Source organism: Planctomycetia bacterium, from assembly GCA_015075745.1.
Lineage (GTDB): Bacteria > Planctomycetota > Phycisphaerae > UBA1845 > UTPLA1 > UTPLA1.
Window position 1 is genome coordinate 3,114,259 of the sequence record JABTTW010000001.1, and the last position, 57,671, is coordinate 3,171,929.

Annotated in this window: 36 protein-coding genes (2 of these 36 only partly in view); 21 read left to right on the plus strand and 15 right to left on the minus strand. The window is 62.1% G+C overall.

Annotated elements, in window-relative coordinates; translation table 11 throughout:
* The 6 genes from HS101_12315 to HS101_12340 all read left to right on the plus strand — a co-directional run.
* Positions 1 to 2 carry a 2-nt sliver of a bifunctional riboflavin kinase/FAD synthetase gene (locus tag HS101_12315; GenBank protein MBE7507047.1) on the plus strand. It extends 943 nt beyond the left edge of the window, so a 2-nt sliver of its 945-nt coding sequence is all that appears in the window; its start codon lies beyond the left edge, outside the window; only part of the stop codon is in view: it crosses the left edge, with 2 bases visible at positions 1 to 2.
* A 9-nt stretch (positions 3 to 11) separates the two neighbouring features.
* Positions 12 to 1,010, plus strand: coding sequence for a DHH family phosphoesterase (locus HS101_12320; GenBank protein ID MBE7507048.1), 999 nt, complete (start codon positions 12 to 14; stop codon positions 1,008 to 1,010).
* Between the two features lie 17 nt (positions 1,011 to 1,027).
* On the plus strand, positions 1,028 to 1,867 hold the full coding sequence (locus HS101_12325) for a hypothetical protein (GenBank protein MBE7507049.1): 840 nt from the start codon (positions 1,028 to 1,030) through the stop codon (positions 1,865 to 1,867).
* A 154-nt stretch (positions 1,868 to 2,021) separates the two neighbouring features.
* On the plus strand, positions 2,022 to 2,975 hold the full coding sequence (locus HS101_12330) for a MoxR family ATPase (protein MBE7507050.1): 954 nt from the start codon (positions 2,022 to 2,024) through the stop codon (positions 2,973 to 2,975).
* Positions 2,976 to 3,027: 52 nt separating this feature from the next.
* Complete coding sequence (locus HS101_12335) at positions 3,028 to 4,242, plus strand: DUF58 domain-containing protein (GenBank protein ID MBE7507051.1); 1,215 nt, start codon at positions 3,028 to 3,030, stop codon at positions 4,240 to 4,242.
* Positions 4,239 to 6,515 carry a DUF3488 domain-containing protein gene (locus HS101_12340; GenBank protein MBE7507052.1) on the plus strand — a complete coding sequence of 759 codons (2,277 nt, stop codon included), beginning with the start codon at positions 4,239 to 4,241 and terminating at the stop codon, positions 6,513 to 6,515. Before HS101_12335 ends, HS101_12340 begins: the two co-directional genes overlap by 4 nt.
* Before the next feature lie 69 nt (positions 6,516 to 6,584).
* Here HS101_12340 and HS101_12345 read toward each other — a convergent pair whose 3' ends face one another.
* Both HS101_12345 and HS101_12350 read right to left on the minus strand, forming a co-directional pair.
* Entirely contained in the window at positions 6,585 to 7,937 is a 1,353-nt protein-coding gene (locus tag HS101_12345; GenBank protein ID MBE7507053.1) for a thrombospondin type 3 repeat-containing protein, read from the minus strand.
* A gap of 1,757 nt (positions 7,938 to 9,694) precedes the next feature.
* Positions 9,695 to 9,958, minus strand: coding sequence for a hypothetical protein (locus tag HS101_12350; protein MBE7507054.1), 264 nt, complete (start codon positions 9,956 to 9,958; stop codon positions 9,695 to 9,697).
* Positions 9,959 to 10,295: 337 nt separating this feature from the next.
* Here HS101_12350 and HS101_12355 point away from each other — a divergent pair, with 337 nt between their 5' ends.
* On the plus strand, positions 10,296 to 12,014 hold the full coding sequence (locus HS101_12355) for a tetratricopeptide repeat protein (protein MBE7507055.1): 1,719 nt from the start codon (positions 10,296 to 10,298) through the stop codon (positions 12,012 to 12,014).
* 21 nt (positions 12,015 to 12,035) lie between these two features.
* Here HS101_12355 and HS101_12360 read toward each other — a convergent pair whose 3' ends face one another.
* From HS101_12360 to HS101_12375, 4 genes are all read right to left on the minus strand, one after another.
* Positions 12,036 to 12,998 (minus strand): CDP-alcohol phosphatidyltransferase family protein, encoded by a 963-nt coding sequence (locus tag HS101_12360; GenBank protein ID MBE7507056.1) that lies wholly within the window; start codon positions 12,996 to 12,998, stop codon positions 12,036 to 12,038.
* A gap of 37 nt (positions 12,999 to 13,035) precedes the next feature.
* Positions 13,036 to 13,770 (minus strand): phosphatidylserine decarboxylase family protein, encoded by a 735-nt coding sequence (locus HS101_12365; GenBank protein MBE7507057.1) that lies wholly within the window; start codon positions 13,768 to 13,770, stop codon positions 13,036 to 13,038.
* Positions 13,771 to 13,875: 105 nt separating this feature from the next.
* Positions 13,876 to 14,811, minus strand: coding sequence for a type II secretion system protein (locus HS101_12370; GenBank protein ID MBE7507058.1), 936 nt, complete (start codon positions 14,809 to 14,811; stop codon positions 13,876 to 13,878).
* Positions 14,812 to 14,858: 47 nt separating this feature from the next.
* Entirely contained in the window at positions 14,859 to 15,275 is a 417-nt protein-coding gene (locus HS101_12375; GenBank protein MBE7507059.1) for a hypothetical protein, read from the minus strand.
* An 846-nt stretch (positions 15,276 to 16,121) separates the two neighbouring features.
* Between HS101_12375 and HS101_12380 the strand changes: the two genes are divergently transcribed.
* Entirely contained in the window at positions 16,122 to 16,598 is a 477-nt protein-coding gene (locus HS101_12380; GenBank protein MBE7507060.1) for a hypothetical protein, read from the plus strand.
* A 476-nt stretch (positions 16,599 to 17,074) separates the two neighbouring features.
* Here HS101_12380 and HS101_12385 read toward each other — a convergent pair whose 3' ends face one another.
* Positions 17,075 to 17,869, minus strand: a complete 795-nt coding sequence (locus tag HS101_12385) for a HAMP domain-containing histidine kinase (GenBank protein MBE7507061.1) — start codon at positions 17,867 to 17,869, stop codon at positions 17,075 to 17,077.
* 198 nt (positions 17,870 to 18,067) lie between these two features.
* Between HS101_12385 and HS101_12390 the strand changes: the two genes are divergently transcribed.
* Entirely contained in the window at positions 18,068 to 18,325 is a 258-nt protein-coding gene (locus HS101_12390; protein ID MBE7507062.1) for a hypothetical protein, read from the plus strand.
* Positions 18,326 to 18,525: 200 nt separating this feature from the next.
* A complete protein-coding gene (locus tag HS101_12395; GenBank protein MBE7507063.1) occupies positions 18,526 to 19,440 on the plus strand; it encodes an Fpg/Nei family DNA glycosylase in 915 nt (304 codons plus the stop codon).
* Positions 19,441 to 19,475: 35 nt separating this feature from the next.
* Here the strand turns inward: HS101_12395 and HS101_12400 are convergent, their stop codons facing one another.
* The 3 genes from HS101_12400 to HS101_12410 form a co-directional block, all read right to left on the minus strand.
* Positions 19,476 to 20,417 (minus strand): hypothetical protein, encoded by a 942-nt coding sequence (locus HS101_12400; protein MBE7507064.1) that lies wholly within the window; start codon positions 20,415 to 20,417, stop codon positions 19,476 to 19,478.
* Positions 20,418 to 20,598: 181 nt separating this feature from the next.
* Complete coding sequence (locus tag HS101_12405; protein MBE7507065.1) at positions 20,599 to 20,994, minus strand: hypothetical protein; 396 nt, start codon at positions 20,992 to 20,994, stop codon at positions 20,599 to 20,601.
* Positions 20,995 to 21,233: 239 nt separating this feature from the next.
* Positions 21,234 to 22,457 carry a hypothetical protein gene (locus tag HS101_12410; protein ID MBE7507066.1) on the minus strand — a complete coding sequence of 408 codons (1,224 nt, stop codon included), beginning with the start codon at positions 22,455 to 22,457 and terminating at the stop codon, positions 21,234 to 21,236.
* 989 nt (positions 22,458 to 23,446) lie between these two features.
* On the opposite strand from HS101_12410, the gene HS101_12415 reads away from it, so the two are divergent.
* The 5 genes from HS101_12415 to HS101_12435 all read left to right on the plus strand — a co-directional run bounded on the left by HS101_12415 (position 23,447) and on the right by HS101_12435 (position 35,860).
* Positions 23,447 to 30,121 (plus strand): thrombospondin type 3 repeat-containing protein, encoded by a 6,675-nt coding sequence (locus HS101_12415; GenBank protein MBE7507067.1) that lies wholly within the window; start codon positions 23,447 to 23,449, stop codon positions 30,119 to 30,121.
* A gap of 310 nt (positions 30,122 to 30,431) precedes the next feature.
* Positions 30,432 to 33,230, plus strand: a complete 2,799-nt coding sequence (locus HS101_12420) for a thrombospondin type 3 repeat-containing protein (protein MBE7507068.1) — start codon at positions 30,432 to 30,434, stop codon at positions 33,228 to 33,230.
* Between the two features lie 233 nt (positions 33,231 to 33,463).
* On the plus strand, positions 33,464 to 34,609 hold the full coding sequence (locus HS101_12425) for a thrombospondin type 3 repeat-containing protein (protein MBE7507069.1): 1,146 nt from the start codon (positions 33,464 to 33,466) through the stop codon (positions 34,607 to 34,609).
* A gap of 309 nt (positions 34,610 to 34,918) precedes the next feature.
* Positions 34,919 to 35,350, plus strand: coding sequence for an Hsp20/alpha crystallin family protein (locus HS101_12430; GenBank protein MBE7507070.1), 432 nt, complete (start codon positions 34,919 to 34,921; stop codon positions 35,348 to 35,350).
* Positions 35,351 to 35,449: 99 nt separating this feature from the next.
* Positions 35,450 to 35,860 carry an Hsp20/alpha crystallin family protein gene (locus HS101_12435; GenBank protein ID MBE7507071.1) on the plus strand — a complete coding sequence of 137 codons (411 nt, stop codon included), beginning with the start codon at positions 35,450 to 35,452 and terminating at the stop codon, positions 35,858 to 35,860.
* A gap of 100 nt (positions 35,861 to 35,960) precedes the next feature.
* Here HS101_12435 and HS101_12440 read toward each other — a convergent pair whose 3' ends face one another.
* Entirely contained in the window at positions 35,961 to 37,142 is a 1,182-nt protein-coding gene (locus tag HS101_12440) for a methionine adenosyltransferase (protein ID MBE7507072.1), read from the minus strand.
* 245 nt (positions 37,143 to 37,387) lie between these two features.
* Between HS101_12440 and HS101_12445 the strand changes: the two genes are divergently transcribed.
* A complete protein-coding gene (locus HS101_12445) occupies positions 37,388 to 39,016 on the plus strand; it encodes a Gfo/Idh/MocA family oxidoreductase (protein ID MBE7507073.1) in 1,629 nt (542 codons plus the stop codon).
* A gap of 356 nt (positions 39,017 to 39,372) precedes the next feature.
* Positions 39,373 to 39,603, plus strand: a complete 231-nt coding sequence (locus HS101_12450) for a hypothetical protein (GenBank protein MBE7507074.1) — start codon at positions 39,373 to 39,375, stop codon at positions 39,601 to 39,603.
* Between the two features lie 806 nt (positions 39,604 to 40,409).
* On the opposite strand, the gene HS101_12455 is transcribed toward HS101_12450, so the two are convergent.
* Both HS101_12455 and HS101_12460 read right to left on the minus strand, forming a co-directional pair.
* A complete protein-coding gene (locus tag HS101_12455; GenBank protein MBE7507075.1) occupies positions 40,410 to 42,290 on the minus strand; it encodes a tetratricopeptide repeat protein in 1,881 nt (626 codons plus the stop codon).
* Between the two features lie 54 nt (positions 42,291 to 42,344).
* The gene (locus HS101_12460; GenBank protein MBE7507076.1) at positions 42,345 to 43,430 is read right to left on the minus strand and encodes an AAA family ATPase; all 1,086 of its coding nucleotides are present in this window, start codon (positions 43,428 to 43,430) and stop codon (positions 42,345 to 42,347) included.
* A gap of 284 nt (positions 43,431 to 43,714) precedes the next feature.
* Between HS101_12460 and HS101_12465 the strand changes: the two genes are divergently transcribed.
* The 3 genes from HS101_12465 to HS101_12475 all read left to right on the plus strand — a co-directional run bounded on the left by HS101_12465 (position 43,715) and on the right by HS101_12475 (position 48,636).
* Entirely contained in the window at positions 43,715 to 44,086 is a 372-nt protein-coding gene (locus HS101_12465) for a PilZ domain-containing protein (GenBank protein MBE7507077.1), read from the plus strand.
* Positions 44,087 to 44,155: 69 nt separating this feature from the next.
* The gene (locus HS101_12470; GenBank protein ID MBE7507078.1) at positions 44,156 to 46,342 is read left to right on the plus strand and encodes a pilus assembly protein N-terminal domain-containing protein; all 2,187 of its coding nucleotides are present in this window, start codon (positions 44,156 to 44,158) and stop codon (positions 46,340 to 46,342) included.
* Positions 46,343 to 46,362: 20 nt separating this feature from the next.
* Positions 46,363 to 48,636, plus strand: a complete 2,274-nt coding sequence (locus HS101_12475) for a tetratricopeptide repeat protein (protein MBE7507079.1) — start codon at positions 46,363 to 46,365, stop codon at positions 48,634 to 48,636.
* A 143-nt stretch (positions 48,637 to 48,779) separates the two neighbouring features.
* Here the strand turns inward: HS101_12475 and HS101_12480 are convergent, their stop codons facing one another.
* A complete protein-coding gene (locus HS101_12480; GenBank protein MBE7507080.1) occupies positions 48,780 to 50,090 on the minus strand; it encodes a hypothetical protein in 1,311 nt (436 codons plus the stop codon).
* Positions 50,091 to 50,387: 297 nt separating this feature from the next.
* The gene (locus HS101_12485) at positions 50,388 to 55,271 is read right to left on the minus strand and encodes a proprotein convertase P-domain-containing protein (GenBank protein MBE7507081.1); all 4,884 of its coding nucleotides are present in this window, start codon (positions 55,269 to 55,271) and stop codon (positions 50,388 to 50,390) included.
* Positions 55,272 to 55,542: 271 nt separating this feature from the next.
* On the opposite strand from HS101_12485, the gene HS101_12490 reads away from it, so the two are divergent.
* Positions 55,543 to 57,671: the beginning of a S8 family serine peptidase gene (locus tag HS101_12490; GenBank protein ID MBE7507082.1), read on the plus strand. Its footprint extends 3,214 nt past the window's final position; only the first 2,129 of its 5,343 coding nucleotides appear in the window; the start codon lies at positions 55,543 to 55,545; its stop codon lies beyond the right edge, outside the window.

The window sequence follows — 57,671 nt, forward strand, 5'->3', positions numbered from 1 at the left end:
AAGCTCCCGGTATGAAGCCCGGCCTCATCTCCATCGAATCGCTACTCAATCGCATCGCCGCCGCCAGGCGCGTGCTCATCACCACCCATGCCCGCGCCGATGGTGACGCTTTGGCCTGCGTCGCCACCATGCAGCGCGTCCTGCGGCAACAGGGCAAGTCCGCCGACGGCTATCTCCACGAGCCAATCGGCGAGCGGTATCAATTCGTCGAGTCGATCGAGCGCCTGAATGTCTGGCAGCCTTCCAGCGCCGCCGCGGTCCTCGCGGATCACGACCTGCTCATCGTCGTGGATACCTGTGCGACAGTTCAGCTCGGCGAGGTCGCCGCAGCCATCAAGGCCGCCAGTATCGTCAAGCTGGGAATTGACCATCACATCACGCGCGACGACATCGTCGACGAAGTGTTCGTCGATGAGTCGGCCGGCGCCTGCGCTCAACTCGTCCTTCGCCTTTGTGAACACGCCCGCTGGCCCATCGACGCCGACGCAGCCACACTCCTATTTTCCGGCTTGGCGACCGACACCGGCTGGTTTCGATTCTCAAACGCCGATGCCGTCGTCTTTGCCGACGCCGCCAGCCTCATCCGCGTCGGCGCCCGGCCGAACGAACTCTACGAGCGCCTCTTTTTATGCGAAGTGCTTCCCCGCATTCGCCTCATGGGCGAAGTCATGTCGTCCTTCGAGTTGCTGGCCGACGGCCGGCTGGCGATCATTCGCATCACGCGGGACATGCTCAAGCGATGCGGGGCCAGCACGCAGATGACCGAGGACATCATCAATGAACCTCAGCGACTCGGCACCGTGGTCGCTTGTGCGATGATCATCGAGCCCGAGCCGGGCGGGCCGGTCCGCGTCAGCATGCGCAGCAAGCGCGACATCGACGTGGCGAGACTGGCGGCCGCCTGGGGCGGCGGCGGACATGCACGCGCTGCCGGCGCCAAGATCAGCGGCGACTTCACTGCGACCGCGAAGATGGTGACCGACGCGCTGCTCAAAGCGATGGAGGGCTGAGATTTCAGCTTCGTCTTATGTCGAACACACCCAACTCTTGTAGCTTCACTGGCATCCTGCCGGCGCTTCCGACCGGCGCCCGCATCATGCTCACCGCGTTTCTGGCGATCATCGGCACAGGCTATCTGGTGGCCGTCGCAAACATCTACTGGCGCCACCAAATGGCCGACGGCAAGGAAGGCGTCTCCCTCGGCGATCTTCGCGCCGTCTATTCGGGCACAACCGTCGCGGCCGATGCCAGGGAATTGCCCTCGCGCATGTTGACCATGATTCGCGGCGAGATGCGGCAGTATTTCTCGTCCGATGCCCATTTCTCCGTGTTGGAAACATGGCTCAAGGAGGGCGGAAGCGAAGCCGGGCTCACCAAGGGCGAGGCAAAGGCCGTGCCGAAGCGCGTGCTTCTGATGGACTGCATGCGCTGTCATGCCCAGAGCACCGAGACACGCATCTCGAAGGAAGCGCCGTTCGGCCCCGACGAGTTCAACGTCGACTACGGTCTCATCTCGCGGTTTGTCTCCACGTCAAAGGGCCCGTCCCCCGGCGAAGTTCGTGTCCCGCCCCAATATACGATTCCCCGGTTAATACTTGTCAGCCACCAGCACATGCTGGCCATCCCCATGTTCACGCTGATCATCGGCCTGCTCTTCATGACCACGCGGCTGCCTCCCATGCTGCGCGGAGTTATGACACCGGTCCCCATGATCGCCGTCCTGTTCGATCTGTCCGGCTGGTGGCTGGCTCGCGTAGCCGACTCCTTCGTCCTCGTCATTGCCGGGGCAGGCGGCCTCTTTGCACTCTCATTCGGCTTTCAGATATTTTGCGTGCTCGTTGATATGTGGCGACCTCAGAAACTCTGATCATGTTCTCCGTTAAGGGCCGATTCAGATTTCGTTGCCCGGCCCGCCGATTTTTTCTCAAATGCTCCACTGTGTCGGCCTCCGGGCCTCGTCTATAATGGTTGGAGAGCCGCACGATTAACCCACAGACCCGCGGGCACCCTGAATGTCAACCATGGCCATCGATCGAAAGCCCGACCTCCTCGAAAAGCTCCGCAAGCTGAGGGCCAACGTCGAAACCGTCTTCATCGGCAAGCCCGACGCCGTCAATCAGGTCCTCATCGGCCTCCTCGCCCGTGGGCATGTCCTGGTCGAGGATGTCCCCGGCGTCGGAAAGACAGTGCTGGCCCGTGCCGTCGCCCGAAGCATTGATTGTCGTTTCTCACGCGTCCAGCTCACGCCGGACCTCCTGCCCTCCGACATCCTGGGGATCAGCATCTATAACGATCGTTCCGGCGCCTTCGACTTTAAGCCGGGGCCGATCTTCTCGAACATCGTCCTTGCCGACGAAATCAATCGCACGACGCCCCGCACCCAGTCAGCCTTGCTCGAGGTCATGAACGAGGCTCAGGTCAGCGTCGACGGCCAGGCCATCCGTCTCGACCAGCCCTTCATGGTCATCGCCACACAAAACCCCTTCGAGTTCGAAGGCACATACTTCCTGCCGGAAAACCAGCTCGACCGCTTCATCCTGCGCGTGAAGATCGGCTATCCCGCAAGGGCCGATGAGCGCCAGATCCTTCGCCAGCAGCCGGATCGTGAGCCGTTGGAGTCCCTCGCATCCGTCATGGGCGCCGACGACGTGCTTCGCCTTCAAAAAATGGCCGACGACGTGCGAGTTGACGACGTCCTTCTCGATTACTTGCAGGACATCGTCGAAGCCACCCGCCGCCACGAGGCGTTTGAGGTCGGCGTCTCTCCGCGCGGCGCCTTGTCACTGCTTCGCGCGGCCAAGGCATCGGCCGTCCTGCAGGGACGCGATTATGTGATTCCCGATGACGTCAAGTCGCTCTGCATCGCCGCATTCGCCCATCGCGTGGTCAGCAAGTCCTATCTGCGCGACGGTCACCTGGGCTCAAACGACCAGATCATGCTGGAAATCCGCGAGCAGATAGCCGTGCCGACGTGACGGCCACCCTAGGCAATCGGATACATTCCGGGACTACTCACGGCCCGAAGCCATGAAGCGACATCCTTCCGAGCGAACGCGAAAACGACGCCGGCGATCCATCGGCATCGAAATGCCTCGACCGGCCGTCTATCTCTGCGCTGGAACGATCGTCATCGGCCTCGCCGCCGTCGACGCCGACAACAACATCCTCCTGCTCATGTTCGGCATCTGTCTCGGAGCGATTGTCCTGAGCTGCCTGACCGCCTGGCGGACCCTCCGGCGAATCAGCGTGGTCCGCGTCTCGCCCGAGATGGCCATCACGGGTCAGCCGCTTGAGATTCGCTACACGATTACAAACCACCGTGCCTGGGCCGGCGCCCGCTGCCTGCGCATTGTCGATTTAGTGGACAAAGGATCGCTCTCGCACAGGCCCGAGCTTTTCCTGCCGAGGCTGGCCGCCCAGCAAAGCGCCTCATTGACCGTCTCGGCCGTCGCCCTCAAGCGCGGCCGAATCGCCCTCTCGGCCATCCAGGTCTCATCCGGTTTCCCATTTCAAATCGTCTCCAAATCGATTACCCACTACGTGGACGATGAAATCGTCGTCTATCCCAGCCTGGGAAGACTGCACGGCCAGATTGCCACCGGTCGCGAAGTTCGTGATCTCGTCGGCGTCGGCGCGACCACCGCACGAAGTCGCGGTGATGACGAGTTCTTCGGTATTCGCGAATACCGCGAGGGCGACAATCCCCGGCGAATCCACTGGCGGCGTAGCGCCGCATCGGGCCAGCTCATGATCCGCGAGATGGCCGGTACCCGCGATCCGCAGCTCTGGTGTGTTCTCGATACACAAATCGACCCGCACCGACAAGCTGATTCCGACCGACTCGAGTTGATCATTAGTGCAGCCGCCACCGTAATCTGTGACGGCCTCGAAAAGGGCCTCCGTGTCGGCCTCGTCTGCAACGGCGATCCGCTCCTCGTCCTTCCGCCCGGCGGCGGTCGCCATCGACGCTCCAGGCTGCTGCGCGAACTGGCCTTGCGTGGTACCAATCGGTCCGATGCCCTCCTTGAACAGATTGAGCGAATCGCATGGCCCGCTCGCTGGCGCGGTGTCGGCATCTTCTTCTCGGCCGGTCCCTTCGATGCCGATGGAACCCTCGCCCGTTTTCTCAACCGAAACATCGGGCCGACGCGCGCTTACGTCCCCCACACAACCGCGTTCGACAGCTTCTTTGAGCCGCCGCTGATCTTGCGGCCCGACGGCACGGGGAGGTTGACGAAGTGACGCCGCGCGGACCACTGCACATCGGAATCATCCTGCTCGCGCTGGCCAACATGTTGCCAGCCGTCGAAGTAGAGAATTCGTGGTGGCAGTTTTCACTTGCCGTGACGGCCGCCGGCCTCAGCCTCATCCTGATTCGTCCCGACGGCACGAGCAGGCTTCCCGCTTTCTACATGCACATCGGCCTGTTGCTCACCGGCGCCTTTCTCGTCTGGGAGATGTTCGGCGCGCATGACGAGCCCACCGTGTACATCATCGATCTCTCCCACTTCATCATCTTCCTCGGGTGCTTCAAATTCTTTGAGATGCGGACCCACCGCGACTACACCTTGCTGGCCACCATCAGCTTCCTCCTCCTTGTCATCAGCGCCTTCGCCAGCGGAAGCCCGATCTTCGGCGCCGTGTTGCTCTTCGACCTGACTTTCGGGCTCGCATGGTTGATGGCCTTCCAATGTCAGCGGGCCTTGCTGATGCTCGATCAGCAATCGGGTCATGGAGTCCGCTCATCCGATCTCGATGCCGGTGAAGCCCTGTCCACCCAGCGCTTGCCATGCCGTAGCTTCGCCTGGCCTGCGATGGTCTGGGCCTTCGCCCTCTTTCTCTTCGCGGGAATTGTTTTTCTCGCCGTTCCCCGGGGATGGGGCCGCGGCCTCTTTGTCAGAATTCAAAACGTCATTCCCACATCCGTCACCGGCTTCTCCGGAGAACTCACCCTCACTGATAACTCACTGGTCGAAGACGTCACCCCGGTCTTAAGGGCCCGATTCACGCGCGGAGGTCGCGCTCTGAAAGAGGGAGAAGTCGCGCCGCTGCTGCGCGGCAAGACCTTCGAGCGCTACGAAAAAGGCCGATGGCTTCAGCGCGGGAGATTTCGCCTCTCGTTGGACGTCGATCCCGCGAAAGGACCGTCAATTCTCACCCGCATCAGCCCGGACGAACTGGGTGACGACGTCATCGAGCAGGAAGTCTGGCTGGACGACGTCAGCTCCGGGTGCCTCTTCTCCCTGTATCCGCCGCTCGACTTCGATTCGGATGACATCAAGCGCCTGCGCTTTCGCCCCAATGACCTGACGATCCAGGCCCCCGATCGAAACCACACCAGCGTCCACTACAAGGTCCGCACGACCGATCGGCTCTCCCACGATGAGAGAGTGATTCTCGATCCGCCGCCCGAGCGCCCCAGGCGGCCGACTCGCATGTCGGAGGTGCATCGCGACGTGCGCGAATTCGCCGAGGACTTCTTCAGACGCAGGGGTGATCCATCCGACCCCCTCGAACGCAGGAAGCTCGCCGCAGCGCTCTGCGAGTACCTCGGCTCCAGTGAATTCGAGTACACACTCAATCGCGGCGTGCGCGCGCGAACCGGCGATTCCATCCGTGACTTTCTCTTCTTCCACAAACGGGGCCACTGTGAATACTTCGCCTCCGCCATGACTGTCTTGTGTCAGGCCGGCGGCATTCCCGCGCGCGTCGTAACAGGCTATGCCGGAGGTGAGTACAACGACGCCGACGGGTCCTTCACCTTCAGAAGAAGCGACGCCCACGCATGGGTCGAAGTCTTCATGGCCGACGAAGGCTGGGTCCCGTTCGATCCCAGCCCCATCTCGACGGCAAGCCGAAACACCGCCTCTGGCGGCCTCTGGGCCACCATCAACGCCTGGCTCCGCACCATCGAGCTCAAGTGGTCAACCACCGTCGTTGCCTTCGACGCCCAGACCTGGGCGACCCTCGTCCAGCGCGTGGTCGATTTCGGCGAAAAATTGCAACAGGAAGACGCCGGCTCAGGCATCTCCGGAATCACGATCAAAACAGTCCTCTGGGGGCCAGACTTGCTCCCGCTCTGGCAGCGATTTTTCTATTGGCTCCTGCTGGCCCTGGTCCTGGTCCTCCTCGTCCTCGTCATCCGCGCCATCGGAATTTTCTCGCTCATGCTCAAGGAGAGTCTTGGCGTAGGACGCCGCGGCCGGTCAGTGATCGTCAGAAGGCACGATGCCAGGTTCTACGATCGTCTGCTTCTTCTACTGGCCAGTAAGGGACACGTGAAGCCAAGTTCGCGATCTCCGCTGGAGTTCGCACGCGATCTCGCATCAGCCCACCGCGAGCTCAAAGACCTGCCGCTCATCACCAATTGGTTCTATGAGGTCCAGTACGGTCGAAGTGCCCTCACCCAGCAGCAGCAGATGCGAATTCGAGCCCTCCTCGCCCGACTTCGTGAAGACACGGCATTCGGCGCGCGAAACGAGCAGGACCGCATCGTTGCCGGAGGAACGCTTTGACGTTGGAGATGCGGCGCACAGATCGTACCCGCGCTCGCCCATGAAGTGAGTTTCTCTCGCCGGCGCCGATCAGCCGGGGCCCTTGCGAGTTCGTCGGATGACCCACGTTCCGATGAAACACATCGCCAGTGTTACCGCGCTCGTTGCCCCGCAAAGGCCGCACGCTGCACCCAGCCCGCCCGGCGGAACAATCGAGAAAATCGGCGACGTCGTCACCGACATCGTGAACACAGTCTTCACGCTGCATCCCATGCTGTCGAAAGCCTCAACCTGCACAACATACGCGCCCGGCGTCACCGAACTGATCACCGGGTCTGTCGTCTCATCACCGCTGATGACGCCGTCAATCTGCGGACCGGAGAGGATCGACCATTTGAAATGATAAGGTGGCGTCCCGCCCGTCGCGGCAAACTGCGCTCCGGGCTCCAGCGTCCCCCCGACCGTAATAATCGGGTGCTGCGTCGCATAGAGCCCCGCATCGAGTTTCACCGGCTGCCCCGTAACCGGATTACCGCCCGTCGGGCAGTTGTCGCATGCGTCGCCGATCCCGTCGCCGTCGCTGTCGGCCTGGTCCGGATTGGCAGCGAAGACGCAATTGTCGCAGGCGTCTCCGATGCCGTCGAAATCGGCATCGAACTGATTGGAATTCGGCACGTTGATACAGTTGTCGCACAGATTGCCGATTCCATCTCCATCGGCATCGGTCTGGTTCTCATTCGTGACGTTGGGGCAATTGTCGCAGGCGTTGCCGTGCGAGTCGCCGTCGTTGTTCGCCTGGTTGGGGTTGGCGTGATCCGGGCAGTTGTCGCAGACATTTCCAACGCCGTCGCCGTCGGTGTCCGCCTGATTCGTGTTGGGCGTCATGGGGCAGTTGTCGCACAGGTCGCCGACGCCGTCCCCATCGCCATCCGCCTGGTTGGCGTTGGCAATGTTCGGACAATTGTCACAGGCATTGCCGATACCATCGCCATCGGTGTCGGCCTGTGTCGAATTCGCAACCATCGGACAGTTGTCGCACTCGTCCAGCACGCCATCCGTGTCGAAATCGGAAAGCAGCGGCACGGTCAGCCGCACATCATCGATCTGCCACCCGAGAAAGTTGCCCACGATCGGCGTCGAACTCGCCTGAAACGTGAACTGAATACGAACCGTCGAGCCCGCGAAGCTGGACAAGTCGAGCATCTTGTCCTCAACCGCCCCGGTCCCGCCGCTCTCCGTCAGAACGCTCACCCCGTTGACTTGCACGCTTGCAAAGTCGAGGCCGGCGCGCGTCTGAAGCCGCGAACAGTAAGTCAGCGTGACGTTGGTCGCATTGCTCGGTATGTAAACGACCGGCGACGTAATCTGACCAGAGTCCGACGCCGCATACCTGCAGGTCGTTTCATCACCGGCATATGCGAACCCGCCGCCTTCGCAGGGCATTCCTGCCGTGCCGCAATCCCCGGTCGCTAACCAGATTCCGCTGGCCGTCCAGCCATCGACGAATCCGTCCTCAAAGCTTGTTAAAAGAATGACGCCGTCCGGTGGATGAAATTGGCACGCGTCGAGTAGACCGTCCCGGTCGCAGTCCCGGCTGGCATTTTGCGCGATCTCGCACGAGTCCGGCCCGCCCGAGCTGTTACAATTGCACTCGCACGCGTCAATAACTCCATTGGAACAGGCATCGAGTGATGCGTCGGCCTCGATCTCGACGCGGTCCACAATCCCGTTGGTATTGCAGTCAATGGCCGCGGGATACTCGATGAATGCCGCGATGTAGTTGCCGCCGCCGCACGCCGCCGAATTCACCGCCCCCGAGGCGATCATGTTGATCGTCGCGTTCCCGCCCGCCAGCGCCATGTTGTATGTCGTCGCATCAATGACCAATTCATCGGAGTCAGGCGTCGTCGCGCACAAGGAAGCGTTATTATCAAACACGCTTCCGATACCCGTACCGTTGATCTGCACGGAAACGTTTTGGCCATTGTCCAAAAAGTCGCCGACCCCCTTGAACGCCAGCCGAACCGGCCCTGCCGCATTAGGTGGCCCCGTCATCGTGAACGACCGAGGCGAGCCCGAGCCGATCGTGCTCAGCACCGCCGAAGAGTTGGCAAACTGCGAATTCTCAATTCCTGCCAGCAGGTTGGCACTACAGTTCACGCAAGTGACGAGCTTCACATCATCCACGTACCAGCCCGCCGCGCCGTCGCATTCGTCGCGACCGAAGTCGAATCGCACCTGAATCGTCGTCGTCCCCGCAAGAAAACCGCTCAGATCGACGACCGTCACGCCCCATTCGCCCCCGACCCCGGTCCATGACTCCTGCCCGGCCAGCGGATTCGTATTTCCCTGTGCCCCTGAACGGAGCTTCCCGTTGTATGGGTTAAACTTGAACGCCGTCCTCGGAACAACCGACACCGTCCGCCCGTTCGTGCGAACTTTCAGATTCCCGCCGTCAAACTGACCTTCCGAAGCAAGGTAATGACTGAAGACCAGCTGAAGCGAAGTGAGTCCGCTCGGCAGCGGTATCTCCGGACTAAGCAGCGAGTGTGACGCCGAAGTGCCGCCGCTAAGGCACCCGACACCGCCGGGAAAGTCCCCCGCGAACCACGCGACACCGGGCCGACCAAACGGCAGCGGATTGGTGGACAGCATCCACGAAAACGGCGTCGCCGGACCGGAGTTGGTAACCGTCCACCGGCCCGCGCCATTCTCAAAATCGTCCTCGAAAAGCGTCCGCGGCTGAGTGCAAAGCGTCGTCGGCTCGCCAGGCTCAAGCACAAGATCCGTCTGGCCCCGTGCCGCCTCCTGCCCGATCGCCAGAATGCAGATAAGTAAAACGGCGATGACCGGCCCGGCCGAAGCGGGTCGGGTCTGAAATGACAAGGATTGAGCGCTGATCATGCGGCAAGGTCCTGTCCGAAGTCCGCCCCCCGTTCGGGCCGTCGTTGGAATGTCCGTCGATGCGACCATGGGCAGGAACACGCAAAGTGGCGGCGCGAGGCTTGCGACCGCTACTCTGAATGCAGAATCTACCCACTTACGATATCCCAACCACGCCCCAAAAACAACCCTGCGGAGCCTCATTGCCCCGCTGGAGGCAACGCCGGTAGCTCAAATCGTCATTGGAAATGCGCCAGGGCCGGTGGACCGAAAACATGTTTCGGAGCGGACCAATCCGCATGGGTGGCCGGCGGGTCTTAACCACCAGACTGCTCTTCGAGCATCTTGCGGAGATAGTTGTTTTCCCGACGTGTGGCCTCAAGATCGAACAACAGATACTTGATCGACAGCCGCAGATAATCAATCGAATCCTGCAGGCTCGTCACGGTCTGTTTGAGCTTCTCGTGCCGATCCTTGGTCTGGGCCGCCAGCGTCTGCAGCTTGGCCCGATCCTCTTCCGGGATATTGCCGATTTCCTGTACCAGATCCGCAAGCTTCTTCTGGAAATTCGCCTCGTCCATTTTTCTCCCCCCTCGCACGACTTCTTAAAGGTCTTCCCTTGCGACCTCGTTGCATTAGGCTTTCGCCGTGTCGCGTCTCTCTAGAGGCATGGTCTGTGCCCGACGGGATTCCGAGGCTTTCAAAAGCGCCGAGGCCGGTAATATTCAAGGGACCCGGCGAAAATCTCCGTTCACCCCTTTGGGCGACGTTCCCGTGGGCCGGTCCTGCTGTAGCGGAGTGCTGTCGAAAAGCGACACCCGGTGATTGCAAAAAGCCCGATGAATCGAAATAAGAACGCCGGTCCGATTATCGGCGTCAAAATCAGAGGTTCGATTGATCGTTGCAGACCAGAAATCGATGCGTGCCAACCACGTCCGTAGCGGCCGATACCCAGCCGTGTTTTGTCTGGGGCTCGTCGTCCTGACGTCGATCCTCGCCTTCGGCGAAACAACCAACGCCCCATTTCTAAATTGGGACGACGATCGTAATTTCGTCGCCAATACGGACTTTCGCGGCGTAGGCGCCGATCAGTTCCGTTGGGCCTGGAACACTTACCACCTCGGCGTCTGGCAGCCGCTCAGTTGGCTCCTGCTCGGCGCTCAGTGGCAGGTGGGGGGGATGCAGCCCGTTATCTACCGAGCAGTCAGCCTCGCGCTGCATGTGTTGAACAGCATGCTGTTCTACCTGCTCCTTCGTCGTCTCTTAATCGCCGCGCCCGCAAAGGCCGCCGTCCCGCCTGATGAAGCAATTGATGTCGCCGCCGTCGCCGGCGCAGTGCTGTTCGCGTGTCACCCTCTTCGCGTGGAGCCCGTCGTCTGGATCTCCTGCCAGCCCTATCTCCCCGCCGTCGCCTGTTACCTGGTGTCCGTCCTTGCATATTTACATGCTTTCTCAAAGCCGCATCGCCCGCGATATGTCTGGTGGCTCGCCAGCCTTGGCTGCTTCTCCGCCGCCGTGATGTTCAAAGCCGTCGCCGTCAGTCTGCCCCTCGTCTTGTTGATCCTCGATCTATACGTGTTGCGTCGACGCGAAGCCGGCGCAAATGAGCCCCGCGCCCGATGGACGACGCTGCTGATGGAAAAGCTCCCATTCGTTCTAGTCCTGATCCCCGTCTCGATGTGGGCCGTCGCTGCCAAAGACTTCAATGAGTCTCGCGTGGCCTGGGCAGACATCCATCTGGGTGAACGGTTAGCCCAAAGCGCCTACGGTATCGTCTTCTATCTGCAAAAGACCCTCCTCCCCATCGGTCTAAGTCCCTACGATCGAATGCCGGACGACCTTGCGCTAACGACCAGCCGCTTTCTGATTTGCATGGTGCTGGCGGCGACTGTGACGTGCGTTCTGTTCATGCGACGGAGGCGCTCCCCCTGGCTCCTCGCCGCGTGGCTGGCCTACGTCGTCATCCTGCTGCCCAATCTCGGCGTCGTGCAGTTCAGTCAGCAATTGGCCGCCGACCGCTACAGCTACCTCGGCATCATGCCGATCATGGCCGTCGTCGCCGCCGCAATCGCCGGCCTATGGCGCCGCGCGTCCCATCGCCCCAACACGCGCCCCGCGCTCGTCATCGCCCTGACCGCGCTCTCTCTTGGTAGCGTCTACGGCTCAAGGACCTACGCACGCCACTGGCAAAACTCCCTCAGCCTCTGGCAGCGCGTGCTCGATCTCGATCCCGATTGTGCCGTCGCCCACTGCAATCTCGGCGATGCCCTCCTTCGCGAAAACCGCACGACCGAGGCCTCCCGCCACTTCGCCGCCGCCATCGACCTCGATCCCAATTTCTCCTTTGCCTACGCCAACTTCGCCGCGCTCCTCGTCCGCGCCGGTCGTCTGGACGACGCCGTCTTCGCCGCCCAGCGAGCCCTCGCCGGCGATTCTCCGCTCCGCGGTCGCGACCTCGCTCGGGCCCATGCGATACTCGGCGAGGCCTACGCCGCCCAGCGCCGCGACGACCTCGCCTGGCATCACACCCTGCTGGCAAAGGAACTGGGTTTCGCCGAGGCGCAAAAGATGATCGACTATCTCAGCCGATTCTCATCGCCCCCGACGACTCAGCCCGTGCTTTCGCCGCAAAATTAGTGTTAGCTGACTTGGAAGTGACTAAATCGACTGTCGACTCGGCTCGCCGGTCGTCTCGGGAGCCGGAGGCTCGCCCTGTGCCGGCGCGCCCGGCGTGATGCCGCGCATCTTCCGAACGGCCGCGCCCACCGGGCCGCTCAAGGCGTACAAGATGGCGGCAAGTGCAATCGTGAGTTGAAACTGAACTACCAACCCAATGAGAAGAATGATGACGATCCCGACGATCTGTCGAAACGGCCGCCTGCCGCGAAGGATGGCATTGACCACGTGCGGATACCCGAATCGACTCACCATCAAGAGGCCCAGCACCATCGCAAAGGGCGGCATCGTTCGACCGATCAGCCGATAGGTCCAGTCTGACATCGTCCCCACCAACAGGTCCTGATGGAGAATGACCAGGCTGATCAACGCCCCTGCCGCGCCCGGCGTCGGCAATCCGCGAAACCCCATGTGCGCAGACTCGTCCGCGACACTCTCCACGTTAAACCGCGCCAACCGAAGCGCGGCGCACGACACGAACACCGCCGCCATGACCCACTCGGCTCGCCAATAAGCCCGGGCCAGACCGGATAACGCCGTCACATCGCCGGGATACGCGATGCACAGCACCAGCACCGCCGGTGCCACGCCGAAGCTTACCACATCCGCCAGCGAGTCAAGCTGCGCGCCGAACTCACTCGTCTTTCGCGTCATCCGCGCCAGCCGCCCGTCGATCGCGTCGAAAAACATGGATGCAAAAAGCAGATACGCCGCAATGGCCAGGAAGCTCGGAAAGAAATTGCTCAGTCGCGCCCCGTCGATCGCGCTGAAGTGCCGACCGGCCCCACCCGCCTGCATGCTCAGCATGCAGACGTAAATCGCCCCCAGACCGCAAAGCAGATTCCCCAGCGTGGCCAGCGATGGCAGCACCGCGACCGTCTTCAACACGCGGTCGTGTCGTCGCGCCTTTCGTCGGGATACTTCCGGGTCGTTTGCGACTCTCATAAGGCTCGGCTCTTCCAGTTTCGCGTCCATTCCGCGATCAGGCGATCGTCGGTTCTTCTCGCCGTCGTCCCATCGCTACCCGCGGGCCGGGCGCTGCCTCGGGAACGCATCGCATCATCACGCTGGCGCCACCGCGTACAAAGTCGCCGACCCTCACCACCGGATTAAACCCCGACGCCTTCGGCACAATCAACTCCGTCCGCGAGCCGAACTTAATCAGTCCAATCCGCTGACCGCACTCCAGCGTGTCCCCCGGACCAACCCGGCAGATGATTCTTCGGGCAATCAGCCCCGCAATCTGACGAACGATCACCGGACCGCCGATCTTGCCTGTGGGTTCAATAACGATGGTGTTCGCTTCGTTCCGTACGCCGCACTCCGGGTGCCTGGCGTCGAGAAACTCCCCGGGCTTGTGCTCGCAGGAAACCACCCGCCCGCTGCAAGGCGACCGGTTGATATGCACGTCGAAGACCGAGAGAAAGATGCTCACCTTAAACGCAGGCCCGCCGACAAGGTCGCAGTCCTCGATGGTCGTGACCTCCGTCACCTTGCCGTCAGCCGGCGAAACCATCACGTTCGCATCGGTAGGAACAACCCGGTGCGGATCGCGAAAGAACGCAATGCTGAAGACCCAGACCGCGAAAAGAACAATCGCCGGGACCCACAGCCATTGGGAATAAACCGATGCCGCCCACGCCGCCGCGACTGCCGGGACGAGGCAGACAAGCGTGGAGATTGTTATTTCCCGGAGGCCTTCCCGCGCAATGGTCATTTCAAGAGCTCTGCAATAGATGCGTTTCGTCGCGGGGGAATGATAGCGGAAGATGCGCGGCTTGGCGCGTCCGGCAGGATGAGAGAATCTCGCAAAGGGCCCTGACTACCGCCGCGTGACCTCTTCCACGTAATTCGGCTGCCAGATCGTGCCGCCCAAGCCGTAGATGGAGCGCGTGTCGAAATAACCGTGGGCCACGTGGCCATCCGCGAACGCGACCGACCAAGCGGAAAACTTGCGGTGCCAACCGTTGCGCTGCGGCAGCGACGGCGGCATGGGGTCGTCTTCGAGTGCCTCAGGCGAGGCGTTGTAGGTGGCCCCATAGAAGCCCTGCTCGCTCCAAAGGATGAACTGCGAGGCGTTGCCGCCGACCAGATGCCGGGCGATCTTGCTCGACAGTGCGGCATACCGAACCGGATCGTGAATCGCCGAGGCGAAGTCGTAACCGGCGTAGCCCTGGAGCCAGCGCGTGTTGAGCGAGTAGCTGCTCCCGTTCGCCTCCCAACTGCTGCGCATCTCCTCTTCGGTAAATTGCGCCGGCCCGCCGATGATCGATGTCGTATTCGATCGATCGCCCGGACAGATGAATGACTTGATCACGTCCCGCCCGCGGTCATTGAAGTCCAACGGACTCGCCATCGCCGTTCGATCGATGTACTTGTTCAGCGGACGGATCTGCGCCGGATACTGGCTGCTGTCCGCGTAAGCGTCGCTGGGCTTCGGCGCCCGGAAGCCCCCGAATACCCACGGCGTCACAAGAGTCGGTGTGTAATTCCGATGGAACGGAGCCTGATACCACGGGTAAAGCTGAGCGCCCGACTGATCGTCGGTGTACATCGCGCTGGCTTGCAGAATCGTGCGAAGATTCGCCAGGCACTTCACCTTCTTCGCCTCTTCGCGAGAGGCCCGCAGGTACGGCAGCAGAATCGAGACCAGGAGCCCCAAGATCGCCAGGACGACGAGCAGTTCGATCAGTGTGAACGCGGACCGCCGACGGCTCGGCCGTCGTTGTTCACGATGGGTTTTGCTGCAGGTCGGCACTAGCCACCCTCGACCTTGCTGCCGGAATCTCCACCCCGGCGATGCGCTTAAATAACCTTGGCCGGCGGTTCGCTCGGCACGGGCACCTTCTTTGGATCAATCTCGAGAGGTCTTGGTTCCACGATATTTGTTCCCGGCTTCACGCAGGCGGGGCACCGAGGCGATCCACCTTCCACCTCAGAGCCGAGATACGCCCCCTGGCACGATCGGCACTGCCGGGCCAGAAAAGCCTCGCACCGGCCGCACGCCGGACAATCGATCGGTCGGCCGCCGTTGTACGGGCCCCTGGCAAGCTCCATGACCCGCGCGGCGGTCAGATGCATCGACTGCCCGCAGGCGCGGCATTTCCAGAGCGTTTCCGTCTGCGGTGACTGCGCGGCGACCGCGTCGTCATTCCCTGCTATGACGGCGACGCTGGCTACCGAGAGCGCGGCAGCGACCAGGATGAGAATGAGGCTTTTCATGCGAGCGGTTCCCCGTGAAAGGGAAGTATGATCGGCTCTTCGCAATATCTTAACCCCCCAGCCAAACCAAAGTCCAGACGAATCGTCCGGGCCAAATGGGGCCCTGACCGTCCGCCAATGTGTCCAGCGGCCTGCCTGCCGGCTCCGGCGGTCATGCGATTTCGCGGGAAAGACGCTCCTTTTGGCCTCCAGATGGCCATCGCCGAAGGTGACATAAGGTGACACAGCCGGATTTGGGCGATTGCAACTCGCGTGGCGGTCGCGTGTTGGGGCAAGTTGAAAATTCGGCGGTTTTTGATGAGATGACGGTGACACAGTTGAAATTTCACCGGGCCGGGTGATCGCGGATCGAGAGCGGTCAGTTGGCGTGGGCGCGGCGCGGGAGCGGTCGGGTGGCATGGCCGCGGCTTTGGGCGGCGATGAGATTTCGCCGCCGCTGCGCTCGTTTTTATCCTCAAGAAGGCCATCGGTGAAGGTGACATAAGGTGACACACCCGATTTTTTTCGTTTGCAACTCTCGTGTCGGGCATGTGTTGGGGCAGCGCACGATTTAGGCGGTTTTTGGTGAAAAAGACCTGAGACACGTGGCCCGCGGCTCGAGGCGCGGAGCGGCAAGGTCGGCCTGCGCCCCGTGGCGCGGAAGGGCCCGTTGACCGAGGGACAGAGTGATATGGGTTTTTCATCGCGCGCCATCCCGCCGAGCCTGATTGGATCGAACTCCATTCAACAATTCTTGCTCGGTGTCCGCGCCTTGATTCGCACAGCAATGCGTTCTCCATGCGACCGGTTCGAGCCGAAGTGGACGGCAATAGGCGGCGCAGCCGCGTCGCCCTAGAATGCCCCCTCGTGGCCGGACTTCCCTACAAACGACGGCGATTGAAAAGAGGGCTGGCGTTGCTCAACCTGGCGAGCGCCCTCGCGCTGACCCTGGCGAGTGCAGCATCGTTCCAGTGGTCGTTGACCTATTTTGGGGCTACCCACAACGTCATGTTCATTGCCGGAGGGCTCTATATCCCACCGAAACTCACTCGTGTCGGTCAAGGGATCACATTCGAACGCTCGATGACAGCCAAGCTGCCGTGGAAAATTCGTCTGGAGTTTTTCTTCAAATTGCCGTCGTGGTCGGGAACAGACTCGCTTTTCATCCCGTTTGGCTGGCCCGTGGTTATCCTTGCGGCAGGCTCGATGTTCGCCTTGTGGAAGGTGCCACGCGGATTCCCCGACGGGCATTGCCAATCCTGCGGCTACAACCTGACCGGCAACCAAAGCGGAATTTGTCCAGAGTGCGGGACGACGACGGCCCGTAGGGCCAACGATGGTTGACAGTGGCATTAGCCACTGGGTAGCGGGCATCGATCCAATTCTCTTCTTCTTCCTCACCACCCGGAGGGTGGACGAGCTCTGGTCATCCAACTTCGTCCGTCCTCCGGACGGGAGTGACAGGGGGGCGTCATGGTCCAGTGATTGAAATCACTGGCTACCATCGTGCGCCCTGCCGGGCGAAGGCCAAGTCCGCGCGCGCCCTCCCGGCCGAATACCAAAGCCGAGTTCGCCTTGCAGGGCGACGACCAGGCCCAAGCGCGACTTGTCTCGTGAATGTTTAGTCCCAGGGGAATGTGTCGGGCGAATTCCAAACCTGAGCGTGGGCATGCCGTCAACCGCGATGGGGACAACTGGTTGGTGGAGAACCGCCCGGACTGAAGTCCGGGGCTCGTCGATTGGCGGCGGCGGCGGCGCGCGGCGCGGTGTGCAGTGCCGGCGCGGGATGGATGGAATCTGCGGAAATCCGACGCAAACGTTTACCCGCCGCTTGGCAGCGTCAGCGTAAAGGTCGCCCCTTCGCCGAAGCGGCTTTCCACGCTGATCTCTCCGTTCTGTTCCGTCATGAGTTGTCGACAGATGTGCAGGCCCAGGCCGATGCCGCCGCGGTCGAGTCGGCCTTCGTGCTGCTTCGTGCTGAAGAACGGCTGGAAGATGCTGCCCAGATGTTCCGAGCGGATGCCGCTGCCCTTGTCGGCCACGCGAATCGCCACGCGGTCGCCGATCTGCTCCGCCGAGATCGTCAGCCTGCCCGTCCGCCCCAGCATCGCCTGCCGCGCGTTGAGGCAAAGATTGAAGAACACCTGCTGAAGCGACGCCGCGCTGAATCGGGCATGCAGTTCTTCGGGCACCGAGATAACCAGCGAGATGCCGTCCTTCTCCAGATCACGGCCGAGGCACTCGATCGCCTCCTGAATGATCGGGCGAATGGGCTGGACCGAGGGCCCGGTCCGGTCGTCCGTCGCCATTCCGAGAATCTTCGAGCAAAGCACGGCCATCTTCTGACCGCTCTTGAGCGACTTCTCCAGCGCGGTGCGCATGAGCTCGGGCTCTCCGCGCGTGAGGGCGAACTGGCTGTGGCTGATGATCGGCGTCAGGAGATTGTTGAACTCGTGGGCGAGCATCGAAGAGACGGTGCCGAGCGATGCGAGGCGCTGAAGCCGCTGCACCTGCTGCTGAAGCGCCGCCATCTGATGATCGAGGTTGTCGAGGTGCTGCTGTACGTTGCCTTCGGCGTCGGATAGATTGACATTCGTGGAGGCGTCGTGGTTCATGCGAGGTTCTTTATCCGCGATGTTGGCTGTTAGAAAGCGTACGTGCCTGTTATCGGCAATCACATCGGACGACTTGGAAACGTATCGCCCCATTGGCCGTGTGATCCGCCTGACAAATCGCGAAGGCCCGTCAGGATGCGCCGACCTACAGAGTCTTCGGCGATTCTTGCGCCGCGTCGCCCAAAGGAGTTGACCGAGGTGGACTTGCAGGACCGATTCGATCAACTGCTCGGCCTCGCCGAACGCCTCGGCCTGACCATCCGCCGCGAGCCGCTCGGTGGGGAGGGCGGGGGCTACTGCGTCCTCAAGGGCAAGGGCGTCCTCTTCGTGGACACGCTTGCCGATCTGGAGACGCGCTACGACCGCACACTAACGACCCTGGCCCGTCTGCCGCAGATTGAGGAGCACTTCGTCTCGCCTGAATTGCGGGACGAACTGGTCCGCGCCAAAGGGTGATCTTTTTGGATAGGTGTCGCCGGGCTGCTGTGCATGTTTGCACAGCGCGGCGCAATAAAAAACGATGGAGCCGGCAGCCGTCCCGAGCCAAATACACCGCCGACCCCATCGCAAATGCTCTTAGAAGATCAATGTCGCGAGGCGGTCCTGGAATTGCACCAGTTTTGCCCGCGACCCGAGCGTTTTCTTTTTCACCCGCCATGCCTGAACTGCCCGACATCGAGCTCTACTGTGGTGCGTTGCGTGAACGCGTCATCCGCCGTCCGCTGGTGAATGTCCGCGTGCTCAGCTCGTTTCTCCTGCGAACCGTGGACCCGCCCCTGGAAGCGGCCAATGGCCGAACCGTCATCGCCGTGTCGCGACTGGGGAAGCGGATCGTGCTGGGCCTCGACGGCGATCTGCACCTCGTGATTCATCTCATGATCGCCGGTCGCCTGCGCTGGCTCGCCTCTGACGCCAAGCCCCCGGGCAAGATCGCCCTCGCCGTGTTCGATTTTCCCGACGGCCGACTGGTCATCACCGAAGCCGGCACCAAACGCCGCGCCGCCCTGCACCTCGTCGCGGGCCGCGCCGCCCTTTCCGCGCACAACCCCGGCGGCCTGGAACCGCTGACCGCTGACTTGAACGCCTTCGCCGGGGCATTGCGCCGCGAGAACCACACGCTGAAGCGCGCACTCACCGATCCCCGGCTCTTTTCCGGCATCGGCAACGCTTACTCCGACGAGATTCTCCACGCGGCGCGCCTGTCGCCGGTCAAATGGACGCAGAAACTAAATGATGACGAGATCGCCGCGCTGCATGCCGCGACGATTCGCGTTTTGTCCGAATGGACCGCCGCGCTTAGCCAGGAATTTGCCGGTCGCTTTCCCGGGGCTGGTGACATCACCGCGTTTCGGCCCGACTTCGCCGCGCATGGGCGCTACGGACTGCCGTGCCCGGTCTGTGGCACTGCGATCCAGCGCATCAGATATGCCGAGAATGAGACGAACTACTGCGCCCGATGTCAGGTGGGGGGCAAGGTTCTGGCGGACCGATCGCTTTCGCGCCTGCTGAAGGATGACTGGCCGCGATCGATCGAGTCGCTGGAGGAGCATCGTCCTCCACCGAATACGTGACTGTCCGTAACCGGGATGCGGGATGAGTGGGGGGCTCAACCCTCCACAAGGCTGCGTCGCTCTTCCTTGAGCAGTGCGATCTTCTCCGTCGCCTCGTTCTGCTTGCACTCCAGGAGCATGTTTGCACTCTCAAGAATCATGAGCACGAAGCCGTTGGAGTTAAACTGCTCCGTTGAGAAGAACCAGTTCCTGTCGAACTGATTGCCGATTCGCGTCAGCGTCTCGCGCATCTCCCGGGTGCCGTCCTCGTCGCGAATTCCGTCGGGCCCCAGTGCCTCGGCATAGCGCGTGGCGAATCGACGACATCCCTGTCGGACGCGACCGGCGCACTGGTCGTAGGTCGCCTTGAGCGCCGTATTCATGAGCATGGAGATGGCGCGGTGGCCCTCGGCGACGCGGCATCGGCCCATGGTGCTGAGCGTCTCGATCTCTTCGAGCAGACCGCGCCGGGCCTCGTCGCCCGCCTTGCCTGCCTTCTTAAGAAGCTCCGCCTGCCTGGTGAGCTGCGTGAGTTCCGCGGAGACGACGCCCAGCCGGTCCGCCGATTCGCCGGCGCCGACCTCGGCCTGACGAAGTTTGGCGGCGAAGGCGGCCTCGTATTGAATGCGCGCCTGGTCGCCCGCTTCGACGCGTTTCTCCAATTCCGCCACCTGCGCTTCGAGCGATGTGAACGCGTCGAGCGCGGCGTCGAACTGTGTTTGAAGATGATGCAACTGGTCGCGAGCTCTTTCGGTGCGCTCCTGCCGATCGCCGCGAAGACTGGAGAGCAGCCCGGTCATGCTGAAGTTTTCGAGGCTTCGCAGCTCTTCCTCGGCCGCGGCCGCCTGAAGCTTCATGGCCTGCAACTTGTATTGCATCTCGACCAGCTTCGCGCGCTTGGCCTCGTAGTCTTGCCGGGCGCCCTCGGCTTCTTTGTATTGCTCTTTAACCTCCGAGAAGTCGTCGCTCGGCCGGTCTTGTGATCCTGGATTTGTCATGACGCTCGACTCCTCGTCAGTCTGCTGGCAATCACGGCGGACTACAGCGCGCAGACCCGCCGATCTGACCATCGGGCGATCGCTGGGACGGCTTGATGTATGCGGCAATAGCGGACGTGTGCCTGGCCGAGGGCTGCGATGGAAATGCGAAATATCAGACGGAGCGCCGCGCATCGATAACTTAGGGCTGGTACACCTGATCGACGATCGCCTCCATGCAGGTGACGCAGTAGGGCAGGCAGTTCACCGGTGTGCTGCCCGAGCACAGGGCGGGGTTCGCATGGCAGGCCTGCTCACAGCCGCCGAGGCATGCGTGGATTTCGGCCTGGAGAATCTGGCTTCGCGCGACACCCGATTGACGGAATCGATCGACCTCATCGATCAGTGCCAGGATCACGTCATCCGGCATCGACTGCCCGCCTCCGAGATTCGCGCAGGCCGATCTCAGGCTGGCGTTGACGCCGAAGCGATCCAATGGAAGCCCGTATTGCGCAAAATCGAGCCTCCCGTCGCAGGCCGCGGGCAACAGCATGGCCACGGAAATGGCCGCGCGATAAGCGCAACGATGGATGAACATAGCCCCCCTCCGAGCTATCTCATTCTATCCCGCGGAGAAGTGACCCTGAACTTGTCGCGCTTCTATTTTCTCGAACGACCGAGAATCACCCGTCGCCAGGATGGCGTCGGATTCGCGATGTCATTCGCGCGGCGTTGATGGCGATTGCTCCGACCCAATAAAAATCGCCCGGCGAGCAATGAAGCTCGTCGGGCGATGGGTCGATTGTGCGTTCTTAAAACGCCTTGGAGAGTCGTTGTTTAGCGGCGTCGTCTGCGTCGCAGGCCGAAGATCCCGCTGAAGAGCAGCGGGGCCATCATCGCCGTGCCGGGGCCACATGCGCCGCCCGTCGCACCACAATCGGGTGTTGTCTGGGGCGGCGGCTCCGTCTCTAAACAGTCAGACACGCCGTTGCCGTTCGCATCCGTGTCGGCCACGCCGCAGCCGCAATCGCCGGCCGCGATCTTGTTGGGATCATCGGGGCAGTCGTCGTTGCAATCGGGAGTGCCGTCGCCGTCACTGTCGGTATCGGCCACGCCGCAGCCACAGGCGCCGGCCGCGATCTTCGCGGCATCATCGGGGCAGCCGTCGTTGCAATCGGGCGTGCCGTCGCCGTCACTGTCGGTGTCGGCCACGCCGCAGCCGCAATCGCCGGGGGCAACCTTCGCGGCATCATCGGGGCAGCCGTCGTTGCAATCGGGAGTGCCGTCGCCGTCACTGTCGGTGTCGGCCACGCCGCAGCCACAATCGCCGGGGGCAACCTTCGCGGCATCATCCGGGCAGCCGTCGTTGCAATCGAGAGTGCCGTCGCCGTCACTGTCGGTATCCGCCACGCCGCAACCGCAAACACCGGGAGCGACCTTTCCGGGATCATTCGGGCAGCCGTCGCAGGCGTCGCCGACACCGTCACCGTCCGCGTCTTCCTGACCGGGATTTGCAACGGCCGGGCAGTTGTCGCCGCCGACGTCGGCAAAGGCCGGATCGTTCGGGCAGGCATCCACGGCCGCGCCCTCACCGAATCCATCGCCGTCGGCATCGGCAAATCGCGGCTCGACGCCGCCGATCAAGGCGTCGGTGTCATCACAGTCATCCGCATTATCAGCAAAGCCGGGTTGATTCGGGCAGCCGAAGTCGATGTCGCTGCTGTTGCCAAGGCCGTCCATGTCCATATCGACGGGAATAAAGTCGGGATAGTTGGGATCGGTGTCGTCGCAGTCGAGGTCGTTGTCCGCGTTGTAGAGCGGGTCGCCCGGACAGACGATGCTCGAGTCGCTCGGGTCGCCGAATCCATCGCCATCGGCGTCGGCGTAGCGAAGTTCCGGCGCGCCGACCGTGTTGTCGTTGTCGTCGCAGTCAATCGAGCTGTCGACGCCGTCCATGTCCACGTCAACGGCGCGCACGACCTGAGGAGACGCGAGGCCGAGCATCATTGCGACGGCAAAAGTAACCCCCATCATTTTGGCAATACGATCAATACCGGCCATCACAAAGCCTCCAAAAAAATGCGCGAGCGAATACGCAAGACATAAGACGACGCCAAAGCGGCGGCGTGAAACGGTACCTTAACCCCATGACGAAGCGATGGCGAGAGGAATTGCGCTTCGCACTCCTAAGCATAACTGATTATCAGCTTAGCTCCTTGGAGGCGGGTCGTCAAGCATTTTACGACCCGGCAACCCCGCTGCGCTGCGCCGCCGACGATGACTCCGGGACAACGAATCTTCAAATGTGGTGGACGCGTCGCGTGACACGATGGTACTCGTAACAGTCCGATACGAATGCCATTGGGGGACCCCGTTTTTCGTTTTACTCCACCCCGAAAATCCGGAAGCCCGCTCATGATGGTGCGCGCGATCTTGTATCATCGACAAGGCGCCCCATCGCATGCACCTGGGACCAACATCCAGCCTCGTCGCTCTTCGACGGCAAAGTCGGGGCCCGGCCACCTGAGTTGCGTCTACCAAATATACATGATAGGAATTGACACCTGACTTGGCGAAAAAGTTTCCAGAGGTAAATATTTCCGGCGGAAATCTACCGTGCCCCGCCTGGAATCGTCAAGGGAATGGCCGTTGCGCCGTTGCGAAGGCTCTTAATGCCTTCTTCGTGGATTGATTATCGTAGCCCAAAAAAATCGCGCACCCCTCCTATTGGGGGAGGTCGAAGCGCCATATTCGGGCTGGGGGGGATTGAACCGAACGAGCCCTTATGGCATACTGCTGATTGCAGATTCGGGACGGAAGTCGTTTATAACGATCCAACTCTTGCCTGTGGCCGGCAAGTTTGTGTGAATTCGTCGGGGGAGTTCGGCCATCGCGCCACTCTCGTTTTAACGCTGCAAGGGAGCGCCATCACAACGGAGTTACTTGTTTTGAACGAACTGTCTTTGGGGGACTCTGTACCAGGAGGCTCGCGGCGTCACGCAATGTGCGCCCCCCACGGATTCGGGAATGATTTACGAGGAGATGAAGAGATGAAGCTTTCGCGAAGACTGAGAACTTGTATTGTGTCCATCTGCGCCGCGCTCACCTGCGTCGCAGCCGTGACGTCGCAGACTTTCGCCGGTGCGCCCGACATTCGCATCAGCCAGGTCTATGGAGCAGGCGGCGGAACCGGCGCTACCTTCAAGAATGACTTCATCGAACTCCACAACCGTGGAACGACCACCGTCGATCTGACGGGCTGGTCCGTTCAGTATACGTCCTCAGCCGGAACCGGTTGGCAGAAAACCGACCTGTCAGGCTCCATCGCCGCGGGCGGCTACTTCCTCGTGGCCGAGGCAGGCGGCGCCATCGGCGCCAATCTGCCGACCGCCGATGTCTCGGGCGCCATCGGCATGAACGCCAACAGTGGCAAGGTCGCCCTCCTCAATACGACTACGATGATCGCGTTCGGGACAGGCTGCCCGGTCACGTCGATGACGGCGGGTCTCGTCGACTTCGTCGGCTACGGCACCGCCAACTGTTTCGAAGGCGCTGGCGCCACCGGCGCACTGGCCGCCGCGACCGCCGCCATTCGCAATGGCGCCGGCTGCGTCGATACCGACAACAACGGGGCCGACTTTACGGTCGCCCTGCCGGCGCCGCGCAACACCGCTTCTCCTCGCGTGTGCTGCATTCCGCCGGATTCCGATACCGACGGCATTGGTGACGCCTGCGATAATTGTCCTTTCGTCGCCAACAGCGGTCAGGAAGACGCGGACGGCGACGGCCTCGGCGATACCTGCGACAACTGCCCGAATGATGCCAATCCCAATCAGGAAGACGCCGACTCCGACGGAATCGGCGATGTCTGCGATGCCTGCCCGAACGATTCGGACAACGACGCCGATTCTGACGGCATCTGCGGCGACGTGGACAATTGCCCGACGATCTTTAATCCCGGTCAGGAAGATGCCGACTCCGACGGAATCGGCGATGTCTGCGATGCCTGCCCGAATGACCCGGACAACGATGCCGACTCGGACGGCATCTGCGGCGATGTGGACAATTGCCCGACGATCTTTAATCCCGGTCAGGAAGATGCCGACTCAGACGGCCTCGGCGACGTTTGCGATCCCTGCCCCGGTGACACCGAGAACGATGCCGACAGCGACGGCATCTGCGCCAACGAAGACAACTGCCCGAATGATGCCAACCCCGGCCAGGAAGACACCGATTCCGACGGCGTGGGCGACGCCTGCGACAACTGTCCGGACGATGCCAATCCCGGCCAGGAAGATGCCGACTCCGACGGCGTGGGTGATGTTTGCGACAATTGCCCGAACGACGCCAATCCGAATCAAGACGACGCCGACAGCGACGGGACTGGCGACGCCTGCGACGGCTGCCCGCTCGATCCCAACAAGACCGAGCCCGGAAACTGCGGTTGCGGCGTCGATGAAAACGCCGACTCCGACAGCGACGGCATTCAGGATTGCTTCGACAACTGCATCAACGATTCAAACCCCGGTCAGGAAGACGGCGACTCCGACGGCGTCGGCGACGTCTGCGACAACTGCCCGATGATTGCCAATCCCGGTCAGGAAGATGCCGACTCCGATGGCGTCGGCGATGTCTGCGACAACTGCCCTGATACTTCCAACAGTGATCAGGCAGATGGCGATTCCGACGGCGTCGGCGACGCCTGCGACAACTGCCCGATGGATGCCAATCCCGGTCAGGAAGATGCGGACTCCGACGGCATCGGCGATGCCTGCGACATTTGTCCGAATGATGCCGACCCCAAGCAACTCGATACCGACAGTGACGGCGTCGGCGATGCCTGCGACGGCTGTCCGGAAGATCCCAACAAGACCGATCCCGGCGTCTGCGGTTGCGGAAACGTCGAAACCGGCGATACCGATTCCGACGGTCATATCGACTGCATTGACAACTGCCCGATGGATGCCAACCCCGGCCAGGAAGATGCGGACACCGACGGTGTCGGCGATCTCTGCGATAACTGCCCGAACGATTTCAACCCCGATCAGGCCGACGTTGACATGGATGGTGTCGGCGACGCCTGTGACGGCTGCCCGATGGATCCGAACAAGACCGATCCCGGCACCTGTGGCTGCGGCGTCCCCGACGTCGGTGACATCGATACCGACGGCATCCTTGACTGCGTGGACAACTGCCCCGACAAGGCCAACCCGTTCCAGGAAGACGCTGATTCGGACGGTGTCGGCGATCAGTGCGACAACTGCCCGATGGATGCCAATTCCGATCAGACCGACACCGACGGCGATGGCGTGGGCGATGCCTGCGACGGCTGCCCGGAGGATCCCGATAAGATCGCTCCCGGCATCTGCGGTTGCGGCAGCCCGGACATCGACAGCGATGGCGACGGTCATCTCGACTGCAACGACAACTGCCCGATGGTGTTCAATCCGGATCAGATCGATCTGGACCATGACGGCATCGGCGATGCCTGCGACCCGACGCCTCCGAACACCCTGAGCCTCGAGGTTCCGCGGTGCGCCGGCGATCCGGGCGATACGATTCAGGTCGAAGTCTGGATGAGAAACCTGATCAATCCGGTCACCGGATTCTCAGCCTTCCTTTCGTACGACAGCGTCAACTTGACCTTTAACGGTGTTGATAGCTGCTACACCGAGTGCCAGGGCGCAGTGGATCCGCCCTGCGGCGTCGGTCCGTTCTTCGTCCACATTCCGTCGAACATTGCCAGCGCCCTCGGCTCCTGCACGGCCAACACGGCCCTGCTGGGTCTGTCCGGCGGCGTGGCGATTCCGCCGAACCCCATGAATGCCTGTACGCAGCCGTGGGGCCCCGGCCTCGCGCCGCGAGAAGGCGATGCCCTCCTGGCGATCCTCAGCTTCACGATCAGCGAGGTCGCTGATTGCAGCGCCCCTTCACCGGGAATCGACTTCACCAGTTGCGGTGCACTTCCTTCGACGCTGAGCTTCCAGGGTGCCCAGGTTACGACGGCGCTCATCGCCACCGGCGAGCTGACCTTCGACAACACCCCGCCGCAGCTTGACTGCCCCAGCTCGATTCAGATTCAGTGCGACGAAAGCACCGATCCCAAGGTCACCGGCACGCCCAAGACTTTCGATGCCTGCAGCGAAGTGATCCTGGATTTCGACGATGAAATCTTCCCGGGCAAGTGCGAGTCCGAGTACTCGATCTTCCGCATCTGGACGGCGACCGATTCCTGCGGCAATTCGGCCCAGTGCTCGCAGTCCATCACGGTTGTTGATACGACGCCCCCGGTTGTCTCCGAGTGCTCCGCCGACGGCGGCAGCGTCGATGCCAACTGCGAAGGCGTTGTCACCTTCTCGGCGACGATCAGCGACAACTGCTGTCTCGACCTGAAGAGCATCTTCGTCAACACGTTCGTCTCTGACGGTTCGGCCTCGCCGGTCGGCTCGCCCACCTGGAAGGCAACGGAACTGGGCCCGAACGAGTACCGCATTGACGGTAGCGTCGTGTACCAGGTCACCGGAGGCTGTTCGGCCGACATCCGTGTCGAAGTCGGCGCCTACGATTGCTGCGGAAACTTCTGCACCGGCGTCCCGCGAAGCGGCGGTTGCTGCTCCGCGACGGCCACGCTCAGTGACGATACGCCTCCGGAGATCTTCTGTCCCAAGGATGCTTCAATAGAGTGCGACGAATCCACCGATCCTCAAAACACCGGTTTCCCGTCCGTGAAGGACAATTGCTCTTCGAAGATCTTCCCCGAGTACTCCGATGAGGTTACGCCGGGCAAGTGCGAGGGCGATCTCTTCATCGTCCGAACCTGGACGGCCCAGGACGCCTGCGGCAACTCCGCAAGCTGCACGCAGACCATCACCGTTTCCGACACCACGCCCCCGGTCATTTCCGGCAAGGCCTATGGAAACGTCGGAGAGACCTGTGACGGCCTGGTGGAGTTCTACGTCAGCGTCACCGACAACTGCTGCATCGACTTGATCGACTCGGTCAGCGTCGACGCATCCGCAATGGGCGGTACCCTCGGCCTGGTGGACTTCTCCGTCAACCAGGGCAAGGGTTCGCTGATCGTCACCGGCACCGTCGAGGTCCTCGACCTGGTGGGTTGCTCGGCCGATGTCAGGGTCACCGTCACCGCGACGGATTGCTGCGGCAATTCGGCGATGGAGAACTTCGACGCGACCATCTCCGACAGCACGCCTCCGATGATCGTATGCCCGGCGGACAACGTGAAGTTGCCCTGCGGCTCCGACATCGATCCGTCACTCACCGGCGTGGCCAACGCGACGGACAACTGCTCCGAACCGGAGGAGATCGTGATCGAGTACAGCGACGAAGAGCAGGCCGATCCGCCGTGCGTCTTCCGCACCTGGACGGCAACGGATGCATGCGGCAATTCCAGCTCCTGCGTCCAGACGCTCTGCTTCGTCGATACCGTCCGGCCGGTCATCATGTGTCCGGAGACGATCTTCGTCGAATGCGACGCCGAGGTGCCTCCGCCCTCGACGAATCTCGAAGAGTTCGAAATGATTGGCGGCTCCGCTTCCGATGATTGCGGCTTCGTCGAGATCAACCTCCTCGACGAGTTCATCAGTTCCGGCGACGGCTGTGATACGCCGTTGATCATCGTCCGGATCTACGAGGCCCGCGACGCCTTCGACAACACCGCCACCTGCAAGCAGGTCATCATCGTGCAGAACACCCTTGCCCCGGTCATCACCGGCGAGGATCCTGCCCCGGTGATCGTCGATCAGCAGTGTGTCGGCTACTTCGAGTTCCACGCGAACATCACCGATTGCTGCGTGGAGCCCAAGACGGTCAGCGCCCAGTCGCTCGACATGAACCTCATCATTGACGACTACGGCGTGGCCGAGGATGGCTCGGCCATCTGGGGCGCGGTTTTCGTCAATCTCCCGTTCAATGCGTGTGAATACACCGCCCAGCTCCAGATCCATGCCGAGGATTGCTGCGGTCTGGCTGCCAAGCCGCTGATCCTGAACCTCACGGTCAGCGACGAAACCGGTCCTCAGATCGACTGCCCGCCGGATTACGTCCTGGATTGCGGTCAGTTGCCCGATCCGAAGATCACCGGCTTCCCCAAGGTGTTTGACAGTTGCTCCAACGCCACCGATGTGTCCTACGAGGACAGCGAGGAAATGGGCGGTGGCGGCGATCCGTTGGCCGGTGGAACCGAGCCGGTCAATCCGTTCATCATCCGCACCTGGACCGCGACGGATGCGTGTGGCAACACCTCAACGTGCACCCAGATGATCACGTTGAACGACGCCACGCCGCCGCAGTTCGTGTCCTGCATAGCCGACGACACTGAGGTTTTCGACCTCCTCAGAGGCGACCTATGCTGTGCCGAAGTTGAGTTCTCCGCCGAGATTCGCGACCTCTGTATCGATCTCAAGGGTTGCGACTCCTGCAACAACGGAAAGCTGATGGCCGGCGGCGATGGTCAATTCTTCTGTGATGCGATCAGCGTCTCGGCGGATGGGCCGTTTGGCTACATCGATGACCCGTGGTTCTGCGTCGAACAGGACCCGAAGGATTCGACTCTGTATCACGTCAGCGGCTTCGTGTACGTCTGTGAGATACTGGAGTGCCCGGCCCCGCTGGAGATCACTATCACCGCGTCGGATTGCTGCGGCAATTCGAACTTCTGCGTTGCCACCGGCAATGTGACCGACACCGTGCCGCCGCAGTTTGACAACTGCCCGGCCGAGCCGATCGAGGTCGTTGCCGATCCCGGCATATGTGAGGCGTTTGTCGAGCTGCCGGAACTCTTCGCCTTCGACAACTGTCCGAATGGCGAGATTGACCGCGGCTTTGGCGGCGTCGATGTCTCCTGTGATACTCAGAGTGGTGTCTTCCAGGTCGGAACCACCACGGTGACCTGCACGGCCACCGACCTCTGCGGTAACACGGCGACCTGCACCTACGACGTCGTCGTCAGCGGTACGAACCAGATCAGCGCGACGGTGGTCCTCAACGGCGTTAACGCCGGAGCGGGCAAGACGCGCTGCATCAAGTTCGTGCCCAAGACGCCGGCCGGCTGCATCGATCCGATCAGCGTAACGGTCAACTTCACCGGCAACCCCGCCACCGGCGTGGGCGTCATTGAAGTGCCCTGCGGTGAATACATCGCGATCTGTGCCAAGGACGAGCAGCACACGCAGTGGGATACCCAGGCCCTGATGGCCGTGGGTAACGAGTTTGTGACCAGCTCGAACCTGGTCCTCATCGGCGGTGATACGGATAACGACAGCGACGTTGACATCAACGACCTGACGTTCTTCCTCTTCACCTTCAACCTGCCGGCTGCCGATGGCGGCTGTCCGTACGACGGTGCCACTCGCGATGCCGACTTCAGCCTCAGCGGCTTCGTCGGAAACGAGGACCTGGCCTTCTTCACTAACATCGTGACCGGCTTCCCGATCCAGCCGACCTTCTGCAACTGCCAGCCGCCCGCCCTCAACGGCGTGGCCGCCGGTGGACGTGGAACTCCGGCTGAACTGCGGGTATCGCTGCCGGTGTCTCAGTTGAAGCCCGAAATCGCCGCCGTGGTGGACTACAACCGCGACGGAACGTTCGATCATCATGACGTTCGAATCTTCGAATCGTCGCACGGTCTGACTCACGACCTGTCCAACCGCATGAAGGCGGTCGGAATGATCTCAGGTGTGAAGGCCCGGCCGGCGCTCGGTCGATAGACTCGAAGTGGTTTTTCCGGTGCCGTGGATCGCGATACCCTCGCGATCCACGGCGCTGACTTGTGTTCTGGATCTGGGGGGATCTGGTAACGGCCCACGCCTCGCACGGCGCCGTCGTTTCAGGGAGCGAAAGATTATGCCAGCGATTCCTTCCATCCTCTCAGTCATTGCAGCATCGTCGCGAAAAGCAGCCCGCAGATTACTGCCGGTCTTTCTCGCGGCGTTCCTGCTCGCTACGCCCGGCGTTGCCTCCGCCGGATACGACCTCGTCCTACTCCCGCCGGTCACGGTCAGACCGATCGAGCCGGGCATGGACACGATCATCGACATCGAAATGCGCATCGTCTGGGACGGCACGCTTTCCGATCCCCTTTGTTCAGACCCGACCCCCGGTGAAATTTTTCAGGCGATCGACGCCATCATCACCTGGGATCCGGCGCACTTGGAATTGCTCACCTCCGACGTCGCCACCGCGGATTACTTCTGGGATTTTGAAGGCATTTTCCCGGGAGAACCCGACGGCTGGAACAACGGCAACGACGGCGATGCCCTCTGGCAGGCCGGCGCCTTCGGACAACTTGTCGCAGTCGGCGGCAACGGCCGACGCGCGACGGTCTGGCGATTCAAGGCCCTCTCCGCCACCAACAAGACGACCGTGGCCTTGCTCAATGCGCCCGGCGCCATCAACAATACCGACCTCGTCAACTGCAACTTCCTCGAAGTTGTCCCGGGCCTTTCTTCAGTTTCCATTCGCCTGATCGACTGCCCCAACGTGGGCCCGGACACCGATTCAGACGGCTTCCGCGACGCCTGCGACAACTGTCCCGCCGTTGCCAATCCCACTCAGGAAGACAGTGACGGCGACGGCGCCGGCGATGCCTGCGACGGCTGCCCGGACGATCCCAACAAGACCGAGCCCGGTGAGTGTGGTTGCGGTATGCCGGAAGGCGACCGCGACAGTGACGGCACCCCCGACTGTGTCGACGGCTGTCCCGATGATCCCAACAAGATCGCGCCCGGCGCCTGCGGCTGCGGCGTTCCCGATACGGATACCGATTCCGACGGCACGCCCGACTGCGTTGACGGCTGCCCCGATGACCCCAACAAGATCGAACCCGGCCTCTGCGGCTGCGGCGTATCCGATGCGGACACCGATTCCGACGGCACGCCCGACTGCAATGACGGCTGCCCGACCGATCCAAACAAGATCGAGCCCGGCGTTTGCGGCTGCGGCTCCCCCGAGACCGACACCGATTCCGACGGCACGCCCGACTGCATCGACGGCTGCCCCATCGATCCCAACAAGACGGCCCCCGGTGAGTGCGGCTGCGGTAACCCCGAGACCGGCGACACCGACTCCGATGGCGTGGCCGATTGCAACGACGGCTGCCCCGATGATCCCAACAAGACCGATCCGGGCGAATGCGGTTGCGGCACGGCCGATACCGACACGGATTCCGACGGCGTCGCCGACTGCATCGACGGTTGCCCGAACGATCCCAACAAGATCGAGCCCGGCGAGTGCGGCTGCGGTAATCCCGAAACGGGTGACTCCGACTCCGACGGCGTGGCCGATTGCAACGATGGTTGCCCCGATGATCCCAACAAGATCGAGCCGGGCGTCTGCGGCTGCGGCAATCCGGATGACGATTCCGATTCCGACGGCGTCCTCGACTGCGACGACGGCTGCCCCGACGATCCGAACAAGACCGAGCCCGGTGAATGCGGCTGCGGCTTCCCCGAGACCGACACCGATTCCGACGGAACCCCGGACTGCATCGATGGCTGCCCGGATGATCCGAATAAGATCGAGCCCGGCGAGTGCGGTTGCGGAAACCCCGAGACCGGCGACACCGACTCGGACGGCGTGGCCGACTGTAACGACGGCTGCCCGGAAGATCCCAACAAGACTGACCCCGGTGATTGTGGTTGCGGCGTACCGGATGGCGACCGCGACATGGACGGCACCCCCGATTGCAACGACGGCTGCCCCGACGATCCCAATAAGATTGCCCCCGGCCAGTGCGGCTGTGGCATGCCCGACACCGACACCGATTCCGACGGCACGGCCGACTGCAATGACGGCTGCCCGGAGGATCCGAACAAGATCGAGCCCGGCAAGTGCGGCTGCGGCCTGAGCGACACCGGCGATACCGATTCAGACGGCACGCCCGATTGTCTCGATGGCTGTCCGCTCGATCCCAACAAGACCGATCCGGGCGAGTGCGGCTGTGGCGTGTCGGATGACGACACCGATTCGGACGGCGTCCCCGACTGCGTCGACGGCTGTCCGAAAGATCCGAACAAGATCGAGCCCGGCGAGTGCGGTTGCGGTAACCCGGAAACGGGCGATACCGACTCCGACGGCACCGCCGACTGCAACGACGGTTGTCCGGAAGATCCGAACAAGATCGAGCCCGGCGAGTGCGGCTGCGGCAACCCCGAAACCGGCGACACGGATTCCGATGGCGTTGCCGACTGCAATGACGGCTGCCCGGAAGATCCAAATAAGATCGATCCCGGCGTCTGCGGCTGCGGTGTTTCCGACGCCGACACCGACTCCGACGGTACGCCCGACTGCAACGATGGTTGTCCGGAAGATCCGAACAAGATCGATCCCGGCGTCTGCGGCTGCGGTGTTTCCGACGTCGACACCGACTCCGACGGTACGCCCGATTGCAACGATGGCTGCCCGGAAGATCCGAATAAGATCGAGCCCGGCGAGTGCGGCTGTGGCGTTGCCGACGTCGATTCCGATTCCGATGGCGTCCTCGACTGCAACGACGGTTGTCCGAAAGATCCCCTCAAGATCGAACCGGGCCTCTGCGGCTGTGGCGAAGATGACACCCTCGACTCGGACGGCGATAGCGTGGTCGATTGCATCGACGTCTGTCCGTTCAATGATCCGAGCCTCCGCGTTCGGCCCGACGGCCGGCCGCGGTTCGACGTAAACCTGGACTGCGAGGTGGATATTGATGACTGGTCACAGCTCCAGGCAGAAGGCACCAAGCTTCCGGCCTGCTCGAGTGGCGTGGCCGCGTCTCTCTCCGCCACGATCCTGGGATTTTTCTCGATCCGGCGGAGAAATCGCCGTAGCCGAGGGGTATAATCGGGGGTTCATGCCCGGCGACTTATAGGGCTACTCCCTGATTCCGCCCGTTCGCTTAAGAGGGCCCCGGGTCATGTGAACGCAGGTCGCACGCCGCAAAAGGGCGCCGCGCCTCGTTCACATGACCCGGTCTGCTGAAGGCCGGCTTCCCGCGCCGGTGCTGGGGGTGTTTTGGCTACTTTGTTCGCTTCGCCCGTTTCGTGCTTACGGACAAAGCAAGGGAGTGTTGACCTATGAGGCTCAGGATTGAATCGTCCAGGAAGAGTGTTTCCGCGTCTTTTGCCATCGTTACCTCGCTGGCTGTAATGATGATCCTGCCCGGCATCGCCTCGGCGAATGTCGATCTGGTGCTTTCCGCGCCGGTGACGGTAGTGCCCGTTGAGCCCGGCTCCGATACCATCGTCGAAGTTCACCTCCGCGCCGTTTGGGACGGAACGATCGCCGATCCACTCTGTCAGGATCCCCCGATAGGCACGCCGACCGGAGAGTTCTTCCAGTCCATCGACGCCATCGTCCAATGGGACCCCGCGGTCCTCGAGCTGCTCGGAAGCGACAGTTCGACCGCCGACTATGCCTGGCTGCTCGATGGCTTCTTCCCCGGCGACCCCGACGGCTGGAACAACGGCAACGACGGCGCAGCCCTTTGGCAGGCCGGCAGCATGGGCCTGCTCAGCGCCGTCGGCGGTAACGGTCGCCTCGCCACCATCTTCCGGTTCAAAGCCCTGTCCGCTTCCCCCGGCACACAGGTGAGTCTTCTCGACGACGACCAGGCCATCAACAATACTGACGTCATCAATTGCAATTTCGGAAACATCGTCGGCGACATCTCCGCCGTCGCGACGATCCAGCTCATCGCCTGTCCCGACGCCGGCCCGGATACCGATTCTGACGGCTTCCGCGACGCTTGCGACAACTGTCCCAATGATGCCAACCCCGATCAGGCCGACGGCGACTCCGACGGCATCGGCGATGCCTGCGACGCCTGCCCGAACGACCCGACCAACGACGCCGACTCCGACGGCATCTGCGGCATCGACGACAATTGCCCGGACACGCCGAATCCGCTCCAGGAAGACACCGACATGGACGGGATCGGCGACGCCTGCGACAACTGCCCCAATGATCCCAATGTCGATCAGGCCGATACGGACGGCGACGGCGTCGGCGATGTCTGTGACCCGTGCCCGAATCGTCGGCCCGGCGACGTCAGCGGCGACGACCTGGTGAACGAGGATGACATCCCGTTCTTCGTCTTCGTGGCCCTGCAGCCGGACCTCTTCATCGGCAGTGACGAATTCTGTGCCGCGGACGTGAACGAAGACATGTCGGTCGACGGTCTCGACGTTCAGTTCTTCCTGGGCGTCCTGCTCGCCCCATGATGTGCGGCTGATCCAGCTATCATCGCCGTCGGCGTCGGCGCGCTTTTCGCGCCGACGTCAGCGGCGCCAGGCTTTTTGCCCGCGGCGCTCCTGCCTTTCTTGCAGCCCCTGTCAGTGACAAACTGGCCGAATCCGGTTTATCCGGTCTCTCCGGCGATTGCCGCAAATCATTGATTCACAGTCATTTACTCACCGCGTGATCCGCCTGCCCCCGGCCGTGGCACGCTCGTTGCCTCTCTTATCAGTGTCCCGCCACGACTGTCGTGGCATTAGCGTTTCAGGCCTTGTGCATCACAGGAGGACTTTGAGATGTTGGCGAATCGATACACGTTTCCAATGGTTGGAAGGCTCGGACAGGAAATGGACGGTCTGTTCAATTCCATCTTCGACGGTGACTCCGTCTATCCGTTTCGCAGGCGCGCCTTCCCGGCGGTCAACGTCTGGGAGGATGCCGATTGTCTCTATGCCGAAGCGGAAGTGCCCGGCCTCGCGATGAGCGATCTCGAGCTCTTCGTCGTCGGTGACGAGCTGACCATCAAGGGCCAGCGCGGCGATCAGAAGTCGGAAGTCGTCTCTTACCATCGGCAGGAGCGCCCCGCCGGAACGTTCGCACGCGTCCTCACGCTGCCGTATCCGGTGAACTCCGAAAAGGTCGAGGCCTCCCTGAAGGACGGCGTCCTGACCATCGTGCTCCCCAAGGCCGAAGAGGCCAAGCCGCGAAAGATCCTGATCAATTCGTAACACGCCATCGTGTTCGGGTTGGGCTGGTTGCGGTTTTTGGAAACAATCACGCCGGGGTGAACCGCCCTCGGTGTCAGACATTCGAAAGGAAGGCGTATCATGGTCTGCGATATTGTCAAAAACGAAAACAAGAATGAAAACGAGTCGTCGGCTGCCCAGGCCGGGCGATCCGAAAGCGCCCGAACCTACATGCCGGGCTGCGACGTCATCGAAAAGGAAAATGAGCTCGTGCTCATGACCGACATCCCCGGCGTGCGCGCCGAAGATATCGAAGTCTCCTTCGAGCGCGGCCTGCTCACCATCCATGCCGCCGTCAGCCCGACGCGCGAGGCCGGCCGTAAGTACCTGCACCGCGAATACGGCGTCGGCGATTACCACCGGTCTTTCCAGATTGGTGAGGGGATTGACGCCGGGCGCATCGAGGCGGACTTCAAGAACGGCGTCCTGACCCTGCGCCTGCCCAAGTCGGTCGACGTCCTGCCAAGAAAGATCGCCGTCAAAGCGGAGTAACCCACCGCCTCCGTCGAGGCTTCGAGCAGCACGCGTCAATCCGATCGTGCCTGCTCGAGGCCTCACACCCGGCGGGGCCCGCATTCTCACATGAGATCGACTACTTCATCCAGCGCGAGCCGGCCTTGCGAAGCTTCTCCGCCATGTTGGTCTTTTCCCAGGTGAAGCCCGGACCGGTTCGGCCGAAGTGCCCGTGTGCCGCGGTCTCGCGGTAAATGGGCCGCTTCAGGTTCAGATACTTGATGATCCCGCCGGGCGTCAGGTCGAAGTTTTCCCGCACCAGGGCTTCGATTCTCTCCTCGGGAATCCGATTGGTGCATTCCGTATCGATCAGCACGCTCACCGGGTCCGCGACACCGATGGCATAGGCAAGTTGAACCTGGCAGATATCGGCCAGCCCGGACGCCACCACGTTCTTCGCGACGTGCCGCGCCATGTAGGTCGCCGAGCGATCCACCTTGGACGGGTCCTTGCCGGAAAAAGCGCCGCCGCCGTGCGCGCCGCGTCCGCCGTAGCTGTCCACGATGATCTTCCGGCCCGTCAGGCCCGAGTCGCCGTGTGGACCGCCGATGACGAATCGACCCGTCGGATTGATGTGGAAGGTGATATCGTTGCTCCAAAGCTCGGGGCACTCGGCCAGGCACACCGGCTTGATGACCTTCTCGATGATGGTCTTCCTGAACTTGTCGTTCACGTTGCCCTGGCGGTCGAGCAGCTCCGGCCGCTCCTGATGCTGCGTGGAGATGACGATCGTCTTCAGCTTCACCGGCTTCGACCCGTCGTACTCGATCGTTACCTGGCTCTTGCTGTCAGGCCGCAGCCACGGGATCGTCCCGTCCATCCGAACCTCGGCAAGCTTCTCCACCAGCCGGTGCGAAAGGTGAATCGGCAGCGGCATCAGCACCTTCGTCTCGCGACAGGCAAAGCCGAACATCAGCCCCTGATCGCCGGCGCCCTGCCTTTTCTTCTTGCCCGCCGTCACACCCTGGGAGATGTCCGCCGACTGGCTGTGAATCGTGCGAATCACCGCGCAGCTCTTATGGTCAAACTGGCAACCCGGATCGGTATAGCCGATGTCCGCGATCGTCTGGCGGATGTCCGCCTCGATGCCGCTCAGTGCCAGCTCGGCCTCCTTGTTATGAACCGTGACCTCGCCCGCCACAACGACCAGACCGGTCGTCACCAGCGTCTCACACGCCACACGGGCATTGGGGTCCCTGGAGATCAGCGCATCCAGGACCGTATCGCTGATCTGGTCGGCGACCTTGTCGGGATGACCCATGCTGACAGATTCCGAAGTGAAAAGGTGCCGTCCGCGCCGATGCGTTCCGTTCGATCCCACTGATAACTCCTTAGCGATGTATGCTTCCTGCGGGGGCGACCAGGCCCCCGGGGGCCGTGCCGTTGCGGCGCTTCATGGACTGGCCGCCGCTCCCTACAATTGCCGAATCGATCAATATAGGCAGGGGTCGGGTCCGAGGCAAGCCTCCGGCCGCCAAACCCCGTACCCCCCGATCCGAGGTCTTAATGAATAAACGAATCTGCGTGGTCGGAGTGGGTCGCTGGGGAAGCCGTCATGCCGCCACGCTCCACGAACTGGGGGCCCTGGGCGGTCTCGTCGATTCAGACGCCGATACCCTGGCCCGCGCCGCCCGGTCGTATCCATCCGCCATGGCCGCGCCCGACCTCGATGTTGCGCTCCGTGAAGGCTTCGACGCCTTCGTCGTGGCCACCCCCGCCCAGACCCATTTCGACGTCGCCAGTCGCATCATCGAAGCCGGTCACTCCGTCCTCGTCGAAAAGCCGCTGGCCCTGGGCGCCGCCGAGGCGCGCCGCCTCGTCGAATCCGCCGCGAAGCACCGCGTCAATCTCATGGTCGGCCACGTCCTCCTCTTCCACCCCGCCATCCGCCGCATCCGCTCGCTCATCAGCGAAGGGAAGATCGGCAAACTCCAATACATTTATAGCAACCGACTCAACCTCGGCACCGTCAGAACCGAGGAGAACATCCTCTGGAGCTTCGCCCCGCACGACATCTCCATCTTTCAGCATCTCATCGGCACGCGACCGGTCGAGGTCGTTTCGCGCGGCGCCGCCTTCCTGCAAACCGGCATCCACGACTCCACCCTCACGAGTCTGCGCTACGCCGACAACATCTCCGGCCACATCTTCGTGAGCTGGCTGCACCCCTTTAAGGAGCACCGCCTCGTCATCATCGGCGCCAAGGGCATGTTCACCTTCGAAGACAGCGCCGACGGCGGCAGGTTGCTCTTCTACGAAAAGGGCATCGACTGGATTCGCGGCGAGCCGATCCCGCGCGAAGGCGCGACCGAGGTCATCGACTTTGAGCGGCGCATGCCCCTCACCGCCGAGCTTGAGTATTTCATCGATCGCCTCGATGGCGGCCCGCCGCAGATCGCCGATGGCAAAAGCGGCGTGGAAGTCCTCGAGATTCTCGAAGACGCCACCAGCAGCCTGCTCTCCGGCGTCGAAGTCCGCCCCCGTCGGTCACAACAAACCGGCTACTACGTCCATCCCTCCAGCATCATTGATGAAAACGTGAAGATCGGAGACGGAACGAAGATCTGGCACTTTTCCCACGTCCAGCCCGGCGCGCGGATCGGTTCGCACTGTTCCATCGGCCAGAACGTCAACATCGCCTCAAACGTCCGCATCGGCGATCACTGCAAGATTCAGAACAACGTCTCGGTCTATGAAGGCGTCGAGTTGGAGGACTACGTCTTCTGCGGCCCGTCGATGACCTTCACCAACATCCGCGATCCGCGCTGCAAATACCCCCAGCGTGGTTCCGACCACTACGTGAAGACCGTCGTCCGCTGCGGCGCGAGCATCGGCGCCAACGCCACAATCGTCTGCGGGATTACTCTAGGGCGTCACTGCTTCATCGCTGCCGGCGCCGTCGTCACCGCCGACGTCCCCGATTACGCCCTCATGGTCGGCGTCCCCGCGAAACAGTCCGGCTGGGCCTGCGAATGCGGCGAGCGCCTCGGCCGTGTCAAAAAGTCCGCCAGGTGCCCCCGCTGCGCCAAGCAGTACAACCTCCTCCGCGGCAAACTCCAACCGGCGACAAAGTCATCCGGCCTACCAAAAAATCGCGTCAAGACATCAACGAAGCGCGCCAAAAAACGAAAGTAATCCGCGCACTCCCTGTACTCCGCCCCGCGCATCCCCGTAGCGCCACCCCTTGTGGGTGGCGCGGGCTGCCGTGCACCCAAACTTCGTGCGTCGCCTCGCGCAAACGCAATCCCGAACTCCGTAGCGCCACCCCTTGTGGGTGGCGTCGTCGTCGTTGGCATTGTCATTCGCGCGACCGTTATCCCCACACAAATCTAGCCCCCGATCAATGACCGGCAACTCCCCTCCACCCATTAACCCGGCCAACAAATCCGCGCCCAATCGCATCCCTGCTGTACCCGCCCGACATTTTTGGACGGGCAATCCATCATTCGACAACGTTTGATTCGTCCCGATCCCGCGAATAGAATTCACGCATGGTCCGATCGCTCAAAGACGCCCTGGATCGCATCAACCAACTCCCGCAGGAACAGCAGGAGGAGTTCGCCGCCTTCATCCTCTCCGAGTTGCAGGCCGAGGAGCGCTGGGCCGGCTTGCTTTCCCGATCAACCGACACGCTCGCATCCATGGCGAACGAGGCCCTTGAAGAACACCATCGGGGCGAAACCAAGTCATTCGAGTCGGACAGTGACCTCTCACACAACTAAGCGTTTTCGACGCCTCTTTGCCGAACTCCCGCGCGATATCCAGGAATCCGCCCGCAAGGCCTACCAGATATGGCGAGAAGACAACAGGCATCCCAGCTTGAGATTCAAGCAGGTCATACCTGTTCCTCCGACCTACTCCGTGCGCATCACACAGGCGTATCGCGCACTGGGTGTGAAAGCTGGTAGCTCGATCGTTTGGTTCTGGATTGGGTCTCACGACGACTACGAAACGCTCATTTCATCGAAATGAGTCTCAATAGAGCGACCCCTTCTCGCCGGTGTTAACCGCGCATCTCAGATCTGTCTCCGCTTTCGACCACTCAGATCCCCAAAATCCGCGCGCACGGAGCAAAAATCTCCTCTGCGATGCGAAGACCCCCCGCCTATTCCCGACGCACCCACCCCGTAGCGCCACCTCTTGTGGGTGGCGTGGGCTCTCGTACTCGCCGGCGTCGTGATCCGACTCGCGCAATCAATCGGTCTCGGTAATCCGATTCGTTCGCTTTTTACTCGATCCGAGCCGCGCGCGTCAGCAAGCGGTACCAGAAAATTCGGATCCCCAATCCCATCCACCGCCAAGCGCCGACGCAATCAGTGCCGCCGCCTCTGCATTTTCCTGGACCCTCTCGAATACCCCCGCGCAACCCCGCCGCCGCGCACCATTTCGACGTTTCGACTTTTCGATTTTTCGACGTTTCCACCTGCCGCCCCAACCCATGCCCGCCACAAGTGTTGGCACAATTCGCGAGAGGCCTGTGTCACCTTATGTCACCTTGGAATTGCCCCGCCCATCGCACGAAAAACCGCTACCGAGGGCCCTGGCCGTTCCCGCCGCCGAGTTGATCCAGCCTCGCCCGCGCGGCCGCATTTGTCGGATCGATGCGAAGCGCCGCGCGATACGCGTCCACCGCCGCCGCCGGCTGGCCCCGCCGCTCCAGCACCGACCCCAGCAGCCGATACCCCTCGGCGTCCCCCGGCATCAGCTTCAACGCCCGCCGAAGCGCCGCCTCGGCATCGGCCAGCCTGCCGACCTTTTGCAGCACCAGCGCGTAGTTCCGCCAGGCCCCGCCCTCCGGCACATCGTTCGACATCCCGGCGTCGTAGTGCGTCACCGCCTCGCCGTCGCGCCCCGCCATCTGAAGCGCAAGCGCCAGATTCAGATGCGTCCGCGGCAGCGCCGGATCGTCAACGAGAATCTTCCGGTAGAGGGCGATCGCCTCCTCCAACTCCCCCGACTGGGCCAGGCAATTGGCCAGATTATTCTCGATGACCGTCATCCCCGGCTTGATCCGCAGAGCTTCCTTGAAAAGCGAAATCGCTTCCTCAACTCTGCCGCTCTCCATCAGCGTCGTGCCCAGGTGGTCCATTGCCCGGTAGTTCTCCGGCCGCTCAGCGATGACCGACCGCCACATGATCTCGTCGCTCGCGTAATCCCGGTTCCGCAGGTGCGTGCGCAATCCAAGCAGCCCCGCGATGATCAGAACAACGACGAGAAACCCCGTCGCGCTGCCCGGCCGGATTCGACGCGCAACGGCATGAAGCGCAAGCACGAAGATCGCCACGAAGCAGACCAGCGGCAGATACATCCGGTGTTCCACGCAGAGGTCCGAGATCGGCACAATGCTCGAAGTCGGCGCGAGGATCAGAAAGAACGTCAGCACGACGAATCCGATCGCCCGCCTGCGAGCCATGAGAATCAGCCCGGCCACGAGGATGCACAACACCACGATCCCCGGAATTATCGCATCGCGAAAGTCCGTCACCGGCGGCCACAGGTAATCAAACACCAGCGTGTCCGGCCACGCGCTCAGCCGAAGATAGTGAACCAGCACCCCCGCCTGCGTGAGCACATACTCCTTCGGTGTCACGCTGCTGACGCTGAAGCCCACCGTCCCGGCCCCGTGCGTCTCCGGCCGAAACAAGAGCTGCACCAGCCCCAGGGCAAAGAGCACGCCCCACGTCGCAGCCAGCCCCACGTACAGCTTCCATCGCCGCATAAACGGCTCTTTCCACGTCGCCGATACGATCGCCCAGTCGAGCAGCAGCACCGCGACCGGCGCCGTCACCATGACACCTTTGCACAAGAGACCGGCGGCGCAGGAGACCACCGACGCCGTAAACCACACGCCGCGCTCCGCGTCCTGCTCACCGCGCAGGAAGCAGTACAGCGTCAAAACATAAAACAGCGACATCAGCGACTCACCGCGCTGAATAACGTAAGTCACCCCCTGCGTCGTCAACGGATGAACCAGCCAGAGCAGGGCGATGGCAAATGCAACAGCGGCATCGTGCCCGTCGGACTCCCGTTCCCGGCGTCGAGCCCGCAGAACCCGGCAGGCGAGCAGATAGATCGCCGCGCCGGTCGCCAGATGAATCAACAGATTGACAACGTGGTAGCCCGCCGGATCGAGTCGGCCGATGGCGAAGTTCACCGCCAGCGACAGATCAACGATCGGTCGTGCACTGTCTCCAAAACATTCCCACGGCGGCCAGAGCGATCGAATCTTCGGATTGCCGACGATGTGAACAAGGTCATCCAGCAGAAATGCCCCGCCCAGCGAGTTCGCCCAGGCGCAGCCAAAGATGAGCAGGGCGATTGCAATGGCCCAGACCGGCACTCGCGCGCGAACCGCCGCTTGCTCAGACGGAGTCGATCCCTTTCGTGGATTGCGACGCGGCGCGGACATGCCCGGCAATGTAACGCGAGCGGGGTAAGCGACAAAATGATCGGGGAAGTCGTATTACTTCGTGAACGACAGATTCGGCATCCACGACTTGCGAATTTTCGGCGCCTCGACGCCGCAGATCTTCGCGGCGATCTCCAGCACGCTCTTCCGCACCGGGCTCTTGTCCGACACCGGCTCGCCAATGTCACCGGCGGCCAGAAGGGCCTTGTAATTGTTGGGGATGACGCCGATCGTCTTCTTGCCCACCCGCTCTTCCAGCGCTTCGATGGAAAGGGAGTGGACGCCCTTGCAATAGCGGTTGACCACGAAGTCGATGGAGTCCGCGGGCAGGCCGAATTTCATCAGCGAATCGCTGAGCCGCCCCGCGTTATAGACGGCGTTGGCCGTCATCTCCACGACCACGATCAGTTTCTTCGACGCCTGAATCGCCGCGCCGCAGATTTCGTCCAGCTTGCGCGGCAGGTCCATGACGAGGTAGGGGTACATCGAGCGCGTCGCCTCGATGATCTTCGTGGCGTGGCCTTCGTTGAGCAGGTGAGCCTGCTCGATCTGCATCGGCCGGGCAAGCACGGCGACACCGGACGGAAGATCGACGATGGCGTCTTCCAGGAGCAGGCGGTCGATGGACCCCGATTGAACGACGTCCGCGATGGTGCACTTGGGCTGAAAGTCCCACGACCGTGCGACCGTGCCGAATTCGAGATCGAAGTCGATGATCGCCGTCGGCGATTTCGTCAGCTCGGCGATCGCCATGGTCAGGTAACAGGCGAACGTCGTGGAGCCCACGCCGCCGCCCGAGCCGACCACGCAGATCGACTTGCCGAGCATCTTCAGATCTTCGGAGTGGTTAATCGCTCTCTTGATGGCGACGCGAAGGTCCTCGGCGTTCAGCGGCTTCCCGGCAAGCTGCCGGCATCCCGCCCGCTGGGACATGATGATCTTCTGAACGTCCTGACTGCCGGTCACGCCGACGACGGCGATGTCCGACTTGATCTCCAGCGCTTCGATGATCGTATCCAGCGCCTCATCCTGATCCAGGTCGATCAGCAGGATGGTGACCTGCTCCATGGCGATGATCGTGCGCAGCTCATCGCGCGACGACGTCGACCCCACGATCTGAAAATCCGTGAGTTCAGACACGACCGGATCGTCGATTCCATGAACACAAATCCGATTACGGGCCACCCAAGCTCTCCTGGTTCATCAGGGTTGTCGCAAACGAGGCGTCGTCGCAAGCCGTCGGGTCGACTCGCAATTCCATCCCCCCAATCGGCGCGCGCCGGGGGCGACTTGCGTCCTGAAACCGTCGGCGTCCAATAACTTCGCCTCCCGCCAAAGGCCGCGTCCGCGGGGCCAATCAATTCTTATGGGTCGAATCAGCCTGACCGATAGACGCCACGGAACCGTGATTAGGGGCGTTGTTTATGCGCGAACCAATTGAAGTATTAAAACCAGTTTCGCAGGGCGAGTGGGACAAGTTCGTCAAACAGACGGAGTCCGACCATCTCCATCACGACGCGAGGCGGAAAAGCCCGCGCAAACCGATTGAGTGCTTCGAAGACATTCAGCTAAAAATTTACGGCAGCGACGATGTCACGAGTCGGCTTGTGAAGATCACGGAGATCTCCGCGGGCGGTGTGACCTGCTGGACCGGAGAAGAAGTGCCGGAAGGCGCCAGGGTCCAGTTCGTTTTCCCCGGCGAGTTTCGGCACTGGCAGTTCAGAGGACGAATTATCCACTGCACCCAGACCATTGGTGGCTTCAAGGTAGGTATTCGAATCGAGTTCTCTCAATGAGCATCGAAGTGGGGCGTCGAGAGAGCGGCGCTGGGGCACGTCCGAGGGCTCATTAAGAAGGTGAAATGCATGTTGGCTGTAAAGTTCATTCTTTCGGGCGTATGTGCTCTGTCCTGTCAGGACCCCGGCCGCATGTTGGCGACGGCCCTGGCAGTGCCATCCGCGCGACCGGCTGAGCGCGATTGCCCCAGCGAGCCCGGATTCGACGCCAACACGGTCGTGGAGAACATGCTCGCCTCGATCAACCCCGATTGCGAATTACTGCCGGACATGACGACGGTGTCGTCGAAACCGACTCAGCAGCCCGCACCGGCGCCGGTCGTGTCCCGCGTCGTCGCGTCGAATCGCCCGATCCGGCTTGAACTGATGACGCCCGTGTCGGGGGGAGTTGCCGATTCAGAGGACGAAATCCTGACGCTCGGCATGACCGACGACCGGGCGGATTCCGACACCGATCACGAGACCGCTGACGAGCCGACCGGACAGATGCAGATGATCGGTTCCGGTCCTCCTGAGCGCGATACAGAGAACGAGCAATCCGACAGCGAGGAAATGAAGCCCGTCGAACAGACGGACGCGACCGCGTCTGACGAAGTCTCCGATGCCCCGGCAACGCCTGCCGTCTCCACACCGCGCATGCCGCGTGCCCGAATCAAGGAATTCGGCGGACAGGGTTCAGGCGGCATGACCGATTTCGGCAGCGCTCTGCTGGCAGGCGGCGAGCCCATCAAGATGCAGCCGGTTACCGATGGGAATGGCGAGCAGGGCGCAAGTCCCAGGACCGGCCAGATGGTCGAGGTTTCCGATTCGCCGGCCATCGGCGTTCTGGATCTCAGCCCCCAGGCGCCGTCCAAGCTCCTTCGACTTCAATTGAACGAGTCTCTGGTCATCAAGTCCCGCATTCGACTCGATCGCGTCGAAGTGCCGGACCCGACCATCGTCGATGTCAGCGTCACGTCTCCCCAGGAGTTGACGATCATCGGCAAGGCGATCGGCTCCACGCAGTTTACGATCATGGGCGAGGGCCAGATTCAGAACTGCACCGTGATGGTGGGCCCCAACTACAAGCCGCTTCAGAATCTCATTCAGGCGGTCTCGCCTCAGTCTTCCGTTCGCGTCGACGGCCTCAACGGGACCATCGTCCTTTCCGGCCGGGCTCCCGACGCCGATACCGCTCGCAAAATCGAGGAGATGGCGAAGGTCTTCCAGGGCGGCGATGTGCTCAATCACATTTGGGTATCCGGCGTTCAGCAGACCATGCTCCGCGTCACCGTGGCGGAAGTGAACAAGGAAGCCTTGCGATCGCTCGGCATCAACTGGGCCGTCGGCGGATCGAAACTGTCGCGCGACTTCTTCCTCGCCAACAACATCGGCCAGCTCAATCCGACGAACTTCGGCAGCAATGGCCTGCCCGACGTGACCACCGGACAGATGACATATGCCGTAAACCCCGTCGGAACCAGCCCGCTGACCAACGTCACCTTTGGCTTTCCCCGGGCGGAGCTTCAGTTCTTCGTGAACGCGCTGCGCGAGAACTCGCTGGCCCGCACCCTGGCGGAGCCGACACTGGTCGCCATCTCCGGCCAGACGGCCTCGTTCCTGGCGGGCGGCGAAGTGCCGATCCCCGTGACCCAGGGTGGTGCGGTCGCCGGTGCGATCACCATCGAATACAAGGAGTTCGGCGTTCGCCTCGCCTTCACGCCGACCATCCTCGGCAACCAGCTCATGCGCCTGCACGTGATGTCGGAAGTCAGCGACGCCGTTGAGACTTCCCGCGTCGTCGGAACCCTGCCGCTCTTCACGTTCACGACCCGTCGCGTGGAAACGACCGTCGAGTGCGGCAACGGCCAGTCGTTCGCCATTGCAGGCCTGCTCAGTGACAACGTAAGGGCCATCTCATCCAAGATACCCGGCGTCGGCGATATCCCGGTCATCGGGGCCCTCTTCAGCTCCGTCGAATATCGCAACGACAAGACCGAACTCGTCGTGCTCGTCACGCCTGAACTGGTCGAGGCCATCGATCCGCAGCAGGTCGTCACGCCGCCCGGGGCCGACATGAGACAGCCCGATGACTTTGAGCTGTTTGGTCTGGGCCTGCTCGAAGGCCGCACCGCGAAGGCAGCGGTGGGGGAGACGGATTCCGAAGAACCGACAGCCGGTGAGACCGCTGCGAAGGTGAAGGAACAGTCGCTCGCCGAGCTGCCGCTTTACGGTCCCTGGGGCAGCGAAGAGTCAACCGTTGAATATGCGAACTAGATCGGGGAATCAGAATCATCATGGACGGATCCAAAAAGTCGCTGGAAGATTTCGATCTCTCGGTTGAATCGCCGGACACCACGGTGGTCGGCATCGTGGAGCCGCCCCCGCCCAAGCTTCCGGAGGCGCTGGTCGAAGCGCTGAGTGGTTACCGCGTCATCCGAAAGATCAGCGAGCACCCGGGCAGCATCGTCTTCAAGGCCGAAGACCAGGATGCCGGCAAGCTCGTGATCGTGAAAGTGGTCGACGGTAATCCCGACCGGGCCGCGGAGTTTCCCATCTCCCGCAAGCTCGACATCGAACGCCTAAAGCACATGCGGCACCCGTGTCTTGCGTCCATCGTCGATGTCGGGACCACCAGTGACGGCCAGCACTTCTTCGTCTCGGAGGCCATTCGCGGACAGGCGATGCTGGAATTCGCCAAGACCCACCACCTGTCGGTCGAGGAGCGAATCAAGCTCTTTGTGAAGGTGTGCAGCGCGGTCGAGCGACTACATCAAAACGGCATTGTCCATCGCGATTTGCGGCCGTCGAACATTCTCATCGGGGCGCGAGGCGAACCCCGCCTGACCGGCGTCGGCGTTGCCTCATTGACGGACTTTGACCTCGGATTCCCCATGGGCCAGGTCTCGCCGCGCGAATCTCGCATTTTCTACACCTATCGAAGCCCTGAACAGGTGCGCGGCGTCGGCCTCGACGTCGATACGCGCAGCGATGTATATGTCCTGGGCGTTCTACTGTTCGAATTGCTCACGAATCAACCGCCCTACGATGTCGAAGTCGAGGGCAACAGTGAAATATTCAAAGTGATATCCGAGGTCGTCCCCGAATGCGGCGAACTGGAATCCGCCAAGTGGCCTCGCGGGGTCAAGTCGGTGCTGATGAAGGCGCTGGAGAAGGTGCCGGATAAGCGCTATCAAAGCGTCGGAGCGATGATTCTCGATCTGACCCACGCGATCGGTGACCGCTCGGGCGGCATTCGCGTGGGCGCCGGCCAGTCAGGCGTCGCGCCGATCGTCCTTCTGGCCGCTGCGATGTTCATGCTGGCGGTCGGCGCATTTGCCGCGGGCGCACTGCTGTCACCGGGCGTGCGTGAGATGCTACCTGCGAAAGTCCAGGCGATGATCCCGCCCGCGACTACCGTCGCACCGACCCTGCCGCCCGTGCGAATTGCCAATCCGGTATCGGAAGAGCTCAAGAAGCGCGCCGCCGAACTCGAGGCCGCGCAACTTGTCGCCGCCGAGCAGCGTGACCTTGCCATCCGCAAGAGGGACGCCGAGAAGAAGCGCCGCCTTGCCGTCGAGGAGGAAAGCCAGCGGCTGGCCGCCACGATCGGCAAGCTGCAGAGCGAAATCGGCCAACTGAGCGAGAAGGTGACATCTGCACAGGCCAGCACCGATCAGGCCGCCGACATCTCCCGGTTCCTCGTCAACATCTTCGGCCTGCATGCCACGGACGAATTGAGTTTGCGATCGCCGTCCGCCATCGACCTGCTTGATGCCGCGAACAAAGAAGCCCTGCGCCGGTTTGCCAAGGATCCGAAATCGCTGGCGACGGTCCTGAGTCATCTTGGCGCCGCGTATGGCGGGCTTGGCGCTCACGGCAAGGGCGTGGAGCTGTTGCGGCGCGCTCTGGCGATTCGACAGAAAGAACTGGGCGACAATGACTCCGAGACCATCTCGCTGATGAATGATCTCGCGGCCCAGTTGTACAATCAGGGTGAACTGGCCGAGGGCGAGCCGATCTGCCGGCAACTGGTCGAGCTATCCTCGAAGTCCTTTGGCAATGAGGACGAGCGAACGCTCACCGCCGTAAACAATCTTGCCCAGATCGAGTACGGCCTCGGCAAGCTCGACGAGGCGGAGAAGAACTTCCGCCGGGCCATGAAGGGCCGCAAAAAGGTCTTTGGAGAAGGCGACGCCCGAACGGCGACGACCACCTACCAACTCGCGGTCGTCCTCTTTGAGCGCGGCAAGCTGGCGAAGGCGGAACCGTTCTTCCGCAAGGCGCTGAAGACCTTTGAAAAGACGCTCCCCTCCGGACACAGCCTGATCTCGACCGCGCGAAGCAGCCTCGGCGGGATCATGGTCTCTCTTGGCAGATTCGACGAAGCGGAACCGTTTCTGCTGAAGAGCTACGAACAGCTCAAGGCCACGGTCGGTCCCGACCATCCAACCAGCCGGGCGACCATCAACCGGATCATCTCCATGTACACGCTGTGGAATAAACCCGGTGAGGCGGCGAAGTGGCGAGAGCGGGTCGGCCGGGTGACCGTCAGCGGCCCGGAGTCGTGAGTCTCAAAGAACCAGCGCCGGGCTCAAATGGAGACGGCGCGGGCCTGATTCCCATTTCCTTCTATCATGAAAAAGGGAACCTCTGAAATAACAGAGGTTCCCTTTTCTTGATTACCAGTTAAATCGAGCGATCTGATGCCGGATTAAAGCATCCGTCGTCGGCGAATCAACATCGACGCGCCGAGGAGCGCCAACACCGCCGTTGCCGGCTCAGGTATCTCGATCATGAACGCGCCGTCAAGACCATTGGAAAGAGTACCCTCGAAAATAACCCACTGGCCATTGTCACTCATGGAAATGTTGGATTCGACGCCGGAGATGGCGCTCAGTGTGAAACCGTCGATCAAGGTCACGCCCTCTTGAACGATCAATTGATCGTTCCAGAAGATTCCGGTGTCTCGGGTGGTGTCGGGGTCGTTCCAGTCGCCCCACCAGATAACGTTGCCGCTGTCGTCGATGTTGATCGATCCGCTGCCGAAGCTGGTGAAGTTGAAGACGCCGCCGATCGAGGCGAGGCTCATGCCTTCGCGGGCGATGACATCGACGCCGTTGCGCACGATCAATGCATCGTCGGAAGTGCTGCCGTCCAGATCAGCAAGGGCGGCCCAGGCGCCGGAATTGTTCATGTCGATGGCGCCGGGTGCGGAGGTACCCCAGTTGCGGCCGCCGACTGGCGAAGGCTGACCTTCGCGCATCAGAATGTCGAAGCCGACCCCGTTGTATCGCGCGGTGATCGTGTCGTCCGTCGTCGCACCATCGATATCCGCGACGAACATGATGTGGCCGCTGTCGTTGAGCGCCATGTCGTGCGGGCCGGTCTGAAAATCGGTAATCGAGCGACCCGCGACCAGGGTCTGGTCACCTTCGCCGAGGATTCGCGTTTGTACGAAGGAGAACGGATTGACCGTGACAATGGCGCGATCGACGGAGCTGGTCACGTTGGGATCGTCGATGCTCGCCATGACCGCGACGAGATTGTTATTGTTGATCTTGGTCTCAAAGAAGCCAATGTACGGCGTATTCGGGCCAAAGCCGGCGGCCGTCGCGATGTCGCTCTCCTGGATGAGCAGATCGTTGTTGTAATACACGCCGGAATCGTTATTCGTGCCGCCGGTATTGGCCAGGAAGTGGTTGTAGCTCGTATTGCCGGAATTGTTGATGTTCGCCGAATCAAACGATGACAGCGTCGCTCCGGCCGGAGACACCATCGCCTGCCCCTGCTGGAGGAACAAAGCACCGGGAGTAAATCCCGTTGCACGAAGAATGACTCCGTCAATGGCCGTGTTCGGGTTGTTCGTGTCCGACTCCACCAGCCACTCGCCGGAATTGTTGACCGAGTGATTCTCGGAGGCCCCGAATCCGCTGCTGATGTTTCCAACACCCGCGACCACATCACCCTCTAGTACGATCGGGTGGATCTGAACAACCGGCGGCACGGCCCGTAGGGGTGTCAAGGCGAGAGTCGAAACAGCAATAAGTGTTACCAATGAGAAACGCATCTTTATCTCCTCCGAAACTTGCGGCGTCGCTGACCTGATCGCCATTCGGTGTCGCCTGGATTCCTCCACTGCGCACCGAAATTGGAATCCCTGTAATCGTGAGTTCCGGGAATCCCCGAACTTCAAGATTGTTAACGATATCCTAACGATTCATCGCAGAGAATACAACCTTCGTGGCTGCAGTATCTTCCAACTATTTTGCTATTGCACGAGGTAGTCGCTGACTTCCTGTAACCTCTGCCACATAAGGGCTTATGGCACGACCGCATCGGTAAACGGCTGGACATCCAGCCCGTCGAGTTTGCCGTCGAGGTTCATATCCGTCTCACAACTGCCTGTCCCGGCCAGTATTTCCGCCACGAACGGGCCGACATCCGCGAAGTCCACGGCCCCATCGTGATTCACGTCACCGGGCCCGCAATGGACGCCATTGAGCGTCACCACCTGATCGCAGGTATTGCCCCCCAGGTCGGTGACGCGCACCGTGGCCCTTCCGCACCCCTGCGGATTGACGAGGCTCACTTCATAGATGACGAGCCTGGCCCCGGGCGTAAACGGATCGACATTCAGGGCAACGTTGCAGGCGTCGTCCAGCAGCTCGATGGAGGCGATGCCGAAGCCGAGCGCCTCGTTGTCCGTCGCCTCGCCCTGGAATCGCTCGGCAAACGAAAGCGACTCAATCGTCAGCGACCAACTGTCGAATGAACCGATGTTGAAATTGGCATCGTCAGCAGCCTGCAGCGAATAGGATCCCGCGGCCGGCCCGCCGTCCAGATTAAAGAGGATCGGTCCGCCCTGCGGCTGGAACCGCCCCGTGAATGGCGCCGCGCCCGAGCTGTCCGGGATCACCATCGCCGCTTCGTCGTCCAGGGTCGTGTTGATGAAATCGTTGCCGGTCGAGCCGATGTCGCCGAACAGCGGCAGAAACGCCGGTGACGTCAGTGCCAGTTCGATGTCATCGTCGAACGGATGGGTGATATTGATGGTCACGTCGACGTCGCTGATCACCGCCAGGTCAGGCACGATAATCGTCGAAACCACGCCGCCGGGGTTGTTGTCCGGAATCCCCTGCGGCAGGTCGGTGCTGCGATAGCGCTTCGTCTTGCTCACGAATCCCGTGCAGGCCGGTTCCACCTGGTCGAGATGGACCAGAATGTGTCGCCGATAGCCCACGGCATCCGTCACGCGAACATATCCCCGGCCGTTCTGGGCGGGGTTGACAAGATCAACGGCGAAGTCCACCGAGCCCGCTCCTCCCGGCGGATTGGGATTGACGCTCACCAGAGTCAGGTTCGTGGAGTAGGGGAGCAATTCGACCGAGACAATGCCCGAATCGCCCGGCTGGCTGTCGGTGGCCGAGCCTTCAAACTGCTGCGTCATGGGATTGACCGCCCCCGTAACAATCGGAAGGGTCTGATCCGACAACGCGGCGGACAGGGTAATCGGGACGACCGTCATATTTCCGACGCAGTCGGTGATCACCACCGTTCCATTGCCGGGCTGGGTCTGATTGACCAGTGAAACGGCGTAGTCAACTTCGCTGTCACCCGGCGTGAAAGTCGCGGCCAGGTTCAGGTTGGTTGAGCCGATGCCCAGCGTCACCGAGCAAATCCCCGACTGCGGGTATTCATCCTTCGCCTTGCCCACGTAGCGCTCCGCAGCGCCTGGCGACTTGATAGTTGCCTTCCATCGCCGGAAGACCGACTTGCGACTGCCGGCCCCCTGAAGTCGCCAGTCCGAGACGTACATGTCCCACTGTCCGGCGGAGTCCAGTCCTTCCAGGGCGAACATCATGTTGTCCCGGTAATCGCTGGTGATGCCTTCGCCGACAAACTCCCCGCGTCCGTCGGGCTGATGCAGGCCCAGGAACTCGATCGTTCCGAGCGCCGGCTCCTCATGAGCATCGTCGGCGGCCGGCGCGTCGTCATCGAGCGTGATCTCGATATTGTCCTTCACCAGTCCGATGCCGCCGCGCTCGTCCATGCTGACGCGATTGAGCAGGGAGGCGAATTGACCGCCGTGGGTGAGAGTCGAGGCAATCTGCCCGATCTCCAGCGAATCGACGGTGAGGTCAACCTCCACCTCGCCGACTTTCACGGAGTCCGGCAGCGTAACGGACGAGACGACACCCGCCGGGACGGCGGACGGCACGTTTTGCTGCACCTCGCGGGCCAGTTCGATATTGCGACTCACATTGCCCGTATTGGACGGCCCGGTCTCGTCCGAAAGCCCGCTCAGCGAAATGGGTTGCTCGCAGGTATTGTCAGACGTATCCGTGATGATGACCGTGCCCGATCCATTCATTGCCGGATTCACCAGTCGAACGGCGTACTCGATGGTCAGGTCCCCCGGTACAAACGTCGGATCGACCTCCAGTACCACGTTGGTAGCGCCGGTCAGAACAATCGAAGTGATGCCGCCGTCGACGCCCATGGTGTCGGAGGCGCTGCCCTCGAAATACTCCGGCGAGGGGATATCACCCTTCACATCCAGCGACCACCTCACGAGCCGGGCCCCGCCGCTCGCCGTGCTGCTGCTTCCGGAGTCGTCGCGAACGTTCAGCGTCCAATTGCCCATGGCGTTTTGCCCGTTGAACACCGCCATGCCGCCGGCGCCCTCCGGCAACCATGTGCCGGTATAAGGTGCGTCGCTGCTCAACAGCGACATGAGCGATGTGGCGTTGTCATCAAAAGTGGCGTTGGTGATGTCGAAGCCGGAACTCGTACCGCCGCGATCCGTCACGACTTCAAGGACCGTGCCCTCGGGGCTGCGTAGAAAGATGTCGATGTCCAGCGGGTAAATCGTCTCGATCGTCACCGTCACGTTCAGATCGTCGATGGTGATCGAATCCGGGATATTGATGATCCCGTCGATCCCCGGGCCGGTCGGCTGGTTATCGGGGATGTGCTTCGGGCCGTGCGTGCTGCGATACGTGCGTCGCGGGTCAGGCGAGGCCAGGCCCGAACAGATCGGGGAGGAAGCGTCAATCTGCACGAACTGGCACGTCGTGTTCCCGGCGCAATCGGTGACGATGATCTTACCCAATCCGCTGAGCGACGGATTCACCAGCTCGATGGTAAATGACACGGTCGGATCGCCGTTGGAGAAGCTCGCGTCAATCGACAGGTTCGTCGAATCAGCCGACAGGCTCAGGTTACAGATTCCGCTGTCGCCCGGGGCATCGTCGGACGCGACGACCGCGAGTGTGTCATTGCCAAAATCCGGCGTGATGCTGTCGATGACCGGATCGGTGCCCTCCGACAGGCTCGGTGGGGCGTCGTCCCTGAAGATCGCCAGTTCATAGGTCTTGCCCGGTCCGAAGTCGTTCGCCCCGCCGCCCGAAACGGCGATAGTGTAGGTGCCGGTCTTGGGCGCTTCGAAGGCGCAGACTTCGGCGGGATAGTCGGGAAGCTGACCCGCGCCGACCGTGTTCGGGTCGTCCACGTCGCTGATGAGCACGTCGCCGTCTGGATCGCGGACCGCCAGTGCGCCGTCGAGCGCCTGCGCGTCGTCGTTTTCGTCGCCGGCGCTGTCGCGCTCAGGATCGCCGTCCAGTGCGATGAACACACGCTGCCCTTGGACGGCCGAAAAGGTGAAGTGATCCACGTCGCCCGATGCGCTGATCGCGCCCGAGTAATACTCCTTGGCGCTCCCGTCCGCCGCCGGCGGCGTATCATTCGGCTCGCACTCCGGCGAAGGCAGCCTCCCGGCGGGCTCGATGCCGAAGTGCAGCGCATACCTTGCGATGGTGTTCGTCGATCCATCGTTACTCGTCTGGATGAAATAGGTTCCCGTCGTCGTCAGCGGGACGCCCGCCACCGCCGCGGAAAAAGCCGAACTTCGCTGGAAGAGCGTCGGAATCGGCGAGACCGCGCCTTCACCGTCGTCGTCGTCCAGCTCAATCATCGTGGCGCCGTTTGGCGCAAAGACGCGCAGCTCTGTGTCGATGCCGGACAGAAGCACGTTGCCGTTGTCGCAGAATGCATACAGCTTGCTGCCGCCCGTCGCCGTGAGCGAGTAATAGTCGATGTCGGCCGCGCCGGCGATCTGCCCGCCGTCTTGTGCGCCGACCGTTAACGGTGTCGCAAGTCCGGCGGTGTCATTCGGCTCAATCTCGCTCACGCCGTAACCGGTTGCACGATCAATGATCAGGGCATACCGGGCATTCGGCGTCGACGCCGTCGCAGCGTCCACCACGATGTAATAGGTCTTGTCGAAGTCCAGCGAAACGACGATCGCCTCGGCCTGGTTGGAGGTCGCCGAGCCGTGACTCGCGGCCCCGAAGCAGCCCAGCGGGTAAAACGGCGGACATGAGTCGACAATGTAGGCATATCCATTCCAGGCGGTGCCCGCCGGAATCAGATTCACCATGTACTCACCCGCGTCCGACGGATTCGGCCCGGTGGTAAAGGCGTAAACGTGATCGACACCGGCCGTCGCGAGGCCGATGGAACTGCCCACGTCGCAGCGGCCGGTCCCTTCAACGAACGAAACGTCATCAGTGGCGCCGGTCAGCGTCCCGACCTGCACATGAGGAAATGTCACCCCGGCGATGATGCCCGTGCTCACGCAGTTCTCCCTTGAACCGCTCGGCGCCGCCGCCACCATCAGCATGAACTCGTATTGATTGAGCCGCGCGTCAGCAAAAACGCTGTCGACGATGATCTCGTATTCCGTGCCGCTCGTCAGCGTGGCGATCACGGTTTCAGGTTGATAGCGCGGATTCGCGTCGGCCCCGCCGATGAACGTGCCGCTCAGCTTCTCACGGATGTAAACACAGAGGTCCGGGACCGGTACGGTGCCGCCCGTGCTTCCATACACAGGCACCTGGTCCCACGGAACCATCATCACCCAGTAAGAGCCCGTCACGCTGGGCGTGAAGCTGTAGAAGACATCCGGCCCCGGTACCGAGGCGAGCCCGCCGATGGTCGTGGCGTTGATGTCGTTGGTCCCAAGGACGTTGGAGCCGAACGCAATGACCGGCGCCGCCCCCAGGACTTCCGCCGTGGCCGACGTGTCGTTGGCCGGCGGCGGATAAGCGGCGTCGGCTCCGGATACCACCACCAAGAGGCAAAGGATCTTTGCGACGCCAATCCGAAGCAGACGGTGCGCCGGGGTTCGGTCAGACTTCGACATGGAAATGCTCCTTGGCGACTCCACAGAGTCGACTTCTCCCCCTGAATGAAATTTTGGCTGCGGGATGGAATTCTTCTTCCCCCCGCCATTGTTAACGTTATAGTAAAGATACTCGTTTCGGCTTAAAGACTCAAGCCGAAAGTGATAGGCAATAAAAGGTCGGATGGTTCTCCGTCCCGGGGGCTACCGGACGGACCTCTTTGAGCGGTCCGTCTTCGTTCATGTGCACTCTCAAAAACTAACTGACTGCGCGGCAAGCGGAGGTCGTCTCGTGAAGCACCATTTCAAGATTGTCTCGGCGCTCGTTCTGGCCACGTTCTCGGCGGGGTCCCTGGTATGGGCTGTCGATCAGCCAGCCGCGACGCCCACCGCCGCCGCTCCGGCCCTGTTCATGTATCAGGGAGACGAGAAACTCTCCCTCGTCGAGTCGCTGGACACCTTCGTCGTCAAGCCGAAGCCTTCAACGAGGCGAGCCTCAGGCGATCGGCCCGCCGCCTTTCCGGCCCTGGCCCGGCCCGCCGACCTGCCGGAATCCGTTTCGCGCCTGGAGGACCGCCTGCTGCAGCGCGATCTGCATCTGGTCCGCGGTGTCACACGCGCGGCAGTGGAGCAATTGCCCGACACCGAGTACGCCCTGCCCGTGCTGTATCGCGTCGGCAGCGACGTTCCGATTTACCCCACACTTCGAATCGTCACGACGATCGTCTCCGCCGATGCCGAGAAGGCCCTGAGCGATTTCGCCGACGCCGCCGGTTGCACCGTGGCCAAAGCCCCGCGCGGAGAGAACAGGTTTTATCTTCGCATCAATGTCCCGAACGTGGAGACGCTCTTCCGAGTCGCCAATTCGCTCCATGAGCGAAAGGACCTCGCCCAGTACGCCCACCCGGATTTCTTCCTGCCCATGGTTGCCTACGCGCCCCCGGTCATCAACGACCCGCTCTATCACTCGATGCAGTGGCACCTCGACGGCGACACCAGCAAAGGCGCGCAGCCCAACTCCGATATCAACGTCGAAGCCGCATGGGATGATTCCAACGGGCCCAACGCCCAGGGACAGTCAATCGTCCGCGTCTCCATTCTTGATGAGTGCGTCGAAAAGCTGCACCCCGACCTGTTCCCCAATTGGGCCGCCGGCATCGACCTTGACAACATTCCGCCCGATGACGATCCCAGTCCCGACGGCGGTCAGCGCCACGGCACCTCGTGCGCCGGCGTCGCAGTCGCAAAGGGCAACAACATCGGCGTACGCGGCGCATGCCCGAATTGCGGGCTCATCGGCGTCAAGTTCTTCGGCGCGACCGTCGCCGAAATCGCCGAGGGGTTTTATTTCTCCGTGGACCCGGACGACAACGGAGACCACAGCGACGGCGCGGCCATCCTGAGCAACAGTTGGGGGTTCGGCGACGGCGTCTTTGCCCCCGCCGATACCGTCGCGGCGATCGGCTTTGCCGCCAACAGCGGCCGCAACGGCCTCGGCTGCATCGTCCTCTTCGCCTCTGCAAACAGCGACCACACCGTCAACGGCGTTTCCGCGCTGGCCCAGCTTTCCACGACCATGGCCGTCGGCGGCACCAACAGCAACGCCACCCACACCGAGTTCAGCGACATCGGCCCCGAAGTCGGCATCACCACGCCCACCAACGATCGCGGAGATGACGGCGTTCGCTTCGGCTGGATCGATATCACCACCGTCGATAACACCGGCAGCAGCGGCTACAACGGCATCCCCTCCGAGCCCGATTACACCAACGCCTTCGGCGGAACCAGTTCCGCCACGCCCCTCGCCGCCGGCATCCTCGGCCTCATCATCTCCCAGGACCCGACGATGACCGCCGCACAGGCCCGGGCGATTCTTCAGCACAACGCCGTACGCATCGACGAGCCCTACGGTCGATTCGATCCGGTGACAGGGCATAGTCACCGCCTCGGCTTCGGCCGATCCGACGCGGGTCTCGCCGTCACCGCCGCCCACGCCGGTATCCGCTGGCCCGACCGCATCAAGACCCTGTCGGCCTCCGGCAGCGGCAACGACGTCCTCGTGACCTGGAATCCGCCCCCCAACGATTACGCCGCGGCCCTGGTCGTGCGCTCCGCCAAGCCGTTCAAGTGGATGCCCACCGATGGCGTCACATACTCCCTCGGCCAGGAAGTCACACCCGGCGTCACGGTCAAATACATTGGCGCCCCCGGCGTATATACCGACGTCGGCGCCACCAACGGCGCCTTTTTTTACGGCGCCTACCCCGTCAGCAGCCTGAATAGATACGGCTTCGGGGCACGAGCCCACATCATCCGAAACGGCGTGATCCTGCTGAACGACAACAGCGAAGGCGCCGACCCCGGCTGGACCCACGGCGGCATCAACGACGAATGGCAGCGCGGCACCCCGACCGCGGTCAA

Bases quoted from the DNA above. Each gene is read 5' to 3' on its own strand.
- HS101_12320 (MBE7507048.1), top strand. From the start codon at position 12: ATGAAGCCCGGCCTCATCTCCATCGAATCGCTACTCAATCGCATCGCC.
- HS101_12325 (MBE7507049.1), top strand. From the start codon at position 1,028: ATGTCGAACACACCCAACTCTTGTAGCTTCACTGGCATCCTGCCGGCG.
- HS101_12330 (MBE7507050.1), top strand. From the start codon at position 2,022: ATGGCCATCGATCGAAAGCCCGACCTCCTCGAAAAGCTCCGCAAGCTG.
- HS101_12335 (MBE7507051.1), top strand. From the start codon at position 3,028: ATGAAGCGACATCCTTCCGAGCGAACGCGAAAACGACGCCGGCGATCC.
- HS101_12345 (MBE7507053.1), bottom strand. From the start codon at position 7,937: ATGCCCTGCGAAGGCGGCGGGTTCGCATATGCCGGTGATGAAACGACC.
- HS101_12350 (MBE7507054.1), bottom strand. From the start codon at position 9,958: ATGGACGAGGCGAATTTCCAGAAGAAGCTTGCGGATCTGGTACAGGAA.
- HS101_12355 (MBE7507055.1), top strand. From the start codon at position 10,296: ATGCGTGCCAACCACGTCCGTAGCGGCCGATACCCAGCCGTGTTTTGT.
- HS101_12360 (MBE7507056.1), bottom strand. From the start codon at position 12,998: ATGAGAGTCGCAAACGACCCGGAAGTATCCCGACGAAAGGCGCGACGA.
- HS101_12365 (MBE7507057.1), bottom strand. From the start codon at position 13,770: ATGACCATTGCGCGGGAAGGCCTCCGGGAAATAACAATCTCCACGCTT.
- HS101_12375 (MBE7507059.1), bottom strand. From the start codon at position 15,275: ATGAAAAGCCTCATTCTCATCCTGGTCGCTGCCGCGCTCTCGGTAGCC.
- HS101_12385 (MBE7507061.1), bottom strand. From the start codon at position 17,869: ATGAACCACGACGCCTCCACGAATGTCAATCTATCCGACGCCGAAGGC.
- HS101_12395 (MBE7507063.1), top strand. From the start codon at position 18,526: ATGCCTGAACTGCCCGACATCGAGCTCTACTGTGGTGCGTTGCGTGAA.
- HS101_12400 (MBE7507064.1), bottom strand. From the start codon at position 20,417: ATGACAAATCCAGGATCACAAGACCGGCCGAGCGACGACTTCTCGGAG.
- HS101_12405 (MBE7507065.1), bottom strand. From the start codon at position 20,994: ATGTTCATCCATCGTTGCGCTTATCGCGCGGCCATTTCCGTGGCCATG.
- HS101_12410 (MBE7507066.1), bottom strand. From the start codon at position 22,457: ATGGCCGGTATTGATCGTATTGCCAAAATGATGGGGGTTACTTTTGCC.
- HS101_12415 (MBE7507067.1), top strand. From the start codon at position 23,447: ATGAAGCTTTCGCGAAGACTGAGAACTTGTATTGTGTCCATCTGCGCC.
- HS101_12420 (MBE7507068.1), top strand. From the start codon at position 30,432: ATGGACACGATCATCGACATCGAAATGCGCATCGTCTGGGACGGCACG.
- HS101_12425 (MBE7507069.1), top strand. From the start codon at position 33,464: ATGAGGCTCAGGATTGAATCGTCCAGGAAGAGTGTTTCCGCGTCTTTT.
- HS101_12430 (MBE7507070.1), top strand. From the start codon at position 34,919: ATGTTGGCGAATCGATACACGTTTCCAATGGTTGGAAGGCTCGGACAG.
- HS101_12435 (MBE7507071.1), top strand. From the start codon at position 35,450: ATGGTCTGCGATATTGTCAAAAACGAAAACAAGAATGAAAACGAGTCG.
- HS101_12440 (MBE7507072.1), bottom strand. From the start codon at position 37,142: ATGGGTCATCCCGACAAGGTCGCCGACCAGATCAGCGATACGGTCCTG.
- HS101_12445 (MBE7507073.1), top strand. From the start codon at position 37,388: ATGAATAAACGAATCTGCGTGGTCGGAGTGGGTCGCTGGGGAAGCCGT.
- HS101_12450 (MBE7507074.1), top strand. From the start codon at position 39,373: ATGGTCCGATCGCTCAAAGACGCCCTGGATCGCATCAACCAACTCCCG.
- HS101_12455 (MBE7507075.1), bottom strand. From the start codon at position 42,290: ATGTCCGCGCCGCGTCGCAATCCACGAAAGGGATCGACTCCGTCTGAG.
- HS101_12465 (MBE7507077.1), top strand. From the start codon at position 43,715: ATGCGCGAACCAATTGAAGTATTAAAACCAGTTTCGCAGGGCGAGTGG.
- HS101_12470 (MBE7507078.1), top strand. From the start codon at position 44,156: ATGTTGGCTGTAAAGTTCATTCTTTCGGGCGTATGTGCTCTGTCCTGT.
- HS101_12475 (MBE7507079.1), top strand. From the start codon at position 46,363: ATGGACGGATCCAAAAAGTCGCTGGAAGATTTCGATCTCTCGGTTGAA.
- HS101_12485 (MBE7507081.1), bottom strand. From the start codon at position 55,271: ATGTCGAAGTCTGACCGAACCCCGGCGCACCGTCTGCTTCGGATTGGC.